Origin of the sequence: Paenarthrobacter sp. MSM-2-10-13, assembly GCF_011605365.1 — a bacterium.
Classification (GTDB): domain Bacteria; phylum Actinomycetota; class Actinomycetes; order Actinomycetales; family Micrococcaceae; genus Arthrobacter.
The window spans coordinates 1-57,671 of the sequence record NZ_JAAOXO010000013.1 but is presented as its reverse complement, the minus strand read 5'-3'; the positions used below and the strand labels follow the sequence as shown (position 1 = coordinate 57,671).

Here is a 57,671-nt window from a genome sequence, read left to right as displayed (position 1 = left end):
AGGCCGTAGGCGGCAGGCTCCATGTCCGGATGGACCTGGCGTGACAACTGGTGGGAGATCGAACGTGCGCGGCGCCAGAGCAGGCTCAGCTGGTGTTCCACCTGCTGGAGGGCGTCGTCCACGGAATCGCCTGGCACGGCCGGGCCGGGCGTGCTCTGGAGAGGATTGCTCATGGCAACCATTCTAGAGTCCAGCGACATGAGAGACTCTATCCGTGAGGGCTAGTGACTTTTGGCGATTGATGGACGACGAATTCGGGGCAGGCTACTCCCGGGTCTTGGCCGGTTCCCTGGTGCTCGCCGGTGTGGGTGGGCGGACCGCCGTCGAGGCCTTGGCCTCCGGATATCACCCTCGCGAGGTGTGGTTGGCGGTCTGCGAAGTTCAGGACGTTCCTCCCGAACGACGGCTTGGCAAGGACATCAAACCGGCTTCCACCTAAGCTCCGGCACGTGCCGGCAACCGCCTGGGTTGGGACACGCCGAGGCTTTGTTCGAATATCTGTTCGGATGGGGATATGCTCCTGTGAGAGGAAAATAGATCCCGAAGGACGCGTTCCAGAACATCCGGCAGACCCGGTTTATCCACATAGCCATTGCCGGCTGGTAAGAATGTCAGGGCACCGTAATAGCGTCTGACATGACAGGAAAGCGGCCTTTCAGGCCACTCCACAGCGAGAAAGCATCAGAGGTGTGAACCATGGCGGCAGCCCCGGATCGTGAGAAGGCGCTCGAAGCAGCGCTTGCCCAGATCGACAAGCAGTTCGGTAAAGGCTCTATCATGCGTCTGGGTGATGACACCCGGGCACCGATTGAGGTCATCCCCACCGGCTCCATTGCGTTGGATGTCGCCCTTGGCATTGGTGGCCTGCCCCGAGGCCGCGTCGTGGAAATCTACGGCCCGGAATCCTCGGGTAAGACCACCGTGGCACTTCACGCCGTAGCCAATGCACAGCGCGCAGGCGGCATCGCTGCCTTCATTGACGCCGAGCACGCCCTTGATCCGGACTACGCTGCCAAGTTGGGCGTGGACACGGATGCACTCCTGGTCTCACAGCCGGATACCGGCGAGCAAGCCCTCGAAATCATGGACATGCTGGTGGGGTCCGGCTCGCTGGACATCGTGGTCATCGACTCCGTGGCCGCCTTGGTACCTCGTGCTGAAATCGAAGGCGAAATGGGCGACTCCCACGTTGGCCTCCAGGCCAGGCTCATGAGCCAGGCGCTGCGTAAGATCACCGGTCGCTTGAGCCAGACCAAGACCACCGCCATCTTCATTAACCAGTTGCGTGAAAAGATCGGCGTGTTCTTTGGTTCCCCGGAGACCACAACGGGTGGTAAGGCTCTGAAGTTCTACGCGTCAGTTCGAATCGACGTTCGCCGCATCCAAACCCTGAAGGAAGGTGCGGACTCCGTCGGTAACCGCACCAAGGCAAAGATCGTCAAGAACAAGATGGCTCCGCCCTTCAAGATCGCCGAGTTCGACATCATCTACGGTCAGGGCATCTCCCGCGAAGGCGGCATCATTGACATGGGTGTGGAGCACGGCATCATCAAGAAGTCCGGCTCCTGGTTCACTTATGACGGCGATCAGCTGGGTCAGGGCATGGAGAACTCGCGTCGCTTCCTGCGCGACAATCCGGAACTCGCTCAGGAACTGGAGCGCCTGATCAAGGAAAAGCTCGGCGTTGGTATGGCCAAGGCTGAAGAGGAATCCCCGAAGCTGAAGGCCGTTGACGGCTAGGAGAGGGCCGGATCCGGATTCGTCCGTAGCGGCCGATCCTGAGCCTGACCCCGAATCCGTGGCGCGTGCCATCGTCCTGCGACAGCTGACGATGGCGCCGCGGAGCCGGCTGCAGTTGTCCCGGAAGCTTGCGGAGCGGAATGTTCCCGATGACGTGGCTGAGGCAGTCTTGGACCGCTTCGAAGAAGTTCAGCTGATCGATGATGCTGAGTTCGCCAGGATGTGGGTCCGTAGCCGCTCGCAAAGCAAAAAGCTTGCAAAGGGCGCCATCCGTCGCGAACTGGCAGACAAAGGCATAGAGCTTGATGCGGCCGAAGAAGCCTTATCCCAGCTCAGCGATCAGGATGAGGAATCGGCTGCTCGGGAGCTGGTCCAGCGCAAGCTACGGCCCAGCATGGATCTGACCGATCGGGCAGAGCGGGACAAGTACACGCGCAGGCTGGCGTCGATGCTGGCCCGCAAAGGTTACGCCCCCTCCATGGCATTCAGGATCGTCGGTGAGGTTCTGGCGGAAGCCGGTACCCTTGAGTAGTGAGTTTGACCATTCCCTCCCCATCAGCTGCCAACCCTCCCTCTGTTGATCCCCGGACTGCTGCAGAACCCCGGACTTATCAGGTTCGGACTTTCGGCTGCCAAATGAACGTCCATGATTCAGAGCGCATGGCGGGACTTCTCGAAGAAGCCGGGTATGTGCCTGCTGAGGGCGACGTAGCGGACGTCGTTGTCTTCAACACATGTGCTGTCCGTGAGAATGCAGACAACAAACTCTATGGAAACCTCGGCCAGCTGCGGCAGGTCAAGGAGGCGAACCCGTCCATGCAGATTGCCGTTGGCGGCTGTCTGGCCCAAAAGGATCGCGAGACCATCGTCAAGAAGGCGCCGTGGGTTGACGCCGTGTTCGGGACACACAACGTGGGGGCGCTTCCGGCCCTGTTGAACCGCGCCCGGCACAACAATGAGGCGCAACTGGAGATCCTCGAATCCTTGGATGTGTTCCCGTCAACGCTCCCCACCAAGCGTGACTCCGTGTACGCGGGCTGGGTTTCGATCTCCGTGGGATGCAACAACACGTGCACGTTCTGCATTGTGCCTTCGCTTCGTGGCAAAGAGAAAGACCGGCGCCCCGGCGAGATTCTGGCAGAAATCCAGGCGCTGGTGGATGACGGTGCAGTTGAGGTCACTTTGCTCGGCCAGAACGTTAATTCCTACGGTGTGGAATTCGGCGACCGTCAGGCCTTCTCCAAACTCCTGCGTGCCTGCGGTGAGATTGAAGGGCTGGAACGCGTTCGTTTCACCAGCCCGCACCCCGCAGCTTTCACCGACGATGTCATTGATGCCATGGCTGAGACACCCAACGCCATGCCCCAGTTGCATATGCCGCTGCAATCCGGCTCGGACAAGGTGCTCAAGGACATGCGCCGTTCTTACCGTTCCAGCAAGTTCCTCGGAATCCTGGACAAAGTGCGCGAACGCATTCCCCACGCAGCAATCACCACGGACATCATTGTTGGTTTCCCCGGTGAAACCGAGGAAGATTTCCAAGCCACCCTGGATGTTGTGGAGAAGTCCCGGTTTGCCTCCGCCTTTACGTTCCAGTACTCAAAGCGGCCAGGGACGCCGGCTGCTGACCTCCCTGAGCAGCTTCCCAAAGCGGTGGTGCAGGAACGCTACGAACGCCTCACAGCGTTGCAGGACCGTATTGCCGCAGAGGAGAACGCCAAGCAGTTGGGACGTCAGGTGGAGGTCCTGGTAACCGCGCAATCAGGACGCAAGGCAGGCGAAACACACCGCCTGTCCGGTCGATCCAAGGACCAAAGGCTGGTGCACTTCTCTGTACCGGCCGGTGCCGAGACCCCGCGCCCGGGAGACTTTGTCACAGTCACCATCACCGAGGCCGCTGCTTTCCACCTAGTGGCTGATCCGGCAAGTCCGGAGGATTACATCTTGCGCCGCTCCCGTGCAGGCGACGCCTGGGATCGTTCTCAGGCTGATTCCTGTGGCGTTCCTGCCGCAGGAGCGGCGTCAGGCAAGGCAGGTGTGTCCTTGGGCATGCCGTCGCTGCCTGTTCGGCGCGCGTAGGGCGGACCAGAAGTTCGAATGTCGCTCTCCAGCCATGAACTTCCTCAGCCGGTCATTGCAGTTGTTGGTCCCACGGGTTCAGGGAAGTCGGACCTGGGCGTTAACTTGGCCCTGGCCTTGAACGGGGAAGTCATCAATGCCGACGCTTTGCAGTTTTACCGTGGCATGGATATCGGAACCGCCAAGATCACCATGGAGGATCGCAGGGGTGTGCCTCACCACTTGCTTGACACCATGGACGTCACAGAGGAAGCCAGCGTGGCGGACTTCCAAATCGAATGCCGCGCTGCCATCACTGACATTCACTCGCGGGGGAAGCGCGCCATCCTGGTGGGCGGTTCCGGCCTGTATGTACGCGCCGCCCTGGACGTCCTGGAATTCCCGGGCACGGATCCCGAGCTCCGCAGGCATCTGGAAGAGGAGTACGAAACGCAGGGGCTTGCGCCGTTGCGTGCCCGGCTTGAGGAAGTTGATCCCGTGTCGGCGGCCCGCCTTGGCGATGCCAGGCGAGTAATCCGTGCCTTGGAGGTGCACGGTCTCACTGGGCGCCCCTTTAGTTCATTCATGCCGCAGCGCGAGTACTTCCAGCCGGCTCTCCAGATCGGGCTGGAGGTTGATCGGGAGCAACTGCGGCATCGTCTGGCACTGAGGGTGCACCGGATGGTGGAGGGAGGCCTCCGGCAGGAAGTTGAACGGCTCGAGGCAATCGGCTTGCGGAAAGGCAAGACGGCTTCGCGAGCTTTGGGTTATTCCCAATTCCTGAAGGTTCTGGACGGGGAACTGAGCACGGATGCTGCCGCCGAAGAAACCATCGTGGCTACCCGGCAGTTTGCGCGGCGCCAGCTGACGTGGTTCAGGGGAGATCCACGCATCACGTGGCTCGACTGGCAGGACCAGGAGCTCGTGGAGAAGGCAGTCGAGGCAGTCCTGGCGGCCGGATATTAGGGCCACGCAATTTCTGGGCGAACGCGCGTGGCGGGTAGCCTAGGTCCATGGATGAAACCGCCGCAATTCCCGCCCGGCAGCCCGCAGATGCGGATGCTCCGGTGACACTTTCCAGCCTCACCGGTTTGACGTTTTCAAAGGGCCACGGAACAGGCAACGACTTTGTCCTGATTGCCGATCCTGGCGACGCGCATGGGATCACCGCCGAGCACGTGGCGCAGTTGTGCGACCGCCATGTGGGCATCGGCGGCGATGGCCTCATCCGAGCGGTGCCTTCCCGCTTTCTGCCCGAAGGCCGCGTCGCCCTGGAAGAGGATGCGGACGCTGAGTGGTTCATGGACTACCGCAACGGTGATGGTTCGCTCTCCGAAATGTGTGGCAATGGCGTGCGCGTCTTCGTTCATTTCCTGATCGCGGAGGGCTTGGTGGACCTGGGGCCCGGGCAGACCCTCACTATCGGCACACGCGGTGGCGTAAAAAAGGTTGTACGCACGGTCAACGGCTATGCCGTGGATATGGGCCCGTGGGAGTTCATTTTCCCCGAGGAAGCCACCAGCAAGGCCATGGATGCACTGGTCAGCGCCGAGGGCCTGGAAGTGCCAAGGCCCGGACTCTCCGTCAGCATGGGCAATCCCCACACGGTAGTTGCCCTTGCGGAACTTAGCGAGCTTTCAGCCACACAACTGTTCAAGGCGCCCGTGGTTGATCCCAAGCCCGCCAATGGAACCAACGTCGAGTTTGTGGTCCCCGCTGAGCCGTTGGTAGAAGACGGTATAGGGACCATCACCATGCGCGTTCACGAGCGTGGCGTGGGGGAGACGCAGTCCTGCGGCACCGGCGCGTGTGCCGCCGCGGTCGCTATCCGTCACTGGGCGGGGGATACGGCCCCGAACGACTGGCACGTCAAGGTGCCGGGCGGCGTCGTGGGTGTGAAGTTCTTCCCCGGTGCAGGCGGCCGTGAGCATGTGGAACTCAGCGGCCCGGCCGTGATTGTGGCTACTGGGACGCTTTCCTGACCCGGATGATCCTGAACGTTTTGGACGTGCTTTCACGGGAGACCGTGTAAGAACTGTCCAGTTCGGCGGCGAGCCACCGCTGGAGGGAGTCCGAGCCCAGGTTCTTCTGCACAACCAACCAGGCGTTGCCTCCCGGCGCCAGCCGGGGCAGCCACGTCAGCAGCAGCGAGTGAAGCTCGTCCTTGCCGATGCGGATGGGCGGGTTGGACCAGATGGTGTCGAATTCGACGGCGGGATCCACCTCGTGCGGGAGGCTGGCGGTGACGTTGCCGAGGCCGAGCGCCGCGGCGTTCTCATTGGTCAAGGTGATGCAACGCTCGTTGACGTCAACGGCGTGCACGTGAGCATGTGGCGCCATCAGGCCCAACGTGAGCGCAATCGGACCCCAGCCGCAGCCAATGTCCAGAAGGTGACCCGTGGGTGACGGCGGTGGAACTTCGGAGAAAAGTACTGCCGTGCCTTTGTCCACGCCGTCGGGGCTGAAGATACCCGACGAGGTCTGCAGCCGGCGCGTGGCTCCAGCAAGTTCCACGGTTAGTGGCTTGCGCGTGAATGGTCCGGCCGGTTGGGCGGTGAAATAGTGTGCAGACTCCATAATTTGCCAGATTAGTTGGCTAATGGCGGCTTGGGAAACCGCATCCGTCCGTCGTTGGCTTGACAGCGGCTGCTAAAGTGAAACGCATGTTCTTGATCTTTGAGTAATCAGCCCACAACGCCAAGTCATCAGGCGTTCATGGTACCGCCCGCGACGCAGGCCCGGTTCGGCATTTTGCCCATGCCGGCCGTTCCGCCCGGCAGGTCCTTAAGGCTTTGTCCGTTTGCTCCTCATGTGGGGCCGGACACTCTGAAGATCCCCGCTCGTTTGTGCAGTGGACCGTGGTGTAACGCGGCCCTGTGTTGCAGCCGGCGGAACATCCTCACCTCGGCCCAGGGACCCTCCTGCGGATTCCATCACGCCACTTTTACAACAGCCGCCCTCCGCAAGAGGGGTGGCCGTTCAGGACACAGGAGGCCCTTTTGGCCGATGCCCGTCAGCCCAGCGCGAATAGCGCCCCATCGAGCAGCAAACAGCACTATTCTGGAATTGCCGAACAGTCTAAGGAGACCATGACCACCCAGAAGCACTCCGGATCCGATTCCGACGCCCAGGACATGAGTCCTGAACAAATCCAGGCCGTGATCGACCGGATTCTTTCCAAGGATGTACCTGCGCAGGCATCCGACGACAACGACGCCATCGGTGTGTTCGGCAAGGCGCAGGCGATTTCCACGCTGGACCAGGAACACAGTATTTATGACGGCGACCAGGAAGACCTGGCCGAACGCCGCGCCCTTCGGCGTACCGCGGGACTGTCCACCGAACTCGAGGACGTCACAGAGGTCGAATACCGGCAGCTGCGCCTGGAGCGCGTTGTCCTGGCCGGCCTGTGGACGGAGGGGACTCTTGCTGATGCGGAGAACTCCCTCCGTGAGCTCGCCGCCCTTGCCGAAACGGCTGGATCCGAGGTGCTGGACGGTATTGTTCAGCGCCGGCAGAAGCCGGACCCCGGGACCTTCCTCGGATCCGGCAAGGCCCAGGAGCTCAAGGACATCGTCGCCGCCACCGGCGCAGACACCGTAGTAGTGGACACGGAGCTTGCCCCGTCACAGCGACGCGGCCTTGAGGACATCGTGAAGGTCAAGGTAGTCGACCGGACCACACTGATCCTGGACATCTTCGCCCAGCACGCCAAGAGCCGCGAAGGCAAGGCCCAGGTTGAGCTCGCACAGCTCGAATACCTGCTCCCGAGGCTTCGTGGTTGGGGTGACTCCATGTCCCGTCAGGCCGGTGGCCAGGTGGGTGGAGCAGGCGCCGGCATGGGCTCGCGCGGTCCTGGTGAAACCAAGATCGAACTCGATAGGCGGCGAATCCGCACCCGCATGGCCAAGCTGCGTCGCGAAATAGCCGCGATGAAGCCGGCGCGCGAGACTAAGCGCGCCAACCGCCGTCGTAATGCTGTTCCGTCCGTCGCCATCGCCGGGTACACGAACGCCGGCAAGTCGTCCCTCCTGAACCGCCTCACGGACGCCGGTGTCCTGGTGGAGAACGCCCTGTTCGCCACCTTGGATCCCACGGTCCGCAAGGCGCAAACTCCGGATGGCATCGGCTACACCCTGGCAGATACCGTTGGGTTCGTTCGTTCATTGCCCACCCAGCTGATTGAGGCTTTCCGGTCTACATTGGAGGAAGTGGCGGACGCAGACCTGATCCTCCATGTGGTGGATGCATCACACCCCGATCCTGAGGGCCAGATCGCTGCTGTAAGGACCGTTTTCACCGAAGTGGATGCCCGTAAGGTTCCTGAAATCATCGTCCTCAACAAGGTCGATGTCGCGGATCCTTTTGTGGTGGAGCGCCTCAAGCAGAAGGAACCCCGCCACGCAGTGGTGTCCACCCGTACGGGCCAGGGCATTGCCGAACTGTTGGAAGACATCAGCCGATCCATTCCCCGGCCGGGCGTGCGCCTTGAACTGCTCATTCCCTACGACCGCGGGGAAATGATCAACAAACTGCACAATTCCGACTCGGAAATCCTCAGCCTTGAGCACGAGGAGAACGGGACCCGCGTAGTGGTCATGGTGCGCGAAGGCCTGGCCGCCGAACTGGAGTCATTCGTCAGCAATGGTTGAGAAGGTGGCGGCGGACGCCGTCAAGTCGGTGGGGGAGAAAGCCACCCTCGAGTTGTTGGACCGGGCTGTTGCCGGCATGGGCGGACAAAGCCGTGCGGGTCAGCATGAAATGGCCAAGCATGTGACCCGGGCTATTGAAACCGGGGAGCATTTGCTGGTTCAAGCGGGAACGGGAACGGGCAAGTCTTTGGCTTACCTTATTCCGTTGATCGCTCACTCCATGGACAGCAACAAACCGACGCTGGTGTCCACCGCCACCCTGGCACTCCAGACCCAGATTGTCGGCCGTGATCTTCCCCGGCTGCTGGAGACCATCAACCCTGCCCTTGAGCGCCCCGTCAACGTGGCGTTGGTCAAGGGCAGAGCCAATTATGTGTGCCTGCAGAAGCTTGAAGGCGGGTTCCCCAGCGAGGAGCCCTCCGAAGGGCAGCTGTTCTCCCTGGGGGAGGACACCAGCGTCCCTCACTTTGCTGCCTCCATGGGTGGACCCCAATCGCAGCTGGGCAAGGAAGTGGTCCGCCTCAGGGAATGGGCGGAGAAGACCACTACCGGAGACCGCGACGAACTCATGCCCGGCGTCACCGACAGGGCTTGGCGGCAGGTTTCCGTCACGTCCATGGAGTGCCTGGGTGCCCAGAAGTGCCCCGTGGCAGAAGAGTGCTTCAGTGAGCTGGCCCGTTCAAGGGCTGGTGAGGCCGACGTCGTAGTCACCAACCATGCCATGTTGGCCGTCAGCGCCTTTGAAGGCCTGGCTGTCTTGCCCGAGTACGACGTCGTGGTGGTTGATGAGGCGCACGAGCTTCAGGACCGGGTAACCGGAGCCGTTTCAGGACAGTTGTCCGTGGCCATGGTCCACGCGGCGGCATCAAGTGCCCGCAAGCATACGGCCATCACCGTGGACGCCCTCAACGCAGCTGCGGACAGCTTGGATATGGCCATAGCTGGCGTGCCCAACGGTCTGTTGCCCAACGGCCTCAACGACGAACAGCTGGATTGCCTTGACCAATTGCGGGACGCCACGCGCGCCGCGCTCTCGGACTCGAAGACGGATTCTTCAAACGCGGTCGACGGCGGACGGCAGCTTGCGCGCTCACGGCTCATGCTCATCCTGGAACTGTGCGAGCGGATGCTCGCCGCGAAGGAGAACCGCGAAGTGGTCTGGTTCTCGCGGAACAGCACGTTCGACCCCCAGCAGGGATATTCTCCGCCGGACGAGACAGCTCCTGCATTGATTAATATTGCCCCGCTCAGTGTGGCAGGGCGGCTTCGAGAGGGGCTCTTTGCCGGCCATACTGTGGTGCTGACCTCTGCGACCCTGGCCATCGGCTCGGCCTTCGAGCCCGCCGCGGGTGGTCTTGGCCTGATTGGAGACGGCGCGCCGAGCTGGACGGGCATTGATGTGGGATCGCCCTTCGACTATCCCAAACAGGGTGTTCTATACGTGGCAAAGCACCTGCCCAAACCGGGCCGCGGTACTTCGCCGGAGGCGCTGGACGAATTGGAAGACCTCATCCGGGCGTCCGGGGGCGGAGCGCTTTGCCTGTTCTCCTCGCGGCGTGCTGCCGAAGAAGCCGCCGATGCCATGCGGCTCCGGCTGGATGTGGACATTCTCTGTCAGGGAGAATCCACCATGGCGGCCCTGGTGAAGCAATTCGCGGACGAGCCAGATACGTGCCTCTTCGGAACCATGTCCCTGTGGCAGGGGGTAGACGTTCCGGGTGGCTCATGCCGACTGGTGGTTATTGACCGCATTCCCTTCCCACGTCCTGACGATCCCCTGATGACTGCCCGTTCCCGGGCGGTTGCCCAATCGGGCGGGAACGGTTTCATGGCCGTGTCAGCCACGCACGCTGCCATTCGGCTGGCGCAGGGCGCTGGCCGACTGATCCGCTCGACGGGAGACAAAGGGGTGGTCGCGGTACTCGACTCCAGGCTTTCGACCGAGCGCTACGGGGGCTTTCTACGTGCCGCCCTGCCGCCGTTCTGGGCCACCACGGACCGGTCGGTGGTTCGAGGCGTTCTGGAACGTCTGGGCTCGGCTAAAGCCCCGTAATGCACAGCTTCCCGTGAACACCTGCTGGTGTCCACGGGAAGCTGCGTTTAAAGGGCGTGAGCGCTTAAAGAGAGCGCAGTACCGAGACGACCTTGCCCATGATGGTGGCCTGATCTCCGAGGATGGGCTCGTACTGGGTGTTTTGGGGGAGCAGCCACGTGTGACCGTCCCGCTGCCGGAAAGTCTTCACGGTTGCTTCATCATCCAGCAGGGCGGCAACGATGTCGCCGTTGATGGCATCATTCTGTCGCCGGACCACCACCCAGTCGCCGTCACAGATAGCAGCATCGATCATGGAATCGCCGGCCACCTTCAGCATGAACAGTTCGCCATGCCCCACGAGTTGCCGTGGGAGTGCAAGCACGTCTTCCACCGTCTGGTCAGCCAGGATCGGTCCACCTGCCGCGATGCGCCCCACCAAGGGGACCATGGCGGTATCACTGGCGCTGGCTAGCTCGGTGACGGCCAGGCCACCGGCGCTGCGAAGGGTGGTCGGAGCGTCCACACCGGGGATGGGCCCGCCATCAAGGGTTAGGGGCATCAGCACTTCCATGGCGCGGGGACGCTTGGGGTCCCGGCGGAGGTAGCCGAGCTTCTCCAATTGGGACAACTGGTGCGTGACGCTGGACAAACTGGCCAGACCCACGGTGTCGCCGATTTCGCGCATGCTGGGAGGGTAGCCGTTGTCATTGACTGACCTCTGGATGGTCTCCAGGATCTTTTTCTGCCGGACGGTCAGGCTTTTGGGACTCTTTTGAGGCTGTTGGCTCCGCAGGGGTGCCCCTCCGCCTGTGGCTTTCGCTGCCATGTTCGCCAATGCCTTTCCATTCCGCCCTGATGAGGGCCAGGGGTGTCAGGTCTGCAAAAAATGTCAGACCCTCCTGTTCCACTGAAACAGTGCTGCTTCTTCACTCAAACGTAGGGCAGGCACAGGCGTTTATCAAACATTTGTTCTAGCGAGTCTCGACACCGTTCGTTGATAAGTGCTAAAAATGTCATAGCAAGGTTCGAATATGTGTTCTATAAACCTGATGCTGAAGCTGGATGTTCGAACAAAGCGTTCGAACATCCGGGGCAGGCCCAGGGGAACACAAAGAATTGGCAGCCAGGCACCGGGCATCCCGGAGCGTGGCAATAGCTCAGAAGGGCTCAGCTCATGTCCGCAGTCACTACGTTCGCTGATTTCCGTACGACCCAGGCACCCGCTCGCCTGCGCCTGACCCGAAGGGGACGGATCGTCTTCTTCGGCATCCCGGCCATGCTGTTGGTTGCAGCGTTGCTGAGTCTTGCCGGATTTATCAACTCCCCGGCCAAGGCAGCCGACTCGCAGTCCCAACTGCGTCCGCCTGTTGCCGTCACTGTTACAGTCCAGCCAGGTCAGTCCCTCTGGGGCATCGCCGGCGCTGCCGCTCCCGAGCGTGACCCCCGCGACGTCATCGCCGAGATCATCCAGCTCAACGACCTCCGGGGCGGCCGCATCCTGCCCGGCCAGCAGCTGTTCGTCCCTGCAAACTGATCCCTCGGCACCCGCAGAAATCAAGGGTCGGGCGTCACAGTTAGTCGGCAGTCCCGGCCGCCCCTTAAACTGGGTTGGTGAGTGACCAGCTTGAGCGACTTGACCGACTTCCCCTTCGGACCAACCTGCGTGGATTGAGCCCCTATGGCGCACCGCAGCTCGATGTACCGATCCTGCTCAACGTCAACGAAAACACTCATGGCGTCCCCGCAGATGTCCAAGCCGCCATCACTGAGGCCGTGGCCGCTGCGGCCACCGGGCTGAACCGCTATCCGGACCGGGAGTTCACCGAACTTCGTGAAGCCTTGGCCGAGTACCTTGGCCACGGGCTTTCCCCGGACAACATCTGGGCGGCCAACGGATCCAACGAGGTCCTGCAGCAGATCCTCCAAGCCTTTGGTGGACCCGGCCGCAAGGCATTGGGCTTTCCTCCCACGTACTCCATGTACCCCCTGCTCGCGAGTGGCACTGACACCGAGTATGTCCGCGGAGTCCGCGCGGACGACTACGGGCTGGACGCCGAATCGGCCGCTGCTCAGGTCCGGGAAACGGGCGCCAACATCGTTTTCCTGTGCTCGCCCAACAACCCCACAGGTACGGGCTTGGGATTGGACGTCGTGGAGGCTGTTTACGAGGCCGGCGAAGCCAGCCAGGCCATGGTGATCGTGGATGAGGCCTACCACGAGTTCGCACACGACAACACGCCGAGCGCCCTGACCCTGTTGCCCGGACGCGAGCGTCTGATCGTCTCGCGCACCATGAGCAAAGCATTCGCTTTGGCGGGCGCCAGGCTCGGATACATGGCGTCAGCCCCGGAAGTCACGGACGCCATCAGGCTGGTCCGTCTCCCATACCACCTCTCTGCCGTGACGCAGGCAACGGCCCTCGCTGCGCTGAATCACCGCGAAGCCCTCATGGCCGACGTCGAGGACATCAAGGTCCAGCGCGACAGGATTGTGACTGAACTGCTCCGCATGGGCCTCCAGCCTGCTGCTTCGGACTCCAACTACGTCTTCTTTGGGGGACTGGAGGATCCACACACTATCTGGCAGGGCCTGCTGGACGCCGGCGTGTTGATTCGCGACGTCGGTATCCCGGGGCATTTGCGTGTCACCGCTGGAACCGAGCCGGAAACGACTGCGTTCCTGGAGGCCTTGGAAGCCCTGCTGGACGGCACCGCGCCGCACCACGCCTAAACTTGTTCCTAGACCTAACCCACCCCTCCGTGTATAAGGATGTCCCAATGAGCGAAACCGGCGCCGCGCCGACCGCTGCCCGCACCGCGCGCATGGAGCGCACCACCAGTGAGTCTTCGGTCCTGGTGGAGATTAACCTGGATGGTTCAGGCGTCTCGGATATCAGCACTTCGGTTCCGTTCTACGACCACATGCTGACGGCTCTGTGCAAGCATTCCCTGATTGACATGACCGTCAAAGCTACTGGCGACACCCACATTGACGCCCACCACACGGTGGAAGACGTCGCCATTACCTTCGGCGAGGTCCTCCGAACGGCACTGGGCAATAAAGCCGGTATTCGTCGCTTTGGTGAAGCCACGGTTCCTTTGGACGAAGCCTTGGCGCACGCCGTCGTTGATGTTTCCGGACGACCCTACCTGGTGCACGGTGGCGAGCCGGCCGGACAGGAATACCACCTGATCGGCGGACACTTCACGGGATCGTTGACCCGTCACGTTTTTGAAGCAATTACGCTTCACGCCGGAATCTGCCTCCACATGAACGTCCTGGCCGGCCGCGACCCCCACCACATCGTTGAGGCCCAGTTCAAAGCCTTTGCCCGCGCGTTGCGTGCAGCTGTTGAGTCCGATCCCCGTGTGGAGGGCATTCCCTCCACTAAGGGCGCACTATGAGCGGCCAGATTCTGAACAATGGAGCCGTGGCCGACGCCATAGCGTCCGTAAAGCCGGAGTCGCCTGAAGGCAAGCCAACCGTCACCGTGTTGGACTATGGATCGGGCAACGTTCGCTCTGCCGTCCGCGCCCTCGAACGTGCGGGCGCGCACGTGGTGTTGAGCTCCAAGCCTGAGGACGTGCTCAACGCTGATGGTCTGGTGGTGCCCGGAGTTGGTGCCTACGAGACCGTGATGAAGGAACTCAAGTCCGTTGATGCCATCCGCATGATCGGACGTCGGGTTGCCGGTGGCCGTCCTGTGCTGGCCATCTGCGTGGGTTTGCAGGTTCTCTTCGAAGCCGGAGTTGAGCACGGCACCGAGTCCGAAGGCATGGCTGAGTGGCCCGGCAAGGTTGAGCTCCTTCCCGCTCCAGTGGTGCCGCACATGGGTTGGAACACCGTGGACGTCCCCGAAGGCTCAAAGCTGTTCGAAGGTGTTGAACAGGAACGCTTCTATTTTGTGCACTCTTACGGAGTCCAGGAGTGGAACTTCGACGTCGTTCAGCCCCGTATGGCTCCTCCCATGGTGACGTGGTCCGAGCACGGTGCACGCTTCATTGCCGCAGTGGAAAACGGCCCGCTCTGCGCCACGCAGTTCCACCCGGAGAAGTCAGGGGATGCCGGGGCCCGGCTCCTGCGAAACTGGGTGGATAGCCTCCGTAAGCCCGCTTCGAAAGAATCCGGAAGCGGTGCCGCTTAGATGTGGTGGTCGGTATTACTTATGGGCCTCGCCGGCCTGCTGGTAGGTGGGGGGATCTCCTTCCATCAGCAGAAAAAGCCGCGTTGGGTTTCTATTTCTTTCTACGTGCTGGCAGGGATGTCCCTCCTGGCCGCCTATCTCCTGACGCTGGGAAACTGAACCAGTCGTTCAACTAGCCGCATCACCCTTTTCGAACTTCAAGGACACACATGACCTCCTCCGCCCAGTCCGTTCTGGAACTCCTGCCGGCCGTTGACATTGTTGACGGCCAAGCGGTCCGCCTCCTCCAAGGAGAAGCAGGCTCGGAAACCAGCTACGGGACCCCGCTGGAAGCAGCACTGAACTGGCAGAACGCCGGTGCCGAATGGGTGCACATGGTGGACCTCGATGCAGCTTTCGGACGTGGAGACAACGCCGCGCTCATCAGCGAGGTGGTGTCGCAGCTCGCCGTCAAGGTGGAGCTCTCCGGCGGACTGCGGGATGACGAGTCTCTTGAGCGTGCACTGGAACTGGGTGTCGCCCGCGTGAACCTTGGAACCGCGGCGTTGGAGAACCCCGAGTGGACCCGCCGTGCGATCGATCGCTTTGGTGACAAGATCGCCGTCGGCCTTGATGTCCGCGGCACAACGCTTGCCGGACGCGGTTGGACCAAGGAGGGCGGCGACCTCTGGGAGGTTCTTGCCCGCCTCGAGGATGCCGGCTGTGCGCGTTATGTAGTCACCGACGTCACCAAGGATGGAACCCTTCAGGGGCCGAACGTGGAACTTCTGCGCCAGATGGTTGAGAAGACCGGTAAGCCTGTGGTCGCCTCCGGCGGTATCTCCAGCCTGGAAGACCTCCGTGTCCTGCGCGAACTGGTCCCGCTGGGTGTTGAAGGTGCGATTGTTGGCAAGGCTCTCTACGCCGGTGCCTTTACTCTGCCCGAAGCACTGGACGTTGCCGGCCGCCGCTGATGCCTCATAACGCAGGTCACCAGCACGGGGATCAAGGTCAGGCCAGGCGCGAGCTACCCGGCCACATCGCGGCTGCGTTGGCCGGCGCCGGGGGAGCTACGGACTCTGCAGGCCAGCCCTGGGCCGGTAGGAGCCTCAGCGGTGACGACGCCAAGATCCACAATTTCGAGGACGACGACGGCTCAGCGGACCCCGGGTACGTAGCCGCCGTCGCGGCTCTGATCAACGGAACCGGCAGCGAGGCAGACGTTGTGGCCTCCTTGGCGACGGCACGGGTTTTCGTTCCGGTAGTTGCTCAGTTGGCTGAAGAAGCAGAAGGCGTTGACGGCCTGCACGCTGACAAGCAAGCGGATATGGCTTTGGTCACACTGAAGGCTCCTGATGGCCGCACGGCCATGCCGGTCTTTACCTCCGCAGCCGCTCTCGAGGCATGGCACTCGGAGGCCCGGCCGGTTGCCGTTTACGCCGCGCGTGCGGCGCTTTCGGCGGTATCCGAGGGCGCGCAGCTGTTGGTGCTGGATCCCGGTTCCGACTTTGCCTTTGTTGTGCGGCGCCCGGCCGTGTGGGCCCTTGCCCAGCAGAAGGACTGGACGCCGTCATACCTTGATGATCAACTGGAGTCAGCTCTCGCTTCAACGGTCTCGGCCTTTCAAACGGTCCGTCGCCTTGAGACGCAACCCGGCGGCGGTGTTGCGTCGCTGACGGCCGATGGCCGCCAGGTCTCAGGAGGCGGTGCGGGGCCGGAACTACGCGTTGTTCTTTTCCTTGAGGATGGACTCGACGCCGTAGCAGTGCAAACTCTCGTTGCCCAATTGAACGAGGCGTGGGCGCAAATGGATTCCTTTGCCGAAAGCGTTGATTCCATGGAAGTAAAACTGCAGCGTGCAGCACAGGAGCCCACGCAGTATTAACGGCAGTACCGGTTCCCCGGGGCTGCCCTGGGGAACAAGAGGATTTAGCCAGTGAACTTCGCTCTCTATAAAGAGATGCTGTCCATCCGACCTGTCCGGCGTTTGCTGATAGTGGGCATGATTGCCCGCATTCCGCACTCGGCTGCTGGCGTGCTGCTCACGCTGCACATCGTGCTCACACTTGGCCAGGGTTATGCCGCCGCCGGTGCAGCAGCTGCTGTGATGACCATTGGCATTGCGCTGGGCGCTCCTTGGCGCGGCCGCCGCGTAGACATGGTGGGCCTCCGCAAGGCGCTGATCCCTTCAGTCGTCTCGGAGACTGTCATCTGGTCGATCGTCCCGCATGTTTCCTACGAGTGGTTGCTGCCGCTGGTGTTCGTCGGCGGCCTTTTCACGCTGCCGATCTTCAGTGTCGTCCGGCAGTCTCTGGGCGTCATGGTCGACGGCGAGCAGCGGCGTTCGGCGTTCGCCCTCGACTCCATCGCCACCGAGCTGGTCTTCATGATCGGGCCGGCTGTGGGGGCAATCGTCGCCACCAGCGGTTTTTCGGCTATTGGGCTCACGGCCGTGGGCGTCTCCGTGTCCGTGGCCGGGCTGTTCCTGATGTGGTTCAACCCGCCCACCCGCAGCGAAGCGGTCTGTACTCCGCAGGAGTCCGCGGACCGGGCTGCAGCTGACCTGGTTGCTGCCGAGGCAGCGATGGTGGCGTCAGCGCCTGCCCACGTCCAGGAGGCGGCGTCGGAAATGGCGTCGTCGACATCCCGAACTGCAGGCCTTAGAAATCGTGTGGCCAGGAACTTTACGTGGTTCACCGTCTCTGTTGGTGCACTCTTCACTGTTGCTGCGGGATCGGGCATGGTGTTGAGCGGTTCCGATGTCAGCATCGTGGGTCTGTTGGAACGCGGCGGGCACCAGAATGAAATCGGTATTGTGTTCTTCTTCTGGTGCGCCGCGTCGGTGGTTGGTGGCCTCATTTACGGGTCCATGAAGCGGTCCATCTCGCCCATGCTCCTGCTGTTGGGCATGGCCGCATTTACTATTCCGATGGGATTTGCCCAGGACACCTGGACTCTGGCGTTCCTCTCGCTCCTGCCTGGCTTGTTGTGCGCCCCGGTCTTGTCTGCCTCTTCCGAGAAGGTGGCTGACCTCGTTGAGGAAGAGCGCCGGGGTGAAGCCATGGGCTGGTACGGCTCCGCGCTGACCGCAGGAGTCGCGCTCGGCGCACCTCTGGCCGGAGTCTTCATCGACACCGTTGGACCGTCCGGCGGGTTCGCGGCCGTGGGAATCGCCGGCGTCGTCCTGTGTGCGGCGGGACTCGTCCTGACGTCCTTGCGTCGCCGGGCAGCACGGGTCTGAAAAGCTCACCTGACGACGACGGCGGGTCGACCACCTGGTCGACCCGCCGTCGTAGTTTCTTGCCGTAGTTGGTGCTAGTTCACCGGTCCGGTGAACTTTTCGCCCGGGCCCTTGCCCGGTGCGTCGGGAATGAGTGACGCTTCGCGGAAGGCCAGTTGCAGTGAGCGCAGGCCATCGCGCAACGGACCTGCGTGCTGTGAACCGATCTCCGGGGCGGCTGCCGACACCAGGCCGGCGAGGGCGGTGATCAGCTTGCGGGCCTCGTCCAAGTCCTTGAGGTCCTCGGCATTGGGGTCATCTGCCAGGCCAACCTTGACGGCCGCCGCACTCATGAGGTGGACGGCGCCGGTAGTAATAACTTCCACGGCCGGAACTTCAGCGATGTCGCGGATCTGCTGGGACACCCCGGCATCAACGGCGGGGGCGGCGTCTTCGCTATAGGAGTTACGGGAATTGCTGTCTTCAGTGCTCATACTGGTAAGCTTGTCACAGACCGACTGGAAGTCGTTATTCACAGGCAACATGCGCAATACATGCTCCCGCCTCACGCAATGTGCGCTTGGCGGGTTGTTTCTGTAGAATTGGTTTTCAGTTTGCAAGCGGAGTTCTCTCCCACCCGCGTCAGCCGCTCCCTTCGGGGACAGGATCCCTTTTCGGGACAAGAGGTTGCCGGGTACCTGGTCGGACGCTTTTGGAGGCACTGCCTCCGGATGCGTGTGCTTCCCTGGAGGAAGTGCTACCGATCTTCGAGGCCTTCGATTGCACCAGCAATTGGGGGCCTTCTCTATTTGCCGGTGACATCACCACAACCACAGGAGCTTTAACATTAGCGAGCCAAGAATCAATGAGCGTATCCGCGTCCCCGAGGTGCGGTTGGTCGGTCCTGCCGGCGAACAGGTAGGAATTGTCCGCATCGAGGACGCCCTGCGTCTTGCTGCCGAGTCCGATCTCGATCTCGTTGAAGTTGCCCCGCAGGCTAAGCCTCCTGTTTGCAAGTTGATGGACTTCGGTAAGTACAAGTACGAAGCCGCAGTGAAGGCCCGCGAGGCCCGCAAGAACCAGACCAACACGGTTCTGAAGGAAATCCGCTTCCGCCTGAAGATCGACAAGCACGACTACGAAACCAAGCGCGGACACGCACTTCGGTTCCTCGGTGCCGGCGACAAAGTGAAGGCCATGATTCAGTTCCGCGGCCGTGAGCAGCAGCGCCCCGAGATGGGTATCCGCCTGCTGCAGCGCTTCGCTGAAGATGTTGCTGAGGTTGGCATCATCGAGTCCAGCCCGCGCATTGACGGACGCAACATGGTCATGGTGATCGGCCCCCTGAAGAACAAGGCTGAAGCCAAGGCTGAAGCGCGCCGCGCTACGCAGCGTGCTGAAGCCAAGGCGCAGAATGAAGCCAAGGCGTCCGGACGTGTTGACACCAAGGGCGAGCAGGCTCCGATGACTCAGAGCCTCGCTGACCTTCTGCCCGAGGGTTTCAAGGTCACCGAAGAGGAGACCACGCAGGAAGCGGCCGAAGCCCCCGAGGCCCAGGCATCGGTTACTGAAGAAGCTCCCGCTGCTGAGGAAGCAGCGGTTGCTGAAGAGGCCCCGGTTGCTGAAGAAGCACCTGCTCCGGATGTTGAAAAAGCACCCGTAGTGGAGGCGCCTGCAGTAAAGGCAGCGCCGGCACCGGCCAAAGCAGCTCCCGCCAAGGCAGCACCGGCACCTGCGAAGGCAGCCCCCGCCGCCAAGGCTGCACCAGCTGAAGCAGCTCCGAAGCCAGTGGTTCCGGCAGCCGCCCCGAAGCCCGCAGTTCCTTCGGCTCCGAAGCCCGTCGCCAAGCCGGCAGCTCCCAAGCCGGCAGCTCGGCCCGCAGCTCCCAAGGCTGCGCCCAAGCCAGCATCACGCAAGACCAACTAGTTCAACGCCGTGGAGGCTCTGCCTCCATCGGCAAGCAACCAGCACGCCGACCCTCGTAGGCCGGCTGCACGATAGAATCGCGGACTTGTCCGTGGATACGTAAGGAGATCGGTTCCCATGCCGAAGATGAAGACCCACAGCGGTGCTAAGAAGCGCTTCAAGCTGACCGGTACCGGCAAGCTGAAGCGTCAGCAGGCCAACCGCCGTCACTACCTGGAGCACAAGTCCTCCAGGCTGACCCGTCGCCTCGCCGGCGACAAGCTCGTCTTCAAGGGCGACGCCAAGGTCATCAAGAAGATGCTCGGCGTCTAAGTTCCAAGTTCTTTGGTTACTGCCATCCGGCAGGGACCGACTACACCAAAAGCCTTCTCAGGCCGGCCGGGTTTCCGGCAGTAGCAGCTTGGGATAAAGATTTCTGAAGGAGTACGCACGTGGCACGTGTGAAGCGGGCGGTAAACGCCCACAAGAAGCGCAGGGTTGTCCTCGAACGCGCAAAGGGTTACCGCGGTCAGCGTTCGCGCCTTTACCGTAAGGCCAAAGAGCAGCTGCTGCACTCGTTTGTGTACAGCTACGGTGACCGCCGCAAGAAGAAGGGCGATTTCCGTCGCCTCTGGATCCAGCGCATCAACGCTGCATCCCGCGCCAACGGCCTCACCTACAACCGTCTGATCCAGGGCCTCAAGGCCGCTGAGGTCGAGGTTGACCGCCGCATGCTGGCCGAGCTGGCTGTCTCCGACGCCAACGCTTTCGCCGCTCTGGTGAACATCGCCAAGGCAGCACTTCCGGCTGACACGTCCGCTCCGGCCGCTGCTGCTGCTCCCAAGGCTGCTGCTCCCAAGGCTGCCAAGGTTGCTCCGGCTGCTGCCACTGCAACCGCTGTCAAGGCTGTCGTTTCCGAGAAGCCGGCCATCGACGGCGCAGTTGCTGCTGATGGCGACGAGGCTCCGGAAGGCTACGCCATCAAGGGCAACGCTGAGTCCAAGAAGTACCACGTTCCGGGTTCCACCTGGTACAACACCACCGCTGCTGAATACTGGTTCTCCACGGTTGAGGCTGCAAAGGCTGCCGGCTTTGAGCCTGCAGGCGGAGAAGCCCGCCAGCAGATCAAGAACTAGTCGCAACTGCCACTAAAGTTCTTTATATGAACGAAACCGGGCGCCCGCAAGACTTTCCGATGACCAACCCCCGAGCTGATCGGGTGAGGGACGTCGCCAAGCTTGCCGGGCGCCCGGCCCGTTTAAAGCGCGGTCGTTTCCTTGCAGAAGGACCGCAAGCGGTGCGTGAGGCGTTGACCTTGCACCGTGAGCGCACCGCGGCCGGAGGTCCCGCCGTCGTGCATGAAGTTTTTGCCAGTGAAGCGTGCTTGGAGCGCCTTCCTGAGCTTGCCGACCTCGCACAGGGAACCCTGCTCCGGCTTGCCAGTGACGAAGTCCTTGCGGCCATGGCTGACACTGTAAACCCCCAGGGCATTGTTGCCGTGTGCAGCTTCGTGGATGTCAGCCTTGAGTCGGTACTCGACGCCGGTCCCCGCCTGATCGCGGTGATGTGCCAGGTGCGCGACCCCGGCAACGCCGGAACTGTGCTGCGCGCGGCCGATGCTGCCGGCGCCGATGCTGTTGTCCTCACCGGCTCGAGCGTGGACATCTACAACCCCAAAGCTGTCCGCTCTACTGCGGGTTCCCTCTTCCACCTGCCGGTTGTACTCGGCGCCGATGTTGACCAGCTCGTAGCGCAGTGCCGGGAGCGCGGGATCGGCATTCTGGCCGCTGATGGCTATGGATCCGTCAACCTGGACCAGCTGCAGGACGAGAATGCGGCGCGGAGACTCGGGAATGATTCCGTAGCTTCGGACTATGCCCTCGAGTCTCCTACGGCATGGCTTTTCGGTAACGAGGCACAGGGGTTGTCGGACGCCGAGCTGGCACTGGCTGATCACCGGGTGGCCGTACCCGTCTACGGGGCAGCTGAAAGCTTGAACTTGGGCACGGCCGCCACCGTGTGCCTTTATGCCAGTGCGCGTTCCCAGCAGAGCGCCAGGCCGGGGAATGTGTAAACAGCTCTAGGCTTTGACCACGTAGATTTAACGCAAAAGATGGGCTCCGCTACGGCGGAGCCCATCTTTTTGTTCCTGCGCTTTGTCTCGTCGCTAGGTGTTGGGCGGCGCGTCGGATCCGTGGCCCCTGATCAGGGGCGCGTCGGTTCCGCGGCGTCTGTAGGCGGAGACGTGACCAGGGGCTTTCTGCGCTCCAGCAGGCCGCTGAGCAAAGCTACTCCAAGGCCGAGGATGGCCAGCACAGCGCCCACCAACGCCGGAGCAACGTAGCCCCAACCCCAGGCAATAACAGTTCCGCCAAGGAACGCGCCGAGAGCATTGGCGATGTTAAGGGCTGAGTGATTCAGAGAGGATGCCAACGATGCCGCGCCAGGTGCAGCGTCCAGGAGTCGGGTCTGCAGGGCAGGGGTCAGCATGGAGCCGATGCCGCCCACTACGAACGCCATGATGAAAGCGGCCCAAGCCCAGTGCGCAGCGATGGCGTAAACCACCAGCGCTACGGCGATTCCCGGCATGACCCAGTAAATGGTGCCCATCACGGACTTGTCGGCAAGGCGTCCGCCAAAGATATTGCCCACCACCATGCCTAGTCCGTAGAGGGCCACGACGGCGGGGATCAGGTTTTCGGGTATTCCAGCCACGGATGTCATGGTGTGTGCGATGTATGTGTACACGGCAAAGAAGCCGCCAAATCCAATGACGCCGATCAGCAATGCCAGCCAAACCTGAAGCCGCTTGAGTGCTCCGAGCTCGCGCCGGATGCTCGCCTCCGGGTGGGCTGCTTCGAAGGGGACGAACTTCCACACCATGGCAACGGTCAAGAGTCCGATTGCGCCGACAATGACAAAGAGCAGCCGCCAGCCGAAGGTCTGACCCACCCACGTGGCCACAGGGACGCCGATGACGTTGGAGACCGTGAGTCCTGCCATCACCATGGAGATTGCCCATCCCCTCTTGGTAGGGGCGACGAGGCCGGCAGCGATGACGGCTGCCACTCCGAAGAAGGCTCCGTGGGGAAGGCCCGAAGCAAAGCGCGAGAGCAGCATGAAGCCGTAGTCGGGTGCGATGAAGGACGTCAGGTTCGCCACGGACAGGAAAAGCATTAGCCCCAGGGCAAGGTGCTTTCGGGGGAGCTTTGCCCCGAACGCTGCGAAGACGGGAGCGCCAATGACCACACCCAGGGCGTAAGCCGAGATGAGGTTGCCGGCCTCGGGGGTGCTGATGCCCAGCCCTTCCTCGATCTCCTTCAACAGGCCCATCATGGCGAACTCGGTGGTTCCGATGGCGAATCCGCCCATGGCCAGGGCCAGGATTGCCAGGCCAAGGTGGTTCCTTGCTGCTTTGGCGGTGGCGGACGGGGACACAGTGGTAGTCATAAGCCTGCTTCTTGAGGGTGCCTTGTGGGCTGGGGAATGCGGAGAAAAATCCGATAACAAGTTTAGTCCCGGGCCAGTGACTTGGGGCCGGTTTGTGACGATGCCCATGGTCCGGACCACCATAGACTGTTGCGGTGACTGGATTGATAAATGTCGTGGGCGCCGCCGTCGTCGACTCCCTGGAGGCCCCGACCCGCCTGCTGGCCGCACGCCGCACAGCACCACCCCAGTTTGCAGGGATGTGGGAATTTCCGGGTGGCAAGGTGGAAACCGGAGAATCAGCGGAGGATGCCCTGCACCGGGAGCTCGCCGAAGAACTGGGAGTTCAAGTGAACCTGGGACCGGAGCTGGAGTCCGGCAACATCGTCGGGTGGACGCTCAACGAGCGCGCTGCCATGCGGGTGTGGTTTGCCGAACTGACAGCGGGGGAGCCGCGGCCCCTGGAAGATCACGATGAACTGCGCTGGGTGTCGTTAGCTGACAGTGACCAACTACTCGGTCTTCCGTGGATACCGGCGGACCTGCCCATAGTCCGGGCCTTGCTGGACAGGGTTGCCGCTCCAGCGTGAGAACAAACGCTTAGAAGAGCGGCTGTTGCCCCGGGAGGGGAGCACTGACTCGCGCGGGGGCCGCTGTGGGACCGGAAGCGCCGCGGGCATTCCGATGGCTGAATCCAGACGTCCCAGTGAAGCCGTACTTCGCCTTGAAAAAGGTGATTCTTCCTGTGAGCCAGGTGCGGTACTCCTTGGAGGCATAGGATCCCTGGCCATAGAGCCGCCGGTACTTACCCACAAGTTCCGGATGCTGGGCGGCCAGCCATTGCATGTACCACTCGCGTGTTCCGGGCTTGAGGTACAAAGCCCCCGCGGTGACTCCGGTGGCTCCAGCCTTGGTCAGTTCAGTGAAGAGGGAGTCGAGTGCTTCGTCCGAGTCCGTGAGCCACGGGAGAATCGGCATGGCCATAACGCCGCATCCTAGGCCAGCGTCTCGAAGACGGGCGATGAGCTTCAAGCGCGCCCTGGGAGAAGGAGTGCCGGGCTCGATCAGTGCAGCCAGATCTTCGTTGGTCATGGCCAGAGAGATGCCCAGGTCCACAGGCACTTGCGTAGCTGCGTGCTTGAGCAGTGGAATGTCCCGCGCCAGCAGTGTGCCTTTGGTCAGAATGGAGAATGGTGTTCCTGAATCGGCAAGGGCCCGGATGATTCCTGGCATGAGGGCGTAGCGGCCTTCTGCGCGCTGGTAGGGGTCTGTGTTGGTACCCAGGGCCACTTGCGGACGTTGCCAGGAGGGTCTAGCCAGTTCTTTGCGGAGAACTTCGGCGGCGTTGATTTTGACCACCACTTGCGAATCGAAATCCCGGCCGGCGTCGAATTCCAAGTACGTGTGGCTCTTGCGGGCAAAGCAGTACACGCAGGCATGGCTGCAACCGCGGTACGGATTAACGGTCCACTCAAACGGCATGTTGGATCCGGTTGGCACCTTGTTGAGCACTGACTTTGCGGTGACCTCATGGAAGGTGACGCCCGAGAACTCGGGTGTTGAGATGGAACGCACAAGCCCGGCCAGTGGCAACAAGGCATCCAGTGCCGGGGCAGGGCCCGGAGCCTGAGTGTCACTGGTTTCTGACGCCGGTCCACGCGAAGGTGACAATGCTTGTGCGTCCCATCTCATGGACTCTATTCGAAGGTATGTTCGAATGAATGTCAAGGCCTTGAGACCAATGACCGGATCACAGGGGCTGGCGCATTGCTAAGGTTGGCCCATGATTCTGCTGACCGGCTTCGAACCTTTTGCTGAGGACACTGTGAATCCTTCGTGGCTGGCAGCGCGGCGGGCGAGGGAGTTGCTCGCCGCGGAAGGCATCACCGTTGAAGCGGTGGAGCTGCCGTGCGTCTTTGGCGAGTCGGCAAAGGTTCTCACCGATGCCATAGCCCGTCTGAACCCTGACATTGTGGTCTGCACTGGCCTTGCCGGAGGCCGTGGACGGATTTCCCTGGAACGCGTCGCCATCAACTGCGATGACGCCCGGATACCGGACAACAAAGGGCAGCGCCCCATTGATGAAGAGGTCGTCCCGGGCGGGCCTGCGGCATACTTCTCCAGCTTGCCCATAAAAGCTGCGCTCCGAAACCTCCAGATCGCGGGAATCAAGGGAGAAGTCTCACAATCTGCCGGCACCTACGTGTGCAACCACATCTTCTATGCGCTGATGCACTCGTTGGCAGCCAAGCCCGGTATCCGCGGCGGATTCGTTCACGTCCCCTATCTGCCGGAGCAGCTTCCGGAAGGCAGCGCAACGCCGTCCATGCCGTTGGAGACGATGGCAGAAGGAATCGCCGATATTGTCAGGACTGCCCTGCACACGCAGGCCGATGTGAAATATTCGGCCGGGGCTATCCGCTAAACAAGCTCCCATTCAACCCGGATGCTCGCCGAAACCGAGGACTCTCCAGCTTCCACGGGCATGGACTCCGCAGTGAAGGATGCCCTCACCATTCCACCCAAGGGTATGGGGCCGCCGTGCAGCGGCTCCTGGGAGATGGAGACCACCTTCCCAAGCCGGGACGAAGCCAGCGATGCGTACTGTTCGGCTCGGGCCACAGCATCCTGCCACGCCGCCTCCTGCGCCTGGGCAGTGACGGAAGAAGAATCTGCAAAGCCTTGTTCTATCCCGTTAATCCGGATCTCGTCTCCGCCGGCAGCAACAGCGGCAGCGATCGCAGCTGGAGCGTCCGCCTGGGAACGGATGCCCACCTGCAGATCGGTGGAAGCCACGTAGGCTGTCACTTTCTGACCTTGCCCCTCCACCCAGACAAGGTCTGCGCGAAGGTTCAATCCGCTCGTTCGAAGATCCACGGCGGAAACACCCGCACCCCGCAAACTGGCTGCAACAGCGTTGGCCGTCTTGCCGGCGTCGTCATAGGCTTCAGCGGCCGTGCCGCGGCGCGTTTCCACACCGAGCGTCAAGGTCACCAAATCCGGAACAGCCTTCGCGCTCGCGGTTCCCGTGACAGTGATGGTTCGGTTCATGCTTCGGCCTCGATTCGCTGGCCCGCAGGGCTGCCCTGCCGGCGGGGGTGAGTGTCAACGTAGCCGCCAGCTGCAAGGCCGGCCTGCCGTTCAAAGAAATTCCTCGACGCCGGATTCCCGCTTCGAAGCATGGACCAACCAGCGGCGATGCCGTAAAGGGCCAGGAAGGGAAGGCCGAGACAGTACGCGTACTGGGTACTGTGCCGTTCCTCATGGCCCAAGAGCACTGTGTTGCTTCCGGCCACGCCCTGCGGCGCCCGGTACAAGATGACGTTGCCCAGGGTAAAAGCGCCGGCGTGTGGGAGTTTCCAGTGATATCCGGCAGCGATCAGAAGCCCGCGGGGGCCGCTGGACACGGCACACCGGGACGCAGCTGCCACCACCAATCCCAACGGCGTGGAGAGGTTGAGGACGTTTGCGATCTGCCGTACGCGCTGCGCGGGAGTCATGAAGCCATGCTAACCCGGTGGTGTATGGCGCGGCACGGGTGGCGGAGATACGCTAATCGGGCACCCGCCGGTGCCGCACTTACATTGGGGGAAGAGGGAAAATGAACGCGAAGCGCGCCGTGGGCGTCGTCGGTGTATTGATCGCACTCATGCTGGCATTGACAGGTTGCGTCAAGATCAACATGTCCGTGAAGGTCAACAATGAAAAGAGCGTGGACTACGAGGTGGTCTACGCCATCCAAAAATCCGTGCTGGGAGATAAGTCCTTCGACGAATTCATGGAGTCGAACGGTACAGGGGGCCAAGGCATGGACGTCCCCGACGGTGCCACCGTGGTGGATTACGAGGATGAGAAGTACAAAGGCAAGCGGATCACCGCTGCCAACCTGGACCCAGCCAAGCTGGCGGAGTCATCCAGCTCCGAGAGCCCCTTCGAACTGAAAAGGGACGGGGACTTCTACGTCATCTCCATGGGCGGAGTGACCGGCGGTGAAAGCGGCGACTCCTCATCATCCGCCATGGCGAAGTCCATGTTCGACGAAGCGTCTGTGAAATTCACTTTCCCGGGCAAAGTGGTGGAGGCTAAAGGTGCCACAGTTGATGGCAACACGGCCACGTTTGACATGCTTTCCGTCAATGAGTCAGTGGTCCAAGCCAAGGCAGAGGCCAACGCTGGAATTCCGATGTGGATCATCTGGATCCTCGTGGCAGTCCTTGTCATTGCCGCCGCGCTTGTCCTTCTGTTCGTCCTGTTGCGCAAGAGGTCTTCCCGGCAGGAACCGGCGCTCGCCGGTGCAGCTCCGTACGGACAGCCGGGTTATGCAGCCCAGCCGGGTTATCAGGCACAGCAGGACCATCCGGTCCAGCCGGGCCAGGAGGGCTACCAGTCCCAGCCCCAACCGCCGGCCCAGCGCCCCCAGCAGGACTGGGCAGGGCAAGGTTACACTCCGGGTGCGCCGGCTCAGCAGCCCGCCCCACCGCCGGGCCAAACGCACGACGACGGCCCGGTACCTCCGCCGCCGCCGGCACCGCCCGCTTCCGGCGCCTAGGCGCTGCCGGATTTCTGGGACAGCTACTGCCCCTCAGCGGTTCCCGCCGCGTTATGGGCTGTACAAATTCGCGGCGGTTAAATCCCGACTGTGAGGTTCAACTAGACTGAAGGGTAGTGCCTGCCGTCCGCGGCGAGCACTACCCTTTCGTTTTGCAGGCCTGCCTTGCCAGGCCGTTCCCTACTCGTAGCTAAGAACAGTAGATGACTGACACTTTGCCAGGCGCTGCCATCCCGAATCCGCTGGATGAAGCCGCCATCACCGCCGCCGTCGAGGACGCCATTGCTGCTATTGCGGCTGCTTCCTCCCTTGAAGAACTCAAGGCTGTCCGCCTCGCCCACACCGGTGAGAAGTCGCCGCTGAGCTTGGCCAACCGTGAAATCGGTGGCCTCGCCAAGGAACACAAGGCTGCCGCCGGCAAGCTCATGGGTTCATCCCGTGGCCGGGTCAACCAGGCGCTCGCAGCCCGGACCCAGGTTCTCGAAGCCGAGAACGACGCCCGCATTCTGGTGGAGGAAACTGTGGATGTCACGGCGGGTCCGCGTCGTCGGCGTGCCGGTGCACGGCACCCACTGTCCACGCTGCAGGATCGCGTCTCGGACATCTTTGTTGGCATGGGTTGGGAAATCGCCGAAGGCCCCGAGGTGGAGTCCGAGTGGTTCAACTTTGATGCCCTGAACTTCAAGCCGGACCACCCGGCGCGCGAAATGCAGGACACGTTCTTCGTGGAGCCACCCGAAGCCCACTTGCTGATGCGCACGCACACGTCCCCGGTGCAGGTTCGTTCCATGCTGGAACGCGAAGTGCCCATCTATGTTCTGTGCCCGGGCAAGGTGTTCCGCACCGATGAACTCGATGCCACGCACACGCCTGTCTTCCACCAGTTCGAAGGGCTGGCGATCGACAAGAACCTCAGCATGGCGGACCTCCGTGGAACGCTGGAGCACTTCGCCCGCCAGATGTTCGGCGACGACGCCTCCATCCGCCTGCGGCCCAACTACTTCCCGTTCACCGAGCCGTCCGCGGAGCTCGACATCTGGCACCCGGGTGCCAAGGGCGGTCCGCGGTGGATCGAGTGGGGCGGCTGCGGCATGGTCAACCCCAACGTCCTCCGGGCAGCCGGCATCGATCCGGACATCTATTCAGGTTTTGCCTTCGGTATGGGCATAGAGCGCACGCTCATGTTCCGCAATGAGGTCGGCGATATGCGCGACATGATCGAAGGCGACGTACGTTTCAGCGAGCACTTCGGGATGGAGATCTAATAGTGCGTATCCCACTTTCCTGGCTGCGTGAATTCGCGCAGGTTCCGGCCGATGCAACGGCCGAAGACGTCATGGCTGACCTGGTCAAGGTTGGTTTCGAAGAAGAAGAAGTCCACCGTCCCACGGATGAGCTGACGGGTCCCGTTGTGGTTGGCCAGGTTCTGAGCCTGGTCAAGGAGCCGCAGACCAATGGCAAGACCATCAACTGGTGCCAGGTCCGCGTGGTTCCCGAGGGCCAGGAGCAGACCCTTACCGGCGAGGGCATTGATCCTTCCGGCGTGCAGGGCATCATTTGCGGTGCCCACAACTTTGTTGAGGGCGACAAGGTTGTTGTCACCCTGCCGGGCGCCGTTCTGCCCGGAAACTTCCAGATCTCGGCGCGGAAGACCTACGGTCACCTGTCCGCAGGCATGATCGCTTCCGTCCGTGAGCTGGGTATCGGCGATGATCACGACGGCATCCTGGTGCTCTCGCGCATCGGACTGGACCCGGAAATCGGCTCAGACGCGATGGAACTGCTGGGTCTGTACGACCAAGCAGCCGAAATCAACGTCACCCCGGACCGCGGGTATGCCTTCTCCATCCGCGGTGTGGCCCGCGAGTACGCCCACGCTACCGGAACGTCGTTCACGGACCCCGCGTCCAAGGTCAACGCACCGGCTTCCCTGCAGGGCGGCTACGGCGTCAAGCTCAACGACGACGCGCCCATCTACGGCAAGTCCGGATGCGACCGCTTTGTGGCCCGCACAGTCCGTGGCGTGGATGCTTCCCGTCCCACACCGCCGTGGATGTCCTCCCGCCTTCGCCTGGCCGGGGTCCGCTCCATCTCGCTGCCGGTGGATATTTCCAACTACGTGATGCTTGAGTTGGGCCAGCCCAACCACTGCTACGACCTGGACAAGCTCTCGGGCGACATCGTGGTTCGTCGTGCGGTGGCCGGTGAGGAGATCACCACCCTCGATGACAAAGAGCGCACGCTCGACGTCGAGGACCTCCTGATCACTGACGACTCCGGCGCCATCGGCATTGCAGGCGTCATGGGCGGTGCCCACACTGAGGTGTCCGATTCCACCACGAACATCTTGGTGGAAGCCGCGCACTTCGATGAGGTCTCCATCGCCCGGTCCCGTCGCCGGCACAAGCTGCCGTCCGAAGCTTCCAAGCGCTTCGAGCGCGGTGTTGATTGGCACGTTGCCAACATCGCTGCGCAGCGCGTCGTTGACCTCCTGGTGGAACTTGCCGGGGGTACGGCAGACGAGGCCGGGACCGACGTCGGAACCCCTCCTGAGGCTGTCACCATTGAACTGCCCGCCGAGTTCGCCGCCGCCCGGATCGGCATCGATTTCACCGAAGAGCAGATCACCACATCCTTGGTGGACCTGGGTGCAACTGTGGAGAAGACGTCGTCGGGTTACGTTGTGACCGCTCCGAGCTGGCGCAATGACCTCGAAACCAAGGAAGACCTCTCCGAGGAAATCGCCCGGCTGGTGGGCTACGACAACATCCCTTCAACGCTTCCGGTGGCGCCTCCGGGCCGTGGTTTGAGCCGCAGCCAGCAGCAAAAGCGCCGGGTAGTCCAGGCTTTGGCTGATGCAGGACTCACAGAGGTGTTGTCCTACCCGTTTGTCTCCAAGGCCGCCAACGACACCTTTGGCGTTCCAGCTGAAGGTGAAGCCCGGCCGGCCCTCAAGCTGGCGAACCCCATTAGCGAGGAACAGGGATACCTCCGGACGTCCATCTTGCCGGGCCTTATAGATGTAGCCCGCCGCAACCACTCACGTGGTTTCCGCGATTTGGCTGTGTACGAGGCAGGTTTGGTGTTCCTCCCGGGCGAAACCCTGGGCACGGATTCCATCCCGCCGCTGGGCGTCAAGCCTTCCGATGAGGTTCTGGATGCACTGTACGACGGCGTCCCGCACCAGCCATTGCACATCGCCGCTGTCCTGACCGGACATGATTCACCGGCCGCTGCGACGCACACGCCTCGGGCGTGGGATTGGGCAGACTCTGTTGACGTGGCACGCCTGATCGCCGATGTTCTGGGCGTGGAATTGGTTGTCAGCCAGGGAAGCCACCAGGCGTTCCACCCTGGCCGTGCAGCTCAGCTCTCGCTGCGCAACGGCGACGTAGTGGGCTACGCCGGCGAGCTCCACCCGAAGTTGCTGGCTGCGCACGACATGCCTGCCCGCTCCGTGGCGCTTGAGGTGAATGTGGAAGCGTTGTTCGAAGCTGCTGCTGACGTGATCGTGGCCAAGCACATCTCCGGATTCCCTGTTGCGACGCAGGACGTCGCCTTGGTTGTCCCGCAGGACGCGCCGGCAGACCAGGTTCTGGCAGCGCTGCGTGAAGGCGCAGGCCAGCTCCTCGAAGACGTTGCGCTGTTCGATGTCTACGCGGGTCCCGGCATTGAGGAGGGCAAGAAGTCGCTCGCCTTTGGCCTGCGTTTCCGCGCCGATGACCGTACTCTGACTGCGGATGAGGCATCCGAAGCCCGCGCTGCAGCCGTTGCTGTTGCAGCCGAGCGCTTCGGAGCTGTGCAGCGCTGATATTGCTCGCGATTGATCATCCCCGGAACCATATGGTTCCGGGGATTTTCTTTTATCGAGATTGAACTCCCAGCATCTTGACAGACTATTCATGCGTGTATGACAGTTTTGTCATGCACATGTGAAACATGTGTATCACATCCCTCGCACGGTTCCATAAGAGCCGTCCTTTGAAAGGTACCCATGAAGAAGCAGAACGTTGCTTTGCTTGTCGGGGCAGCAGTAATGGTCCTGACGTCCTCGTTTGGTGGAGCTGCAGTGGCGTCAGGGTCGACGCCCCAAGTAACCGCTGCCGAGGTTCAGCCCGTAGGGCACACGGTGGACAAGACGAAGACGTCGGGCTCAGCCGCATCCCCTCTGGCCGACAAGTACACCATTGCCGCACCCACCAAGAATGGCGGCGCTTCCACGGACTCAGTCATCGGCGCCGATGGCCGGGTAAGAATCACCAACACCACGGCAGCCCCCAATCGCTCCATCGTGCAGATTGAGTTCAACGGCGGCTACATCTGCTCCGGCGCGCTGATCTCCGATGACACAGTGCTGACGGCTGGACACTGTGTCCATGAGGGCGGCACCGGCTCCGAGGCCGACTACTCCTGGGGCGTCAAAGTTGCCCCAGGCCGTAATGGTTCAACCGACCCCTACGGCACATGCGGTGCAACGGAGATCTTCACGGACCAGCGCTGGATCGACTCGGCGAACACCAACGCCGACTGGGGCGTCATCAAGCTCGACTGCACTATCGGCAACACCACCGGCTGGCTCAACTACACCGGTACCACCGCGAGCCTGAACGGCACCAGCACCACAGTGCGGGGATACCCGGGGGATAAGGCCTTTGGCACCATGTGGACCATGACCGGACCCATTGAGAGCACCACCACTGAGAAGGTCTTTTACAAGATGGACACCTACGGCGGGCAAAGTGGCGCCCCTGTCTATAACAGCTCCAACACCATCGTGGCGATCCACACCAACGGTGGTAGCTCCAACTCAGGCACCCGCATCACGCCTACGCTGGCCAACTACCTGACCTCGGTGAAATAGCCCAGCTGAGTTAACCCGCCGACAATTGTTCCCCGCAGTGTGATCCTGACTGCGGGGAACACGTACGTCCGAGGGTGGGGCGCGGGAGAAGCGGCTACAGTTTGCTGGGGAGAAAACCGGAGAGGAGGTCGGGATGGACAGCCCGGTGCCTGAGCTGCGCGAGCTCCATCTTGTGCCTACCCCTGGTGCCAGCTTTAAGGGTCTCGGTGAACCAGCCCAGAAACGCGCACTCCGTTTCGCCAACGCCAAGGACCGGGAAGAATTCGTTGCCGGCCGGCTCGCTCTCCAGCGCTTCGCCGCCGCGCTCCTCGACTTGGACCCTGCCCGGCTGGTGCCGAACTATCACTGCCCGCAGTGCGGCCCCCGCCAGGACCACGGCCGCCCTGGGTTCATGCTCGACGGCGGTCCGGCACCTTTGGTGCTGAGCGCGTCCCGGGCGTCGGGCTGGGTGCTGCTGGCCGGCGTCGTACATCCAGCGGATGGCCTCCGGCTGGGAGTGGACCTTGAAGTGGTCGGCCAAGCAGCGTTCGAAGGTTTTGACGATGTCGCATTGACCGTAAACGAGAGAAACTTTCTAGCGTCCACCCCGCCCCGGGATCGATCCAGCCAACGCGCCCGGCTGTGGGCGCGCAAAGAAGCCTGGCTGAAAATGACCGGTGAAGGTTTGAGGCACAATCCCGCGGAGCTGGATGTGCTGGACCGTCCTGGCCTGCGGGACATTACGGGCGCTGAAATTCCTGACGGGCTCGTCGCAGCCCTGGCTATCGGCTGAGGATTACGGAAGCGCGGGCAGCGCGGACTGGTAGAGCCACGGCCGAAGAATCGCGGCAGCATCGAAACCCGGTATGAACGAATCTGCAGCTACTACAAAGGATTCCGTTGATACTGAACCGTGCCTGTTCAAGGCAGTCCAGTGCTGAAGGAAACCAAAGAACGCCTCGTCCCCAGCTGCCATCCGCACAGCGTGAACGGCCAAGGCACCCCGCTTGTAGACGCGGTCATCGAACATCAGCTCGGGACCGGGATCGCCTACCAGCAGATCCTGGGGACCGGCGCTAAGCCTCTTCCACGCGGCCGTTGCCCGCGCGGACACCGTCATGGTGCGGGATTCTTCTGACCACAACCACTCCGCGTAGCAGGCGAAGCCCTCGTGTAGCCAAATATCCTTCCAGCTGGTGACCGTGAGGGAATTACCAAACCACTGGTGGGAAAGCTCGTGGGCGATCAGACGCTGGGCATCCCAGGTATCACGCATATGGTTTCGGCCGAAGATGGAGACGGTTTGGGCTTCGAGGGGAATTTCCAGTTCGTCCTCGGTCACCACTGAGGTGTAGTCGGCGAATGGGTACGGCCCGAAGCAATCCTCAAAGGTGCGCATCATGTCCGGCTGGCGCCGCAGGCCTTGAAGAGCATCCACGGCCAACTCGGGCGTGACTGCGACGAACTGCGGCACCCTGGGATGGGTGTCGTCCACGTGCAGCGGAACCTTGGCGTAGCGCCCGATCTGCACTGTGGCCAGGTACGTCGCCATGGGCTCAGACTGCTCGTAGACCCAGGTTTCCCTGCTCGACTTTCGCGAGTGGGAGATCAGCCTGCCGTTGCACACGGGACGGTAGTTGTCGTCAGTGGTCACGGAGATGAAGAAGCTTGATTTGTAGCGCGGATGATCATTGCAGGGGAACCAGGACGCCGCGCCGTTGGGCTGTCCGGCCACCAGGACGCCGTCGTTGAGTTCCTCCCAACCCACATCGCCCCAGAGGCCGCGGCGCGGCTGCGGATTGCCGTCGTAGCGGATCTCGAGGGAGAACTGCTGGCCCGCCTTGAGCGGTGACGCGGGGTTAAGCACCAGGTGTTCGGCCCGGTGGCTGAACTTCTGCAGCTTCTTGCCGTCCAGCTGAACCTTGCTGGCCCGCAGGCCCACCAGGTCAAGAACAATCTGCGGCGTAGCTTCCAAGGCTGTGCAACGCAGGACCGCCTTGCCGATCAGCTTGTTGCTGCCCAGCCTGACATCGAGGTCCAACTCGTACCTGTCCACGCGGTAGGCGCTGCTGCCGTGGTTCAAGGCGTAGGGGTCGGCTTCGGTCGTGGGAGTGGTGATTGGTGCGGCCATATCCGTCCAATCTACTTCAGGCGCGGCGCTTGTGCCGACGGACCCACCCAGGGGCTCACCGGGTTGCCCATCCAATACGAACCGGCCGGGACGGTTTCGCCGCGCATGACCAACGACGCCGGGCCAACGGTTCCGCCGTTGCCGATACTGGCCGCGGGGAGGATGACGCCATGCGGACCCATGGTGGCTCCGTTACCGAGCGTGACGGTGTCAAGGCTCATGACACGGTCGTGGAAGAGGTGTGTTTGGACCACGCAACCACGGTTGACGGTTGAATTCTCACCGAGGGTCACGAGGTCGGCTTCGGGGAGCCAGTAACTTTCGCACCAGGTGCCGCGGCCGATTTTCGCGCCAAGTCCGCGCAACCACCACACCAAGGCAGGAGTTCCTGCAGCAGAGCGCGCAAACCACGGGGCGCTCACCATCTCGATGAAAGTATCCACCACCTCGTTGCGCCAAATGAAGGAGCTCCACAACGGGTGCTCGCCGGCCCGGATGGTCCCCACCAGAACCCATTTGGCCACGATCGAACTCAGTGCAGCTACGGCCCCTGCTGCCAGCATCACCACACCACCTAGGACGGCTGCCAGCCAGTAGCCCCATCCGCTCGCTATCCAGTCCAGCACCAGCATGACACTGAGGGCGATGGCGACCGTCAGGATGACAGGCACCAAACGGCACAGTTCCCACAAGGCCCGCGCAATCTTGAGCCTGCGGGGAGGCTGGAACGTGCGGGTTTGGTCAGCGGCCACCGCGGTGCGTCGCAGCCTGACGGGCGGGCTGCCCAGCCAGGAGGTGCCTGACTTTGCTTTGGCCGGGGTGGCGGACAGTACCGCAACAAGGGAGTTCTTGGGCACGTTTCGTCCCGCAGCGGTCATGCCCGAGTTGCCAAGGAAGGAGCGTTTCCCTATTTTGGCTGGAGCAATCTTCATCCAGCCTCCACCGAGCTCGTAGGAGGCCACCATGGTGTCGTCAGCCAGGAAGGCGCCGTCGCCGATGGTGGTCATTTTCGGAACAAGCAGCACCGTGGAGGCTTCCACGTTTTTCCCAACTTTGGCCCCGAGGAGGCGCAGCCACATCGGTGTGAAAAGGCTGGCGTAGACCGGGAAGAGAAGGTCCCGGGCCATGTCCAGAAGGCGTTCCGTGGCCCAAACCTGCCAGCCAACGCGGCTGCGGACCCGGTAGTAGCCCTCTTGTAGGCCCAAGCCCAGGAGCCGGGCAACTACCAGGATGAGAACCAGGTTGCCGAAGAACCACACCAGGGCGGCCAGCGGGACAGCCAGGGCAATCTGTGGAAGTGCTGTTTGCAGCGATTCGTTGCCTTGGATAAAGGCCAGGATCACCAGCGCGCCGGCGAATGCGGAGATATAGGGAATGAGGGCCAGCAGAGCCGAAGCGCTGGCGAAGGCGATCAACCAGAACCGGTCAACCACGGACCGCCGGCTGACGGTTTCCGGCCATTCGTGCTTGGCTTTACCGCGGCGCTCCGCGGGGGAGCCGGCCACGAGATGTCCGGCTTTCACTTTGCCCAGCACGGCCGATCCAGCATCGACGTGGGCACCGGCCCCAATGGTCGCTCCGGGCATCAGGGTGCTTCGTGCTCCCACAACGGCACCAGCTCCCACATGGATTTGTCCGATGTGGACGGAATCCCCGTCCACCCACCAGCCGGAAAGGTCCACTTCGGGCTCGATGTTCGCGCCGCTACCCAAGGACAGCAGGCCCGTCACCGGGGGCAAGGAGTGCAGGTGGACGTCCCTGCCGATCTTTGCACCCAGGGCACGCGCGTAGTAGGGGACAAACGGGGCGCTGGCCAGTCCGATAGCGCCCGAGAGGTCCTGAATCTGTTCGGCGAGCCAGAGCCTCAGGTGAGTCTTGCCGGAACGCGGGTAGGTGCCGGGCTGGATTCTGCCAAGCAGCGCCCTGGCTGCAACCACTGACATTGCCATCCGCCCCAAGGGGCTGACAAAGATGAGCCAGGATACTGCGATCCACCACCAGGACACCACGGGTGCTGCAGCAAAGCCGACAAAGTCCGCCAGCAGCTTGTTTGCAGCCATCAGGTAGGTCAGCCACCGCATGCCCACCAGGACGTGCAATGGCACGCCCATCAGCACCTGGAATATTTGCGACTTCAACGCAGTAGGGCGGACGGTGCGCTCAGCAGCAGGCCCCGGCAGGCCGCCGTCGGGAAGTGATTGCCGTGCGGCCTCGATCAGCGCGCCGACGCGCGGCGTGGCATAGATATCAGCCACGGTGATGGTGGGGTAGCGGACGCGAAGGGCGGAAACGAGTTGGGCCGCCGCCAGGGATCCGCCCCCGTAGGAGAAGAAGTCAGCGTCGAGCGAGCTGACCGGGGTGCCCAGTACCGCCTCCCACTGCTCTACAACCCAGCGTGCGTCATCTGGAAGGTTCAGCGGCGCGTTGCCGGCCTCGGTGGCGCCCGCTCCTGCAAGTGGCCAGGGGAGTGCGTGGCGGTCAACTTTGCCGCTGGTCTTGGTGGGGAGCGAATCCACCACGGTCAGCAACGGGATCAACGCCGCAGGGAGGCTCTCGCCCAGGAGCCGGCGTGCCTCCTCCATGGACACTTCATGACCGTCAGCGGGGGCCAGGTATCCAACAAGGATCTGATTACCGGCCGCCGTCGTCTGCACGGCCGCAGCGGCACCGGCAACGCCAGGCAAGGACTGAAGCGCTGCATCTACTTCGCCCAGTTCGATCCGTCGCCCGCCTAGCTTGACCTGTTCATCGGCCCGGCCCATGAAGATCAAGCCGTCCGCTTCGAAACGCACCAGGTCACCGGAACGGTAAGCGCGGTCCCATCCCAGCGAGGTCATGGGGGCGTACTTCTCTGCGTCCTTGGCGGGATCGAGGTAGCGGGCCAGTCCCACGCCGCCTATGATCAGTTCCCCGATCTCGCCTTCAGCCACCGGAACGCCCTGCGGATCGACGACGGCGAGGTCCCAACCATCCAGGGGCAATCCGATCCGCACGGGGCCAGGTCCGCCAAGGGGAGCAGCGCAGGCAACGACAGTCGCCTCAGTTGGGCCGTAGGTGTTCCAGACCTCGCGGCCGTCCACGGCGAGGCGTTCGGCCAGCTCGGGCGGGCACGCTTCGCCGCCGAAGATGAGGAGTCGGACGTTTTCCAGCGCTTCAGCCGGCCACAGAGCCGCAAGGGTGGGCACCGTGGACACGATGGTGATCCCATGGTTGATGAGCCACGGCCCCAGATCCATGCCGGTCCGAACCAGGGCTCGTGGTGCGGGTACCAGGCAAGCTCCGTGACGCCACGCCAACCACATCTCTTCGCACGAGGCATCGAAGGCTACGGACAGGCCGGCAAGCACCCGGTCCTGGGGTCCAATGGGTTCAGCCTGGAGGAAGATCCGGGCCTCGGCATCGACGAACGCGGCCGAGGAACGGTGCTTAACGGCCACGCCCTTGGGAGTGCCGGTAGATCCGGAGGTGAAGATAATCCAGGAATCGTCGTCCAGCCCGGGCTTGGTCGCTGTGGAAACAGGTTCCTGTGCCGCTCCGGATAGCTGGATCTCCAAGCCGGCAGCGATGACTGCCCCCACCTTGGCCTCTCCGAACACCAGACGGGCACGCTCATCGGGGTCGTCGGCATCCACGGGAACGTAGGCGGCGCCGGCCATCAGGATTCCCAAGATGGCGATGTAGAGTTCGTTGGTTCCGGAGGGGATCCGGACGCCGATCTTGTCTCCCCGTCCAAGCCCTAAAGTGTTCAACCGTGCGGCGAAAGCCTTGACTGCCTTCAGCAGCTCGGTATAGCTCAAAGACTTATGGCCGTCATCCAGCGCCGAGGCCTCGGGGAAGGACTCAGTGGTCTCTTCCAGGATGTCCACGAGGGTCCGCCCGGCGGGTGCTGCGGTGCCGCCCGGGAACTGGGGGCGGTAAGTGGTCAAGGCAGGCGTCTGCCCGGCTCCCACGGGATGTTCTGTACTCACGGGCACAGCTTTTCGCAGGAAGGTGAACAACAGGTGTCAGACGTTTCCTGCACGTCACATGGTGTTGTACTGCTGTTCGCCTGTAGATAACCGGTTGTTAAGGAGCCGGGCATGGCAGTCAGGGCACCAAGAGCACTTTGCCGGTGGTGCGGCGGCCTTCAAGGTCCCTGTGTGCCTGGGCTGCCTCTGCCAGTGGGTACGTAGCGCCCACCCTGACTGCGAGGGTGCCGTTGGCAGCGGCGTCGAAAATTTCCGCTGAGCGCCACCGGCGTTCCTGGGCATTCTGGACGAAGTGCGCCATGGTGGGCCTAGTGAGCGTTAGCGAACCCGCGGCGTTCAATCGCTGGGGATCAAATGGCGGTACCGGGCCGGAGGCTGCGCCGAAGAGCACCATGGCGCCTCGGATCCGCAGGCTCTTCAGGGAGTCGTCGAACGTGTCCTTGCCGACTCCGTCGTACACCACGTTGACGCCCTGGCCATCGGTGAGTTCGCGGACCTTGTCAGCGAAGCCCTCGTAACGGAGCACTTCATCGGCGCCGGCCAGTGAGGACAGCTCCGCTTTTTCGTCCGAGGAGACGGTGGTGATGACGCGGGCTCCGCGGGCCTTCAGGAGTTGCGTCAACAGCAGGCCAACGCCACCTGCGCCGGCGTGAAGCAGAACGGTGTGGCCCGGCTCTACACGGAACGATGAGTTCATCAGGTAGTGCGCGGTGATGCCCTGCAGCGGCAGGGCTGCTGCCGTGTGATCGTCGACGCCGTCAGGTACCGGAAGTGCCTTGCTCGCCTCCACGATGGCGTACTCCGCGTAGGTTCTGGACCCCTCCGCGGTGGCAATGCGGTCACCAATGGAGAATTCCTCCACCCCATCGCCAACGGCCTCCACCCCATCGCCAACGGCCTCCACCGTACCGGCGGCCTCCGCACCCGGGGTAAAGGGGTAGTCCACTTTATAGGCGCCGCTGCGTTGGTAGGTCTCAATGAAGTTGACCCCGGCAGCTGCGACCTTGATCAACAGCTGGCCGGGGCCAGGCTTCGGTATTTCCACAGATGCGTACTCAAGGACCTCAGGTCCTCCGGGCTGCTGTGCAACGATGGCGTGCGTCATGGTGGCTCCTTAATCCGGGGCGGTCCTTCCGGTGCCCGGTTTCAGATTCCATCCTAGGGAAGGTGGGGCTTCCCTTGTGGAACGCCTAGAAGCGTCCGTGCGTCGAAGCTACCGGGCAGTCGAAGCCGCGGCCTGCTGCCAGGCCTACCTCGTTGAGGTATCTGACCACGATGCCATAGGACTGCATCAGACTGGTCTCGGTGTAGGAAATGGAGTGCTTGGCGCAGAACTCGCGCACGATTTTTGTGGCCTTGTACAAATGGGGCCGAGCCATGTCCGGGAACAAATGGTGCTCCACTTGACGGTTGAGCCCACCCAGGAGGAAGTCCATGAAGAGGCCACCGCGGATATTCCGCGAGGTCAGGATCTGGCGGTTGAGGAAGTCCACGCGGCTGTCCTTGGGAAGGACGGGCATGCCTTTGTGGTTCGGGGCGAAAGAGGCACCCATGTAAAAGCCGTAAACCATGATCTGCACGCCGAGGAAGGCGAAAGCCATGCCGATGGGCAGGAACGTGAAGGCCAGTACGGGGAGGGCGGCAAGCCTGGCCACAAGGATGGGCGTCTCTACCCAGCGGTGGCGTACTTTCTGCTTACCGAAGACAAAACGGAGGGAGTCGAACTGCAGGCTCAAGCCCAGGAGCGTCAGGAGTGGGAAGAAGAACCAGCCCTGCTTCTTGGTGAGGAAAGCAAGGCGGCCCTTACGCTCAGCTGCTGCGTCTTCGTAGAACACCAAGGCGTTGTTCCTGATGTCCGGGTCTTTGGAGATGACGTTGGGGTGGTTGTGGTGGGCTCCGTGCTTCTGTTCCCACCAGGAGTAGCTGATGCCGGCAACGCCGGTTGCCAAGAGTCGGGCTGACCAATCGTTGGCGCGGCGCGAAGCGAAGATCTGCTTGTGACCTGCCTCGTGGGCAAGGAAGCTAAGCTGCGTGCAGAGGATGCCGACAGCAGCGGCGATCAGGAGCTGGTACCAGGAATCGCCAATGAGGGCGAAGCCAAGCCAGGTGCCGGCCATAAGGAGGACCAGGGCCACGAAGACCCAGATGTAGAAGCCGCTACGGCGTTCGAGGAGTCCAGCCGACTTGACGGTTTTGAGGAGCTCTGAGTAGCTCTGGACAACGGGATTGGGTTGGATTGCGCGAGCTTTGGGGCGCTCAGCGGTGGACGTGGGTGACATAAATGTGCCCCGTATCGCTAACGGGCAACGCTGCAGCCGACGTTCGGACTGCACGGTCTGGATCACCCTCCACTAAGCATACGTCCATTCTCCAAAATAATGAGACTGCTCACATCCGCATGTATAAATATCGGACAGCATGAATATTCTTGCTGTACAGTGGAGTCATGACTATTTCTGTTGCCGTCTCCGGTGCCAGCGGCTACGCCGGGGGAGAAGTGCTGCGCTTGCTGGCTGGCCATCCGAACGTCACCATCGGGGCCATCACCGCTCACAGCAACGCCGGTTCCAGACTAGGGGAGTTACAGCCGCATCTCCATGGTTTGGCCAGCCGGATTCTGGAAGACACCACAGTGGAGAACCTTTCCGGGCATGACGTCGTGTTCCTGGCCCTGCCGCACGGCGCCTCCGCCGAGATCGCTGCCCAGTTGCCTGAGGGGACGGTAGTGATCGACGCCGGTGCTGACCACCGCTTGCAGGACGCCGCAGCGTGGGAAAAGTTCTATGGCTCCGCTCACGCGGGCACCTGGCCGTACGGCCTCCCTGAGCTCCCCGGGCAGCGTGAAGCACTTAAAGGTGCCACACGCATTGCCGTGCCCGGCTGCTACCCGACGTCCGCCCTGCTGGCTTTGACGCCGGGGTTCGCCAACAATCTCCTCCTGACGGACGACGTCGTGATTGTCTCCGCCTCGGGAACCTCGGGCGCCGGCAAGGCAGCCAAGGTCAACCTCATCGGCGCCGAGGTCATGGGGTCCATGAGCCCCTACGGCGTTGGCGGCGGACATCGGCACACCCCGGAGATCGAACAGGGACTGTCCAATGCGGCCGGTGAGCCGGTGACGGTATCGTTCACGCCCACGCTGGTTCCGATGAGTCGCGGTATCCTCACCACGGCAACGGCCAAGGTGCGGCCGCAGGCTGGACGCAGTGTCACTGAGGCCGAGCTACGCCAAGCCTGGGCGGACGCTTACGACGACGAACCGTTCGTGCACCTCCTCCCCGAAGGCCAGTGGCCCACCACAAAGTCCGTTCAAGGCTCCAATCACGCTGTGATGCAGTTGGCCTTCGACTCCCACACGGGCCGCGTGATTGTCACGTGCGCCATTGACAACCTCACCAAGGGGACCGCCGGCGGAGCCGTGCAGTCCATGAACATTGCCCTCGGCCTGGACGAAACCGCCGGCCTGAACCTGCAGGGAGTTGCACCGTGACCATTACCGCCCCCAAGGGATTCCGCGCCGCAGGCATCAAAGCCGGCATCAAGGCCTCGGGCAACCCGGATTTCGCTCTGGTAGTCAACGACGGGCCGCAAAAGTCCGCCGCCGCCGTTTTCACCTCCAACCGCGTGGCTGCTGCGCCGGTTCACTGGTCACGCCAGGTGGTCAGCGACGGACGCGTGGATGCAGTGGTCCTGAACTCCGGTGGAGCCAACGCCTGCACCGGTCCCCAGGGTTTCCAGAACACCCACGCCACCGCCGAGAAAGTGGCAGAGGTGCTGGGAGTCTCAGCTTCCGACGTCGTGGTGTGCTCAACCGGCCTGATCGGTGAGCAGCTGCCCATGGACAAGATCCTTCCCGGTGTGGAGGCAGCTTTCCGTGAACTGTCCGAAGATGGCGGCTCCGCTGCCGCCACAGCGATCATGACCACGGACAGTGTGTCCAAGGAAGCAGTCTTCAACGGCACTGATGCCCAGGGCAAGCCGTTCACGGTCGGCGGCATCGCCAAGGGCGCCGGCATGTTGGCACCGGGCCTGGCCACCATGCTGGTGGTCCTCACCACCGACGCCGAAGTTCCGGCAAATGAGCTGGACGTCGTCCTCCGCGACGCCACACGCGTCACCTTCGACCGGGCTGACTCGGACGGCTGCATGTCCACCAACGACACCGTGGTGCTGCTGGCATCCGGGGCGTCGGAAGCTCTGCCCTCTGCGGAGCAGTTGAGTGAAGCGGTCACCCACGTCTGCGCCGAACTGGCTCGCAAGCTCATCGGTGATGCCGAGGGCGCCAGCCACGACATCGCTATCCGGACCTTCAACGCCGCCAGCGAACGCGATGCTGAAATCGTCAGCCGCAGTGTTGCCCGCTCCAACCTTTTCAAGGCAGCCATTTTCGGCAAGGATCCCAACTGGGGTCGCGTTCTCTCAGCGGTGGGAACAACGGATGCCGTGTTCGAGCCGGACCAGCTCAACGTCGCCATGAACGGCGTGCAGATTTGCCGCAACGGCGCAATCGGTGATGACCGGAATCTTGTGGACTTGGAGCCCCGCGAAGTATTGGTCGAAATCGACCTGCAGGCCGGCGACGCCGAGGCAACCATTTGGACCAACGACCTCACGCACGATTACGTGCACGAGAACAGCGCCTACTCGAGCTGAGCGGATGACTATGACTGCGCACACCCGGGAAACGACGTCAACGAGCCACGTCTCGGCCAAAACAGCCCAGGACAAGGCCGGCACGCTGATTGAGGCCCTGCCGTGGATCCAGCGTTTTGCCGGCACCACCATGGTGATCAAGTACGGTGGCAACGCCATGGTCAACGACGACCTCCGCCGTGCCTTCGCCGAGGACATCGTGTTCCTCCACCACGTGGGCATCCACCCTGTGGTGGTCCACGGCGGCGGCCCCCAGATCAACTCCATGCTCGGCCGCCTCGGCATCGAATCCGAATTCAAGGGCGGACTCCGCGTCACCACCCCTGAGGCCATGGACGTGGTCCGCATGGTCCTTACCGGCCAGGTGGGCCGCGAGCTTGTGGGCCTGATCAACTCCCACGGACCCTACGCCGTCGGCATGTCGGGCGAAGACGGCGGTCTGCTGCGCGCCGTTCGCACGGGCACGGTTGTTGACGGCGAAGAGGTAGACCTCGGCCTGGTGGGCGAGGTGGTGGGTGTGGACCCCGCGGGTATCAAGGACATCCTTGACGCCGGCCGCATCCCGGTGATTTCGACAGTCGCCCCGGAGATTGTGGACGGAGGAGATGGCACTGGCCAAACCACGGGTCAGGTCCTGAACGTCAATGCGGACACTGCAGCGGCCGCCGTCGCGTCTGCACTTGGCGCCACCAAGCTCGTCATCCTGACCGACGTCGAAGGCCTGTACGCCAACTGGCCGGACAAGTCATCGCTGATCTCGTCACTGACAGCATCAGAGCTCCGCGACATGCTGCCGAAACTTGAGTCAGGCATGATCCCGAAAATGGCCGCCTGCCTTAAAGCCATCGACGAAGGAGTGGAACGTGCGCACATCGTAGACGGGCGTCTCCCGCACTCGATGCTGCTGGAAACCTTCACCACCGCGGGCATCGGCACGCAGGTAGTTCCCGACGAGGAAGTGAACGCATGAGCACCGAACTGAGCCATACCGCCGAAAGCCGCAGCAGCGATGGGGGGCCGGGCGTGGTCGGCCACCGCGGAGCGGGCGGGGCCCCCATCGCTGCGGAGGCTGCCGCAACCACGCTCGTTTCCCAGAGCTCAGGTGCTGACTGGCTGGCCCGTTACTCGTCCTCGCTGATGGGTGTCTTTGGCACGCCGCAGCGCGTGTTGGTGCGGGGCGCCGGCTGTCTTGTGTGGGACGCCGACGGCAAGGAGTACCTGGACCTTCTAGGCGGCATCGCAGTGAACGCTCTGGGTCATGCGCACCCCTTCGTCACTTCCGTGATTTCCAGCCAGCTGGCCACGCTGGGGCATGTGTCCAACTTCTTCACCAGCCCCACGCAGATCGCGCTGGCTGAGAAGCTCCTGGCTATCAGCAATGCTCCGGCCGGTTCCAAGGTGTTCTTTGCCAACTCCGGTACCGAGGCCAATGAGGCCGCGTTCAAGTTGGCGCGCCGTAACAACAGTGACGGGAAGCGCACCAAGATCATCGCGCTGGAGGGGGCCTTCCACGGCCGCACCATGGGGGCCTTGGCGCTCACCGCCAAAGAGGCTTACCGTGCGCCGTTCGAACCACTGCCCGGTGGCGTGGTTCACATCCCGTTCGGTGACATCGAAGCCCTGCGTGCCGCCGTCGATGATTCCACCGCAGCCGTTTTCCTGGAACCTATCCAGGGTGAAGCGGGCGTCCGGCCGCTCAGCACCGAATACCTGCAGGCAGCTCGCGAGGTGACCACAGCTGCCGGTGCGCTGTTGATTCTTGACGAGGTCCAGACCGGTATTGGCCGGACCGGCAAGTGGTTGGCCAGCGAAGATGCCGGAATTGTTCCCGACGCCGTCACCCTCGCCAAGGGCCTTGGCGGCGGCTTCCCGGTTGGTGCCTTGATCACTTTCGGAAGTACGACGTCGGCCCTGCTCACCGCCGGACAGCATGGCACCACGTTCGGCGGCAACCCGGTGGCCACGGCCGCTGCACTGGCCACACTGCACGCCATCGAAAGCCAGGGTGTCCTGCAGAACGTGCTGACCGTCGGTGCCCACCTTCGTGAAGGACTGGCCGCCATTGAGCCTGTCACTGAAGTCCGCGGCGAGGGCCTGCTGATCGGCTTCGATGTGAACGCCGACGTCGCACCCGCCATGGTGAGCGCAGCTTTGGACGCAGGCTTCATCATCAACAGCCCGGGCCCGCGGACCATCCGCCTCGCGCCGCCGCTGATCCTGACCCTTGATCAAGCGGACCGTTTCCTGGACGCTCTTCCCACCCTGATCGCTACGGCTACAGCCAACACCGCTAAGGACGCACAGTGACTTCTTCCACCGCCACCCGTCACTTCCTCAAAGACACGGACCTCAGTCCTGCCGAACAGGCTGAGGTTCTGGAACTCGCAGTCCGGATGAAGGCCGCGCCGTACAGCGTGCAGCCTTTCGCCGCTGAGGGCAATGGCCGTAAGACGGTGGCCGTGATCTTTGACAAGACCTCCACCCGCACGCGTGTTTCATTTGCCACCGGCATTGCGGACATGGGTGGCAATGCCCTCATCATCAACCCGGGTGAAGCGCAGATTGGCCACAAGGAATCCGTGGAGGACACGGCGAAAGTCCTGGAGCGCATGGTCTCCACCATCGTGTGGCGAACGGGTGCCCACTCGGGCCTGGTGGCCATGGCGGAGAACTCCAAGGTCCCGGTTATCAATGCATTGTGCGATGACTACCACCCCTGCCAGCTCTTGGCCGATCTTCTGGCTGTCAAGGAGCACAAAGGGGAACTGGCCGGCTTGAGCATGGCCTACCTGGGTGACGCCGCGAACAACATGGCCAACTCGTACCTCCTCGCTGGCGTGACTGCCGGAATGCATGTGCGCATCGCCGGTCCCGAAGGTTACCTGCCCGCGCCGGAGATCGTGGCTGCTGCGGAGGAACGTGCTGCCGAGACCGGCGGCTCAGTGCTCATCACCAGCGACGCCGTCGAAGCCCTCAAGGGCGCAGACGTTGTGGCAACGGACACGTGGGTGTCCATGGGTCAGGAGGCCGAAAAGGAAGCCCGGATGCAGCTCTTCCGCGACTATTCCGTGGATGAGGCCGCCATGGAGCAGGCCGCGCCGGACGCCGTCGTTCTTCACTGCCTTCCGGCATACCGCGGCTACGAAATTTCCGCCGGGGTCATCGACGGCCCGCAGTCGATCGTCTGGGATGAAGCGGAGAACCGCCTCCACGCGCAGAAGGCATTGATGGCATGGCTGATGCACCGCTCCGGACTCGCGATCGTTGAGGGACTTTCACCCGTTGAGGGTATCTCCGTCCTGGAAAACACTGTGGAGAGCACGTTCTAGTGTCCACCAACCCGTCCGTGCCGGGCGCCAGTCCGGCCACCAAGACTGCCCGCCAGGCGCGTATCACCGCGATCCTGACGGGTGAGTCCGTGCGTTCGCAGGCAGAGCTTGCAGCTCTGCTGGCAGACGACGGCGTCCAGGTCACCCAGGCCACGTTGTCGCGCGACCTCGTGGAACTGGGCGCAGTCCGGGTCCGGGGCAAAGAGGGAGCCCTCGTTTACGCCGTCCCGGGGGAGGGCGGCGACCGCAATGCCAAGAGCGGCGTGACCCAGGAAATCCTGGATGCACGGCTGACCCGCCTGTGCGGGGAACTCCTGGTGACCGCGGAGGCCTCGGGCAACATCGTGGTCCTCCGCACTCCGCCAGGAGCAGCGAACTTCCTGGCACTGGCCGTGGATCACTCCGTGATGCCGTCAGTATTGGGTACGATCGCAGGCGACGACACTTTGCTGCTGGTCGCACGGGATCCTGATGGCGGTGCTGAACTGGCGGCGCGTTTCCTGCGCATGGCCGAAGAAGCCGGGCCTGGCAACCAATAGATTTTCCAAGCATTGATTCACACCAGCATTGATTCGAATGAACCAAGCAACAACAAAGGAGCACTCTCGTGACTGAGCGCATTGTTCTGGCCTACTCCGGTGGCCTTGATACGTCCGTAGCCATCGGCTGGATCGGTGAAGCCACCGGCGCCGAGGTCATCGCTGTGGCCGTCGACGTCGGACAGGGTGGCGAGTCCCTGGAGACCATCCGTCAGCGCGCCCTCGGTTGCGGCGCCGTGGAGGCTTACGTGGCCGACGCCCGTGACGAGTTCGCCAACGAGTACGCCATGCCCACCCTGAAGGCCAACGCCCTCTACCAGGGCCACTACCCGTTGGTTTCGGCTATCTCGCGTCCGGTCATCGTGAAGCACCTCGTGAAGGCTGCCCGCGAATTCGGCGCTACCACCGTTGCGCACGGCTGCACCGGCAAGGGCAACGACCAGGTCCGCTTCGAAGTTGGCATCCAGACCCTCGGCCCGGACCTGAAGTGCATCGCACCGGTCCGCGACCTCGCCCTGACCCGCGATAAGGCCATCGCCTTCGCCGAGGAAAAGGGTCTGCCGATCGAGACCACCAAGAAGAACCCGTACTCGATCGACCAGAACGTCTGGGGACGCGCCGTCGAAACCGGTTACCTCGAGGACATCTGGAACGCTCCCACCAAGGACATCTACGACTACACCGCAACCCCGGAATTCCCGCCGGCACCGGATGAGGTCACCATTTCCTTCCAGGCCGGCGTGCCGGTGGCCATCGACGGCGTCAAGGTCACCCCGTTGCAGGCCATCCAGGAACTGAACCGCCGTGCAGGCGCGCAGGGCGTAGGCCGCATCGACGTCGTCGAGGACCGCCTGGTGGGCATCAAGTCCCGCGAAATCTACGAAGCCCCGGGTGCCATGGCGCTGATCACGGCCCACAAGCACCTCGAGGACATCACCATCGAGCGCGAGCAGGCCCGCTTCAAGGCCACCGTTGGCCAGCGCTGGGCCGAGCTGGTGTACGACGGACAGTGGTTCTCCCCGCTGAAGCGCTCCTTGGACGCTTTCATCGAGGACACCCAGCAGTACGTCTCCGGTGACATCCGCATGGTCCTGCACGGTGGCCAGGCAATCGTCAACGGTCGTCGCTCCGAGACCTCCCTGTACGACTTCGACCTCGCCACCTACGACACCGGCGATACCTTCGATCAGTCAATGGCACGTGGCTTCATCGAACTGTGGGGCATGTCCTCCAAGGTTGCTTCCGGCCGCGACCTCCGCGTCGCAGGGCAGTAATGACGTCGGCTACAAACGAAGGTGCACTGTGGGGCGGCCGGTTCGCCGGCGGGCCCGCGGATGCGCTGGCCGCTCTGAGCAAGTCCACACACTTTGACTGGCGGCTCGCCCGCTACGACATCGCCGGTTCCAAGGCCCACGCCCGCGTGCTGGCTAAGGCCGGGCTGTTGGACAATGCCGAACTAGAAGGCATGCTGGCCGCTCTCACCCAGCTGGACGAGGACGTCGCGAGCGGCGCCTACCTTCCGGCTGAGAGCGATGAGGACGTTCACGGGTCCCTTGAACGTGGCTTGATCGAACGTGCCGGTACCCAACTGGGCGGCAAGCTCCGCGCTGGCCGTTCCCGCAACGACCAAGTGGCCACCCTCGGCCGTATGTTCCTGCGTGACCACGCCCGCATCATCGCCCGCGGTGTCCTTGCCACCATCGATGCCCTCGTGGAGCAGGCCAAGGCCCACCACGGCGTAGCGATGCCCGGACGGACGCACTTGCAGCATGCACAGCCGGTGTTGCTGAGCCACCACCTGCTGGCTCACGCCTGGGCACTGCTGCGCGATGTGCAGCGACTCCAGGATTGGGACAAGCGCGCTGGTGTTTCGCCCTATGGTTCGGGTGCGCTGGCGGGTTCGTCCCTGGGCCTTGACCCTGAAGCTGTTGCCGCTGACCTTGGCTTCTTCTCGGCTGTGCACAACTCGATTGATGGCACCGCTTCGCGCGATGTCTTCGCCGAGTTCGCGTGGGTTTGCTCCATGATCGGCGTGGACCTGTCCAGGATCTCCGAGGAAGTCATCTTCTGGGCCACCAAGGAGTTCTCCTTCGTCACGCTGCATGACTCGTACTCCACGGGGTCCTCCATCATGCCGCAAAAGAAGAACCCGGACGTTGCTGAGCTGGCCCGCGGCAAGGCGGGACGCCTCATCGGCAACCTGACCGGCCTCCTCGCGACGCTCAAGGGACTGCCACTCGCGTACAACCGCGATCTGCAAGAGGACAAAGAGCCGGTCTTCGACGCCGCCGACACCCTGGAGCTCCTGCTTCCGGCAGTGTCCGGCATGATCGCCACCCTGAAGTTCAACACGGAGCGCATGGAATCACTGGCTCCGCAGGGCTTCGCGTTGGCCACGGACATTGCCGAGTGGCTCGTCCGCCAGGGCGTTCCGTTCCGGGAGGCCCACGAGCTCTCCGGTGCTGCTGTGAAGCAGGCCGAAGGTCGCGGCGTGGAGTTGTGGGATCTGACGGACGAGGAATATGCAGCAATCTCGGAGCACCTGACTCCCGAGGTTCGTAGCGTTCTCAGTACTGAAGGTTCGCTCAACAGCCGCAACTCGCAGGGCGGAACGGCACCAGCCGCCGTCGAGCGCCAACTGGCGGCCCTGGAAGCGGAACTGGACGCAGCACGCTCCTACGCAGGCTAATCGGTTCGCGACTACTGTGGGATGGCACTTCGGTGTCATCCCACGGGTGTTTAAGCGGGTGGGCTAGCATGGCGCTATGACTCAGATCACCCCTGAGGCGCTGCCCGCAGAGCTTCACAAAGCCGCTGACACCGCCATCCGCCTCCTATCAAAGATGGAAGAATCCTCGGTCGCTGAACCGTCGGAACTGCCGGGGTGGACCCGTGGCCACGTCCTCGCTCACCTTGCGGGAATTTCCAAGGCAATGACCCGGCAGCTGGAGTACGCGCGCCGCGGCGAAACGGTGGAACTGTACGACGGCGGCATGGACGGCCGTACGAAGGCGATCAACCTGGCGGCAGGGCACAGTCTCGCGCAACACACCGAGTCTGTCACCGCTGCGATCGGGGCCGCCATCGACGCGTTTGATGCCTTGGGTCCGGACGATTGGCAGGCGCGGATCGCCTACAGGGACGGGACAGTGTTCGACGGCGGGCTGGCGCTGTGGCGCGAACTGACCATCCATGCTTCGGACCTGGGCGTGGGGTTCGGACCGGAAACGTGGAGCAGGCCTTTCTGCGAACACCTCATCGGGTTTCTCGCCGCACGTGTCCCGGAGTCCTACAAATTTGTCCTGCAGCCCACGGGTCTTCCCCCAAGGAGCGTCGGCACCGGAGGCACTTCCATAGCCATCACCGGCATGCTGACCGACATCGCCGCGTGGCTTGCAGGCCGCGAACCCAGCCTCGGAAGCCTCAGGGCCACTGCAGCCGCTGATGGCGTGGACCTGCCGGAGCTCCTGCCCTGGCCAGCAGCGCAGCCCGGGGCCCGCTAAATCCCAGTCGCTCTCTCACGTCCGTCGTGTCTTGGGCGGTCGCTCTCTCACGTCCGTCGTGTCTTTGCCGCTGCTGCCCGCCACAAGTGCATGGTGGCATAGGAGCGCCAGGGGCTCACTTCGCGGAAGTCGGTACTGAGCCCTGCTGCGGCGGGCAGGACCTTCAACCCGTTTCGTACTGCGGCATCATTGGCCAGGAAGACGTCGGGAGCTCCAAGCACCCGCATGGCGACATAGCCCACCGTCCACGATCCCACGCCGGGCATCGGGAGAAGCTTCCGGGCGAGGCTGTCGAGGTCGTCGCCGTACCCGAAGTCGAGGGCCCTACTGGCCATTGCTTCGGCGGCAGCAACAATGGAGTCGATCCTGCGCTGAGGTCCTCGGAGGAGTTCCCGGCCGTGTTCGGCGAGTTCGGCCGTCGTCGGGAACAATCGCTCCAAGCCGGGGGAGGCGCCATCAACAGCGGACCCGGCCACTGACAACTGAGTGAGGGCGGTTCTGGCGGCAGCTACGGTGATTTGTTGACCGATCATGGCTCGGATCAACAGCTCGTGTGGATCCACAGCGCCCGGCACCCGCACCCCCGGAATTGCAGCGACGCTCGCCGAAAGCCTCGGATCCCTTGCCAGCGCGTTATCGATTGCTTGAGGATCCGCGTCTAAGTCAAACAGCCTCCGGACCCGGCTCAGAAGTGCCGGGGGATCGTGGAGATCCCGCACCGCAGCTGTGAGTTGCAGCGGCCTGCCGGGAGCTGAAGGGTTGTACGAGACAGACAACGACGCGCTGCCCCGCGGCAGGCGCAGCGTGCGGGCATAGGTCCTGGTTCCATCCGCCGAGGTACTTGCCGCCTCGATGCCTGGAACCGCCCGAACTGCCAGGAAGTCGAAGATTCCCGGATCAAACGGTTCCCTGTATGGAAGGTTCAGCGTCAGAGCGGCAGGCGCCGCCCCCGAAACCCCGGTGCCCCTGTGCGGGCCGGACTTCGCCGCAGTGGCACGCACCGCCGTCGGGGTCATCGCGAAAACCTCGCCGATGGTGTCGTTGAATTGCCGCACACTGTTGAACCCTGACGCGAACGCAACGTCGGCCAGGAGCATGTCGGTGGAGACCAGCAGCGTCCTGGCGGTCTGTGCCCTGCTTGCCCGCGCCAGTGAGAGAGGACCCGCGCCGAGTTCGTTGCTGAGGATGCGGTTGAGCTGCCGGGCGGAGTACCCCAGACGGCTCGCGAGGCCGTCGACGCCCTCGCGGTTGATCACGCCGTCGTTGATGAGCCTCATGGCGCGGCCGGCGACGTCGGAACGGATGTTCCACGCGGGCGTTCCAGGGACTGCCTCAGGCAGGCATCGCTTGCAGGCGCGGTATCCCGCTTCGTGAGCGGCCGCGGACGTTTCATAAAACGTGACGTTCGCTGCCTTAGGGGTGCGCGCGGGGCACGACGGCCGGCAATAGATGCCGGTGGAGCTGACGGCGGTGAAAAACTGACCGTCAAAGCGGGTGTCGCGGGCGTCGATCGCCCTGTAGCGCTGCCAGAAGTCCATGGCCTAATCCTGACACCCGCCGGAAGCTGCTGCTAGCGGAAATCGGACATAACCGTTCGCCGCATTGTTGCTAGGGTCTGGTCATGAGTTCGTCCATGGACAACGAGGTCAGCGACCCGGCCGCGGTGCGCGCGTTCCTCGAAGGTGACCCCCGTGTCATCGCTCCGCAGATACTCGGCGCGGTACTGACCCACCACTCAGAAGCCGGTCCGGTCTCCGTCAGGCTCACCGAAGTAGAGGCCTACCTTGGGCCGCGCGATTCAGAGCACCCCGACCCCGGCTCCCACACCTTCGGTGGTCTTACCGCCCGGAATGCGCCCATGTTCGGGCCACCGGGATTCCTGTACGTCTACTTCACCTACGGCATGCACTACTGCGCCAACATTGTCTGCGGTCCCGACGGCACGGCGTCAGCCCTTCTCCTGCGTGCCGGCGAGATCGTCGAGGGGGAGGGGCTCGCCGCCCTACGACGGCCGGCATCCAAAGCGCACAAGGACCTGGCCAGCGGACCCGCCAGGCTAGCCTCCGCACTGGGACTTACGACGGCGGACACTGGCCGTGACGCGCTCGCGGAACCGTTCAGTTTGTGGTTGCCCAGGACGCCGGCAGCTGCCGTTGCCAGCGGACCGCGGGTGGGCGTAGCGGGTTCGGGCGGAAGCACTGAATACCCCTGGCGCTTCTGGATCGAGGACGATCCTACGGTGTCCCGCTACAAGGCAGCACGGCCGCGAAACCGGAGCGCCACCAACTGACCTCAGCGCTGGCGGCTCGGCAGAACCTTCGACTTTTTGTGACGCAGTCCGGCGTATGACGCGTACCCCCACGTTTACCAAAATCGCTGTAGAATGGTAGGTCTGTCTTTTGCGATAGGGGTTACGGTTCGATGCACGACGCTGATTTGGTCCATGAGCAGGAATATGTTGCCGGGCTGTATGCCCGGCTCGATGAGCTGCGCGCCGAAAAGCGCGCCCAGCTGGCGCAGGTGCGCAAGGCCGGCGCGGTGGGAACCATGCAGAACGTCTCAGAACGTGATGCGTTCGCGGCGCTGTACGAAGATCGCCTGGCGCAGCTGGACGCCGTCGACGACCGCTTGGTCTTTGGCCGCCTGGACCTTGATTCCGGTGAGGCGCAGTACATCGGCCGTATTGGTCTTTCCACGGCCGATCTCCAGCGGCTGATGGTCGACTGGCGTGCCCCGGAAGCCGGTCATTTTTACCAAGCCACCGCGTTCGATCGCCAAGGTGTCCGCCGTCGTCGGCACCTGATCCTTCAGGGACGCGACGTTAAGGCGATTGAAGACGACGTCCTGGACGCCGGGATGCTCGCTGACAACGACTCACTCCAGGGTGAAGGCGCGCTGCTGGCTGCGCTCAATTCCAAGCGCACGGGCCGCATGTCGGACATCGTGGGCACCATCCAGTCCGAGCAGGACCGGATCATCCGTTCCTCCATTTCCGGTGCGCTGGTAGTCCAGGGCGGCCCCGGAACGGGCAAGACCGCCGTAGCCCTGCACCGTGCCGCCTACCTGCTGTACACGCACCGCGAGCGGCTCAAGAGCGCCGGTGTTCTGCTCGTTGGACCGTCGTCGTCCTTTATGCATTACATCGAACGTGTTCTGCCGTCGCTCGGTGAGACCGGTGTGGTCATGGCCAGCCTCGGCCGCCTCATGCCCGGGATTCACGCCATTCCTGAGGAAGACGCAGACATCGCTGCCCTCAAAGGCAAGCTGGACATGGCAGCCGTGGTGGCAAACGCCGTGGCAAACCGGCAACGGACACCTGCAGAAGACCGCATCCTCGAAGTTGATTCGCGGAAGCTGACACTGACGGTTCGGCAGGTCCGCCGTGCCCGCGAGAAAGCCCGCGCCACAGGAAAGCCGCATAACGAAGCGCGGCTCACGTTCGTCAAGATCCTCCTGCGCGAGCTCACGGAGCAGCTGACGGACCTCGTAGAGGACGGCAACATCGGCAACAACGCCGATCGCGCCTATCTGGCCGAAGACGTAAGGTCGGCCCGCGACGTTCGCATCGCGCTCAACCTTTGCTGGATGCCGATGACCCCCGAGAAGCTCATTTCCGAGCTCTTCAGCAAGCCGGCCATCCTCGAAGCCTGCACGCCGCACCTGACACCCGCACAGCGTTCGCTGCTTGAGCGCCCCGTGGATGCCCCGTGGACCGAGGCGGACGTTCCGCTGTTGGACGAGGCTGCAGAGTTGCTCGGTGAGCTGGACCCGGCCGCCGGCAGGGGACTGGCCCAACAGGAGGCGGACCGTGCACGCGATCTCGCCAACGCCAAGCAGACCCTGGCCAACATGGAAGCGATGGGCGTGGACGTCCTGGTGACGGCTGAAGAGCTCGCTGAACAGAACCAGGAACGCGAGGGGCGGCTGACCGCTGCCGAACGTGCCACGAGCGATAGGTCGTGGGCTTTCGGCCACATCGTTGTTGACGAGGCCCAGGAACTCTCGCCCATGCAGTGGCGCCTCCTGGTGCGGCGCTGCCCGCTGAAGTCCTTCACGATTGTGGGCGACATCGCCCAAACGAGTGCAGCAGCAGGTGCCAATTCGTGGCAAAGCGCGCTGGCGCCGTCGTTCGGTGACCGCTGGACGCTGGAAGAACTTACCGTCAACTACCGCACACCATCGCAGATTGCAGAAGCTGCCGTTCGCATGGCCAACCGCGCAGGCTTGGTTGTCTCGGCACCCAAGGCCGTCCGCGAAGGCAAATGGTCACCCATCGTGGACCACGTCGAAGCGGACGGCATCGTGAAGCGCTTGGTTGAAGTCCTGCCGGAGGAAGTGGAAGCGATCGACGGCGGCCTGCTGGCTGTTATTGCCGACGGTCCCTTGCTGCCGCAGGCCACTGCTGCGCTGCGCGAGGTCTACGGACGCCGCATCGGCAGCGGCGCAGGCAGTTACCAGCAAGACATCGTGGTGATCAGTCCCAAGGAAGCCAAGGGCCTGGAATTCGACGGCGTTGTGGTCCTGGAACCAGCTGCCATGTTGAACCACGAGCACGGCAAGGTGGGCGACCTCTACGTCGCCATGACCCGGGCCACGCAGCGTCTGCGCCTCATCGCAGCCGCACCGGTACCCGCCGGCATCGAGCGCTAGGAAAAACGGACCCCGCAACCGGTGCTAACTTAGATCTCGTGTCACACGTAAACAACCTCGAGTCCCAGCACAACGATCCCGCCTTTGCCAACGTCTGGCAGGAGCTCAAATGGCGCGGTCTGGTTCACGTTTCCACTGATGAAACTGAACTGGAAAAACTGCTCGCCGGGGACCCGATCACGTATTACTGTGGCTTCGATCCCACCGCGCCGTCGCTGCACTTGGGCAACCTGGTGCAGTTGCTGGTAATGCGACGCCTGCAGTTGGCCGGCCACAAGCCGCTCGGCTTGGTGGGTGGGTCCACCGGCCTGATCGGCGACCCGCGTCCGACGGCGGAACGCACCTTGAACACCAAGGACACCGTGGCGGAGTGGGTTGGCTACCTTCAGGGCCAGGTGCGCCGCTTCCTCAGCTTCGATGGCGACAACCCAGCCCGCATGGTCAACAACCTGGACTGGACGGCGCCTTTGAGTGCCATCGACTTCCTCCGCGAGATCGGCAAGCACTTCCGTGTTGGCACCATGCTCCGCAAGGATGCCGTGGCGTCGCGCCTCAGCTCGGACGAAGGCATCAGCTACACCGAGTTCAGCTACCAGATCCTGCAGGGCATGGACTACCTCCAGCTCTTCCGCGACTACGGCTGCGCACTGCAGACCGGCGGCTCGGATCAGTGGGGCAACCTCACCAGCGGAACCGAACTTATCCGCAAGGTGGAAGGCAAGAGCGTCCAAGCACTTGGCACGCCGCTCATCACCAACTCCGACGGAACCAAGTTTGGCAAGAGCGAAGGCAACGCCATCTGGCTGGACCCGGACATGTGCAGCCCGTACACGTTCTACCAGTTCTGGCTGAACACGGCCGATGCCGATGTGGTGGATCGCCTCAAGGTGTTCACCTTCCTGTCCCGCGCCGAGATCGAAGCACTGGGCCAGAGCGTGGAAGAGCGTCCCTTTGCCCGTGAAGGTCAGAAGAAGCTTGCCTTCGAGGTGACCTCCTTGGTGCACGGCGTCGACGCAACCGAGAAAGTCATCGCCGCTTCGGCTGCCTTGTTCGGGAACGGCGACCTCACCGTACTGGATGAGCGGACCCTTGAAGCAGCCACGGCGGAACTTCCCTCCGCGACGATTAGTGCCGACGGCCTGGGCATCATTGACCTCCTGGTTGCTTCGGGTCTGTCAGACAGCAAGTCGGCCGCCCGCCGGACCGTGGGCGAGGGCGGCGCCTACGTGAACAACACCAAGGTGTCCGATCCCGACGCCATCATTGGCCAAGACGAACTGCTTCATGGCCGGTACTTGCTCCTCCGCCGGGGCAAGAAGAACCTGGCAACCATCGAGGTTTCGGCTTAGGTCCTCGTTTCAATCCCGTTCCGAAAGGGCCGGCAACCGTTATGGTTGCCGGCCCTTTTCTAGTGTCAGCGGAATTGTTTGCGGGTGAGCGGCTTCGCTGGGGTGGTGCGTGGCGGTTGGGTCGGTGAGTGGGGTTGGGTCGGTGGCGGCGGTCATCCTCTGCGCGCTCGGTCGTTCCTCCCTTGGACGCGCGCTGCCGGATAACCGCCTCCACCTTCCGACGCTCTCTCACTTCCCGGGGGTTTTTGTGGATCGCTCTCTCACTTATTAGCCGTTTTTGGGCGTCGTTCTCTCGCGTCCCGCGGGTTTGGGGGGCGTCGTTCTCTCACGTCCGGCGGGTTTGGGGGGCGTCGCTCTCTCTGGTTTTGCGGGTTGGGTGGGTGTTCGACGGCGGGTGGTTGTGGTGTGTTCGGGGTCTTGCCTTTGGCGGGATGACTGGGTTGTGTGACGTGTTTCACTGAGGATGCTTTCCTGGGGTTTTTGCTGGTTTGGGGTCTTGGTGAGCGTGTTGGGCCCGTGTTTGCGGGGTTTTGTGGTCGCTGGGGGTTGATTTGTGCCGGGACCCGTGGGCGTGTAATGTCTTCTGAGTCGCCGCGAGTGAGACTGCTTGGAGCTGAGAACCGCGGAGGCCAACCCCTTTGATAACAGCCTGAAAATTGGCACGCTTTTGAGTGTGCACGTGGAGGGTGGGGCCGAGGCCTGGATCGGGAATCGCGGAAACGTTGATTTGCAAAGATCTGGCTGATCGGGTAGGCTTGAAAAGTTGCTCCGGAGCGATCCCGGGCCCCTGTGGGGGTTTGGGTGGTGCCGGTTAGTGTCTGTTGTTTGAGAACTCAATAGTGTGCCAAGTTTGTTGATACCGATTGTTTTTTTGATTGGTTGAAATTATGGCTGGATCATTGCGCACCCCCGTGTGTGGTGGTCTGGTTTTCAGCTGGTTTCGAATTTTGTGCAGCCGCGTTTACCGTTATTTCCGGTGGGTGTGGTTGTGTCTGTTT

Annotated in this window: 51 protein-coding genes (1 of these 51 running past the window's edge); 38 read left to right on the top strand and 13 right to left on the bottom strand. The window is 62.8% G+C overall.

The window, feature by feature from the left end; all coding sequences use genetic code 11:
- A protein-coding gene (locus tag HAV21_RS19465) for a MarR family transcriptional regulator (RefSeq protein ID WP_142939693.1) crosses the window boundary here: on the bottom strand, positions 1-182 show its start. The gene continues 367 nt to the left of window position 1, outside the view; 182 of the gene's 549 nt are visible here — the first part of the coding sequence; the start codon lies at positions 180-182; its stop codon lies beyond the left edge, outside the window.
- Between the two features lie 59 nt (positions 183-241).
- Here HAV21_RS19465 and HAV21_RS19460 point away from each other — a divergent pair, with 59 nt between their 5' ends.
- The 6 genes from HAV21_RS19460 (at position 242) to dapF (ending at position 5,780) form a co-directional block, all read left to right on the top strand.
- Positions 242-439: a DUF3046 domain-containing protein gene (locus HAV21_RS19460; protein WP_208097225.1), complete on the top strand. Its 198-nt coding sequence runs from the start codon at positions 242-244 to the stop codon at positions 437-439.
- Positions 440-696: 257 nt separating this feature from the next.
- Positions 697-1,740: a recombinase RecA gene (gene recA / locus HAV21_RS19455; RefSeq protein ID WP_142939631.1), complete on the top strand. Its 1,044-nt coding sequence runs from the start codon at positions 697-699 to the stop codon at positions 1,738-1,740.
- Positions 1,730-2,272 (top strand): regulatory protein RecX, encoded by a 543-nt coding sequence (locus HAV21_RS19450; protein WP_142939630.1) that lies wholly within the window; start codon positions 1,730-1,732, stop codon positions 2,270-2,272. The genes recA and HAV21_RS19450 overlap by 11 nt, the downstream gene beginning before the upstream one ends.
- Positions 2,272-3,819, top strand: a complete 1,548-nt coding sequence (miaB, locus tag HAV21_RS19445; protein ID WP_166842811.1) for a tRNA (N6-isopentenyl adenosine(37)-C2)-methylthiotransferase MiaB — start codon at positions 2,272-2,274, stop codon at positions 3,817-3,819. Before HAV21_RS19450 ends, miaB begins: the two co-directional genes overlap by 1 nt.
- A gap of 18 nt (positions 3,820-3,837) precedes the next feature.
- Positions 3,838-4,764: a tRNA (adenosine(37)-N6)-dimethylallyltransferase MiaA gene (gene miaA, locus HAV21_RS19440; protein ID WP_166842810.1), complete on the top strand. Its 927-nt coding sequence runs from the start codon at positions 3,838-3,840 to the stop codon at positions 4,762-4,764.
- 47 nt (positions 4,765-4,811) lie between these two features.
- Positions 4,812-5,780 carry a diaminopimelate epimerase gene (dapF, locus tag HAV21_RS19435; RefSeq protein ID WP_166842809.1) on the top strand — a complete coding sequence of 323 codons (969 nt, stop codon included), beginning with the start codon at positions 4,812-4,814 and terminating at the stop codon, positions 5,778-5,780.
- Here the strand turns inward: dapF and HAV21_RS19430 are convergent.
- The gene (locus HAV21_RS19430; protein ID WP_142939626.1) at positions 5,761-6,375 is read right to left on the bottom strand and encodes a methyltransferase; all 615 of its coding nucleotides are present in this window, start codon (positions 6,373-6,375) and stop codon (positions 5,761-5,763) included. The genes dapF and HAV21_RS19430 overlap by 20 nt on opposite strands.
- A 512-nt stretch (positions 6,376-6,887) precedes the next feature.
- Between HAV21_RS19430 and hflX the strand changes: the two genes are divergently transcribed.
- A complete protein-coding gene (gene hflX, locus HAV21_RS19425; RefSeq protein ID WP_166842808.1) occupies positions 6,888-8,450 on the top strand; it encodes a GTPase HflX in 1,563 nt (520 codons plus the stop codon).
- Positions 8,443-10,503 (top strand): ATP-dependent DNA helicase, encoded by a 2,061-nt coding sequence (locus tag HAV21_RS19420; protein WP_166842807.1) that lies wholly within the window; start codon positions 8,443-8,445, stop codon positions 10,501-10,503. The genes hflX and HAV21_RS19420 overlap by 8 nt, the downstream gene beginning before the upstream one ends.
- 64 nt (positions 10,504-10,567) lie before the next feature.
- Here the strand turns inward: HAV21_RS19420 and lexA are convergent, their stop codons facing one another.
- Positions 10,568-11,311 (bottom strand): transcriptional repressor LexA, encoded by a 744-nt coding sequence (gene lexA, locus HAV21_RS19415; RefSeq protein ID WP_142939623.1) that lies wholly within the window; start codon positions 11,309-11,311, stop codon positions 10,568-10,570.
- A 348-nt stretch (positions 11,312-11,659) separates the two neighbouring features.
- Between lexA and HAV21_RS19410 the strand changes: the two genes are divergently transcribed.
- The 7 genes from HAV21_RS19410 (at position 11,660) to HAV21_RS19380 (ending at position 17,849) form a co-directional block, all read left to right on the top strand.
- Entirely contained in the window at positions 11,660-12,019 is a 360-nt protein-coding gene (locus HAV21_RS19410) for a LysM peptidoglycan-binding domain-containing protein (RefSeq protein ID WP_024820374.1), read from the top strand.
- Positions 12,020-12,096: 77 nt separating this feature from the next.
- The gene (locus tag HAV21_RS19405; RefSeq protein WP_142939622.1) at positions 12,097-13,215 is read left to right on the top strand and encodes a histidinol-phosphate transaminase; all 1,119 of its coding nucleotides are present in this window, start codon (positions 12,097-12,099) and stop codon (positions 13,213-13,215) included.
- A 47-nt stretch (positions 13,216-13,262) separates the two neighbouring features.
- The gene (gene hisB / locus HAV21_RS19400) at positions 13,263-13,889 is read left to right on the top strand and encodes an imidazoleglycerol-phosphate dehydratase HisB (protein ID WP_142939621.1); all 627 of its coding nucleotides are present in this window, start codon (positions 13,263-13,265) and stop codon (positions 13,887-13,889) included.
- The gene (hisH, locus tag HAV21_RS19395) at positions 13,886-14,629 is read left to right on the top strand and encodes an imidazole glycerol phosphate synthase subunit HisH (protein ID WP_142939620.1); all 744 of its coding nucleotides are present in this window, start codon (positions 13,886-13,888) and stop codon (positions 14,627-14,629) included. Before hisB ends, hisH begins: the two co-directional genes overlap by 4 nt.
- Before the next feature lie 209 nt (positions 14,630-14,838).
- The gene (priA, locus tag HAV21_RS19390; protein ID WP_142939619.1) at positions 14,839-15,582 is read left to right on the top strand and encodes a bifunctional 1-(5-phosphoribosyl)-5-((5-phosphoribosylamino)methylideneamino)imidazole-4-carboxamide isomerase/phosphoribosylanthranilate isomerase PriA; all 744 of its coding nucleotides are present in this window, start codon (positions 14,839-14,841) and stop codon (positions 15,580-15,582) included.
- The gene (locus HAV21_RS19385; RefSeq protein ID WP_166842806.1) at positions 15,582-16,493 is read left to right on the top strand and encodes an SseB family protein; all 912 of its coding nucleotides are present in this window, start codon (positions 15,582-15,584) and stop codon (positions 16,491-16,493) included. The genes priA and HAV21_RS19385 overlap by 1 nt, the downstream gene beginning before the upstream one ends.
- Positions 16,494-16,544: 51 nt before the next feature.
- Entirely contained in the window at positions 16,545-17,849 is a 1,305-nt protein-coding gene (locus HAV21_RS19380; protein WP_166842805.1) for an MFS transporter, read from the top strand.
- Between the two features lie 74 nt (positions 17,850-17,923).
- Here HAV21_RS19380 and HAV21_RS19375 read toward each other — a convergent pair whose 3' ends face one another.
- Positions 17,924-18,322: a DUF1844 domain-containing protein gene (locus tag HAV21_RS19375; RefSeq protein ID WP_142939616.1), complete on the bottom strand. Its 399-nt coding sequence runs from the start codon at positions 18,320-18,322 to the stop codon at positions 17,924-17,926.
- A 352-nt stretch (positions 18,323-18,674) separates the two neighbouring features.
- Between HAV21_RS19375 and infC the strand changes: the two genes are divergently transcribed.
- The 4 genes from infC to HAV21_RS19355 all read left to right on the top strand — a co-directional run bounded on the left by infC (position 18,675) and on the right by HAV21_RS19355 (position 21,807).
- Positions 18,675-19,754: a translation initiation factor IF-3 gene (gene infC, locus HAV21_RS19370; protein ID WP_166842856.1), complete on the top strand. Its 1,080-nt coding sequence runs from the start codon at positions 18,675-18,677 to the stop codon at positions 19,752-19,754.
- Between the two features lie 117 nt (positions 19,755-19,871).
- The gene (gene rpmI / locus HAV21_RS19365; protein WP_011774324.1) at positions 19,872-20,066 is read left to right on the top strand and encodes a 50S ribosomal protein L35; all 195 of its coding nucleotides are present in this window, start codon (positions 19,872-19,874) and stop codon (positions 20,064-20,066) included.
- A 119-nt stretch (positions 20,067-20,185) separates the two neighbouring features.
- The gene (gene rplT, locus HAV21_RS22605; protein ID WP_142939614.1) at positions 20,186-20,869 is read left to right on the top strand and encodes a 50S ribosomal protein L20; all 684 of its coding nucleotides are present in this window, start codon (positions 20,186-20,188) and stop codon (positions 20,867-20,869) included.
- Positions 20,870-20,895: 26 nt separating this feature from the next.
- On the top strand, positions 20,896-21,807 hold the full coding sequence (locus tag HAV21_RS19355) for an RNA methyltransferase (protein ID WP_166842804.1): 912 nt from the start codon (positions 20,896-20,898) through the stop codon (positions 21,805-21,807).
- 131 nt (positions 21,808-21,938) lie between these two features.
- On the opposite strand, the gene HAV21_RS19350 is transcribed toward HAV21_RS19355, so the two are convergent.
- Complete coding sequence (locus HAV21_RS19350; RefSeq protein ID WP_142939612.1) at positions 21,939-23,183, bottom strand: MFS transporter; 1,245 nt, start codon at positions 23,181-23,183, stop codon at positions 21,939-21,941.
- A gap of 134 nt (positions 23,184-23,317) precedes the next feature.
- On the opposite strand from HAV21_RS19350, the gene HAV21_RS19345 reads away from it, so the two are divergent.
- Positions 23,318-23,752 (top strand): (deoxy)nucleoside triphosphate pyrophosphohydrolase, encoded by a 435-nt coding sequence (locus HAV21_RS19345; RefSeq protein WP_166842803.1) that lies wholly within the window; start codon positions 23,318-23,320, stop codon positions 23,750-23,752.
- 10 nt (positions 23,753-23,762) lie between these two features.
- Here the strand turns inward: HAV21_RS19345 and HAV21_RS19340 are convergent, their stop codons facing one another.
- A complete protein-coding gene (locus HAV21_RS19340; protein ID WP_166842802.1) occupies positions 23,763-24,854 on the bottom strand; it encodes an Rv2578c family radical SAM protein in 1,092 nt (363 codons plus the stop codon).
- A 91-nt stretch (positions 24,855-24,945) separates the two neighbouring features.
- On the opposite strand from HAV21_RS19340, the gene pcp reads away from it, so the two are divergent.
- Complete coding sequence (gene pcp, locus HAV21_RS19335; RefSeq protein ID WP_142939609.1) at positions 24,946-25,587, top strand: pyroglutamyl-peptidase I; 642 nt, start codon at positions 24,946-24,948, stop codon at positions 25,585-25,587.
- On the opposite strand, the gene HAV21_RS19330 is transcribed toward pcp, so the two are convergent.
- Together HAV21_RS19330 and HAV21_RS19325 are read right to left on the bottom strand one after the other, a co-directional pair.
- The gene (locus tag HAV21_RS19330; protein WP_166842801.1) at positions 25,584-26,213 is read right to left on the bottom strand and encodes an SIMPL domain-containing protein; all 630 of its coding nucleotides are present in this window, start codon (positions 26,211-26,213) and stop codon (positions 25,584-25,586) included. The genes pcp and HAV21_RS19330 overlap by 4 nt on opposite strands.
- The gene (locus tag HAV21_RS19325) at positions 26,210-26,662 is read right to left on the bottom strand and encodes a hypothetical protein (protein WP_166842800.1); all 453 of its coding nucleotides are present in this window, start codon (positions 26,660-26,662) and stop codon (positions 26,210-26,212) included. The genes HAV21_RS19330 and HAV21_RS19325 overlap by 4 nt, the downstream gene beginning before the upstream one ends.
- Before the next feature lie 101 nt (positions 26,663-26,763).
- Between HAV21_RS19325 and HAV21_RS19320 the strand changes: the two genes are divergently transcribed.
- From HAV21_RS19320 to HAV21_RS19300, 5 genes are all read left to right on the top strand, one after another.
- Positions 26,764-27,711: a hypothetical protein gene (locus tag HAV21_RS19320; RefSeq protein WP_166842799.1), complete on the top strand. Its 948-nt coding sequence runs from the start codon at positions 26,764-26,766 to the stop codon at positions 27,709-27,711.
- Between the two features lie 203 nt (positions 27,712-27,914).
- Positions 27,915-28,976 carry a phenylalanine--tRNA ligase subunit alpha gene (pheS, locus tag HAV21_RS19315; RefSeq protein ID WP_142939605.1) on the top strand — a complete coding sequence of 354 codons (1,062 nt, stop codon included), beginning with the start codon at positions 27,915-27,917 and terminating at the stop codon, positions 28,974-28,976.
- A gap of 2 nt (positions 28,977-28,978) precedes the next feature.
- Positions 28,979-31,522, top strand: coding sequence for a phenylalanine--tRNA ligase subunit beta (gene pheT / locus HAV21_RS19310; protein WP_166842798.1), 2,544 nt, complete (start codon positions 28,979-28,981; stop codon positions 31,520-31,522).
- 183 nt (positions 31,523-31,705) lie between these two features.
- A complete protein-coding gene (locus tag HAV21_RS19305) occupies positions 31,706-32,572 on the top strand; it encodes a serine protease (RefSeq protein ID WP_142939603.1) in 867 nt (288 codons plus the stop codon).
- A gap of 133 nt (positions 32,573-32,705) precedes the next feature.
- Positions 32,706-33,344, top strand: coding sequence for a 4'-phosphopantetheinyl transferase superfamily protein (locus tag HAV21_RS19300; protein ID WP_166842797.1), 639 nt, complete (start codon positions 32,706-32,708; stop codon positions 33,342-33,344).
- Between the two features lie 3 nt (positions 33,345-33,347).
- Here HAV21_RS19300 and HAV21_RS19295 read toward each other — a convergent pair whose 3' ends face one another.
- From HAV21_RS19295 to HAV21_RS19280, 4 genes are all read right to left on the bottom strand, one after another.
- Entirely contained in the window at positions 33,348-34,682 is a 1,335-nt protein-coding gene (locus HAV21_RS19295) for a M1 family metallopeptidase (RefSeq protein ID WP_166842796.1), read from the bottom strand.
- An 11-nt stretch (positions 34,683-34,693) separates the two neighbouring features.
- On the bottom strand, positions 34,694-38,650 hold the full coding sequence (locus tag HAV21_RS19290) for a Pls/PosA family non-ribosomal peptide synthetase (protein WP_347877676.1): 3,957 nt from the start codon (positions 38,648-38,650) through the stop codon (positions 34,694-34,696).
- Between the two features lie 118 nt (positions 38,651-38,768).
- Positions 38,769-39,755, bottom strand: coding sequence for a quinone oxidoreductase (locus HAV21_RS19285; RefSeq protein WP_166842795.1), 987 nt, complete (start codon positions 39,753-39,755; stop codon positions 38,769-38,771).
- A gap of 85 nt (positions 39,756-39,840) precedes the next feature.
- On the bottom strand, positions 39,841-40,929 hold the full coding sequence (locus tag HAV21_RS19280; RefSeq protein ID WP_142939594.1) for an acyl-CoA desaturase: 1,089 nt from the start codon (positions 40,927-40,929) through the stop codon (positions 39,841-39,843).
- 167 nt (positions 40,930-41,096) lie between these two features.
- Between HAV21_RS19280 and argC the strand changes: the two genes are divergently transcribed.
- The 9 genes from argC to HAV21_RS19235 all read left to right on the top strand — a co-directional run bounded on the left by argC (position 41,097) and on the right by HAV21_RS19235 (position 50,674).
- The gene (gene argC / locus HAV21_RS19275) at positions 41,097-42,140 is read left to right on the top strand and encodes an N-acetyl-gamma-glutamyl-phosphate reductase (protein ID WP_142939593.1); all 1,044 of its coding nucleotides are present in this window, start codon (positions 41,097-41,099) and stop codon (positions 42,138-42,140) included.
- The gene (argJ, locus tag HAV21_RS19270; protein ID WP_166842794.1) at positions 42,137-43,303 is read left to right on the top strand and encodes a bifunctional glutamate N-acetyltransferase/amino-acid acetyltransferase ArgJ; all 1,167 of its coding nucleotides are present in this window, start codon (positions 42,137-42,139) and stop codon (positions 43,301-43,303) included. The genes argC and argJ overlap by 4 nt, the downstream gene beginning before the upstream one ends.
- A gap of 10 nt (positions 43,304-43,313) precedes the next feature.
- Positions 43,314-44,273 carry an acetylglutamate kinase gene (gene argB / locus HAV21_RS19265; protein ID WP_166842793.1) on the top strand — a complete coding sequence of 320 codons (960 nt, stop codon included), beginning with the start codon at positions 43,314-43,316 and terminating at the stop codon, positions 44,271-44,273.
- On the top strand, positions 44,270-45,610 hold the full coding sequence (locus HAV21_RS19260; RefSeq protein WP_208097201.1) for an acetylornithine transaminase: 1,341 nt from the start codon (positions 44,270-44,272) through the stop codon (positions 45,608-45,610). Before argB ends, HAV21_RS19260 begins: the two co-directional genes overlap by 4 nt.
- On the top strand, positions 45,607-46,632 hold the full coding sequence (gene argF / locus HAV21_RS19255) for an ornithine carbamoyltransferase (RefSeq protein ID WP_166842792.1): 1,026 nt from the start codon (positions 45,607-45,609) through the stop codon (positions 46,630-46,632). The genes HAV21_RS19260 and argF overlap by 4 nt, the downstream gene beginning before the upstream one ends.
- Positions 46,632-47,171: an arginine repressor gene (locus tag HAV21_RS19250; RefSeq protein ID WP_142939589.1), complete on the top strand. Its 540-nt coding sequence runs from the start codon at positions 46,632-46,634 to the stop codon at positions 47,169-47,171. The genes argF and HAV21_RS19250 overlap by 1 nt, the downstream gene beginning before the upstream one ends.
- Before the next feature lie 68 nt (positions 47,172-47,239).
- Positions 47,240-48,445, top strand: a complete 1,206-nt coding sequence (locus tag HAV21_RS19245; protein ID WP_166842791.1) for an argininosuccinate synthase — start codon at positions 47,240-47,242, stop codon at positions 48,443-48,445.
- The gene (gene argH / locus HAV21_RS19240; RefSeq protein WP_166842790.1) at positions 48,445-49,860 is read left to right on the top strand and encodes an argininosuccinate lyase; all 1,416 of its coding nucleotides are present in this window, start codon (positions 48,445-48,447) and stop codon (positions 49,858-49,860) included. The genes HAV21_RS19245 and argH overlap by 1 nt, the downstream gene beginning before the upstream one ends.
- A 76-nt stretch (positions 49,861-49,936) precedes the next feature.
- Positions 49,937-50,674, top strand: coding sequence for a maleylpyruvate isomerase family mycothiol-dependent enzyme (locus tag HAV21_RS19235; RefSeq protein ID WP_166842789.1), 738 nt, complete (start codon positions 49,937-49,939; stop codon positions 50,672-50,674).
- A 47-nt stretch (positions 50,675-50,721) separates the two neighbouring features.
- Here the strand turns inward: HAV21_RS19235 and HAV21_RS19230 are convergent, their stop codons facing one another.
- Complete coding sequence (locus HAV21_RS19230) at positions 50,722-52,212, bottom strand: AlkA N-terminal domain-containing protein (RefSeq protein WP_166842788.1); 1,491 nt, start codon at positions 52,210-52,212, stop codon at positions 50,722-50,724.
- A 95-nt stretch (positions 52,213-52,307) separates the two neighbouring features.
- Here HAV21_RS19230 and HAV21_RS19225 point away from each other — a divergent pair, with 95 nt between their 5' ends.
- From HAV21_RS19225 to tyrS, 3 genes are all read left to right on the top strand, one after another.
- Positions 52,308-52,964, top strand: a complete 657-nt coding sequence (locus HAV21_RS19225; protein ID WP_166842853.1) for a DNA-3-methyladenine glycosylase — start codon at positions 52,308-52,310, stop codon at positions 52,962-52,964.
- A 131-nt stretch (positions 52,965-53,095) separates the two neighbouring features.
- On the top strand, positions 53,096-55,324 hold the full coding sequence (locus tag HAV21_RS19220; RefSeq protein ID WP_166842787.1) for an ATP-binding domain-containing protein: 2,229 nt from the start codon (positions 53,096-53,098) through the stop codon (positions 55,322-55,324).
- A 38-nt stretch (positions 55,325-55,362) separates the two neighbouring features.
- Complete coding sequence (gene tyrS / locus HAV21_RS19215) at positions 55,363-56,673, top strand: tyrosine--tRNA ligase (RefSeq protein ID WP_166842786.1); 1,311 nt, start codon at positions 55,363-55,365, stop codon at positions 56,671-56,673.
- The last annotated feature ends 998 nt before the right edge of the window (positions 56,674-57,671 follow it).

Coding starts and splice junctions, on each gene's coding strand:
- HAV21_RS19460 (WP_208097225.1), top strand. CDS start 242: ATGGACGACGAATTCGGGGCAGGCTACTCCCGGGTCTTGGCCGGTTCC.
- recA (WP_142939631.1), top strand. CDS start 697: ATGGCGGCAGCCCCGGATCGTGAGAAGGCGCTCGAAGCAGCGCTTGCC.
- miaA (WP_166842810.1), top strand. CDS start 3,838: ATGTCGCTCTCCAGCCATGAACTTCCTCAGCCGGTCATTGCAGTTGTT.
- dapF (WP_166842809.1), top strand. CDS start 4,812: ATGGATGAAACCGCCGCAATTCCCGCCCGGCAGCCCGCAGATGCGGAT.
- HAV21_RS19430 (WP_142939626.1), bottom strand. CDS start 6,375: ATGGAGTCTGCACACTATTTCACCGCCCAACCGGCCGGACCATTCACG.
- hflX (WP_166842808.1), top strand. CDS start 6,888: ATGACCACCCAGAAGCACTCCGGATCCGATTCCGACGCCCAGGACATG.
- HAV21_RS19420 (WP_166842807.1), top strand. CDS start 8,443: ATGGTTGAGAAGGTGGCGGCGGACGCCGTCAAGTCGGTGGGGGAGAAA.
- lexA (WP_142939623.1), bottom strand. CDS start 11,311: ATGGCAGCGAAAGCCACAGGCGGAGGGGCACCCCTGCGGAGCCAACAG.
- HAV21_RS19410 (WP_024820374.1), top strand. CDS start 11,660: ATGTCCGCAGTCACTACGTTCGCTGATTTCCGTACGACCCAGGCACCC.
- hisB (WP_142939621.1), top strand. CDS start 13,263: ATGAGCGAAACCGGCGCCGCGCCGACCGCTGCCCGCACCGCGCGCATG.
- hisH (WP_142939620.1), top strand. CDS start 13,886: ATGAGCGGCCAGATTCTGAACAATGGAGCCGTGGCCGACGCCATAGCG.
- priA (WP_142939619.1), top strand. CDS start 14,839: ATGACCTCCTCCGCCCAGTCCGTTCTGGAACTCCTGCCGGCCGTTGAC.
- HAV21_RS19385 (WP_166842806.1), top strand. CDS start 15,582: ATGCCTCATAACGCAGGTCACCAGCACGGGGATCAAGGTCAGGCCAGG.
- HAV21_RS19375 (WP_142939616.1), bottom strand. CDS start 18,322: ATGAGCACTGAAGACAGCAATTCCCGTAACTCCTATAGCGAAGACGCC.
- rpmI (WP_011774324.1), top strand. CDS start 19,872: ATGCCGAAGATGAAGACCCACAGCGGTGCTAAGAAGCGCTTCAAGCTG.
- HAV21_RS19355 (WP_166842804.1), top strand. CDS start 20,896: ATGAACGAAACCGGGCGCCCGCAAGACTTTCCGATGACCAACCCCCGA.
- HAV21_RS19350 (WP_142939612.1), bottom strand. CDS start 23,183: ATGACTACCACTGTGTCCCCGTCCGCCACCGCCAAAGCAGCAAGGAAC.
- HAV21_RS19340 (WP_166842802.1), bottom strand. CDS start 24,854: ATGAGATGGGACGCACAAGCATTGTCACCTTCGCGTGGACCGGCGTCA.
- pcp (WP_142939609.1), top strand. CDS start 24,946: ATGATTCTGCTGACCGGCTTCGAACCTTTTGCTGAGGACACTGTGAAT.
- HAV21_RS19330 (WP_166842801.1), bottom strand. CDS start 26,213: ATGAACCGAACCATCACTGTCACGGGAACCGCGAGCGCGAAGGCTGTT.
- HAV21_RS19325 (WP_166842800.1), bottom strand. CDS start 26,662: ATGACTCCCGCGCAGCGCGTACGGCAGATCGCAAACGTCCTCAACCTC.
- HAV21_RS19320 (WP_166842799.1), top strand. CDS start 26,764: ATGAACGCGAAGCGCGCCGTGGGCGTCGTCGGTGTATTGATCGCACTC.
- pheS (WP_142939605.1), top strand. CDS start 27,915: ATGACTGACACTTTGCCAGGCGCTGCCATCCCGAATCCGCTGGATGAA.
- HAV21_RS19305 (WP_142939603.1), top strand. CDS start 31,706: ATGAAGAAGCAGAACGTTGCTTTGCTTGTCGGGGCAGCAGTAATGGTC.
- HAV21_RS19300 (WP_166842797.1), top strand. CDS start 32,706: ATGGACAGCCCGGTGCCTGAGCTGCGCGAGCTCCATCTTGTGCCTACC.
- HAV21_RS19295 (WP_166842796.1), bottom strand. CDS start 34,682: ATGGCCGCACCAATCACCACTCCCACGACCGAAGCCGACCCCTACGCC.
- HAV21_RS19285 (WP_166842795.1), bottom strand. CDS start 39,755: ATGACGCACGCCATCGTTGCACAGCAGCCCGGAGGACCTGAGGTCCTT.
- HAV21_RS19280 (WP_142939594.1), bottom strand. CDS start 40,929: ATGTCACCCACGTCCACCGCTGAGCGCCCCAAAGCTCGCGCAATCCAA.
- argC (WP_142939593.1), top strand. CDS start 41,097: ATGACTATTTCTGTTGCCGTCTCCGGTGCCAGCGGCTACGCCGGGGGA.
- argB (WP_166842793.1), top strand. CDS start 43,314: ATGACTGCGCACACCCGGGAAACGACGTCAACGAGCCACGTCTCGGCC.
- HAV21_RS19260 (WP_208097201.1), top strand. CDS start 44,270: ATGAGCACCGAACTGAGCCATACCGCCGAAAGCCGCAGCAGCGATGGG.
- argH (WP_166842790.1), top strand. CDS start 48,445: ATGACGTCGGCTACAAACGAAGGTGCACTGTGGGGCGGCCGGTTCGCC.
- HAV21_RS19235 (WP_166842789.1), top strand. CDS start 49,937: ATGACTCAGATCACCCCTGAGGCGCTGCCCGCAGAGCTTCACAAAGCC.
- HAV21_RS19230 (WP_166842788.1), bottom strand. CDS start 52,212: ATGGACTTCTGGCAGCGCTACAGGGCGATCGACGCCCGCGACACCCGC.
- HAV21_RS19225 (WP_166842853.1), top strand. CDS start 52,308: ATGGACAACGAGGTCAGCGACCCGGCCGCGGTGCGCGCGTTCCTCGAA.
- HAV21_RS19220 (WP_166842787.1), top strand. CDS start 53,096: ATGCACGACGCTGATTTGGTCCATGAGCAGGAATATGTTGCCGGGCTG.